Genomic DNA, 54,539 nt, shown 5'->3' with positions numbered 1-54,539 from the left:
AGACCGTCTTTGGTATCCTCGGTATTGCCGGGCACGAACAGCGTGAGAAGTTCGGCTTCCTGCTGGACGCGCTGAAATTCGGTACGCCACCGCATGCAGGTTTAGCTTTCGGTCTGGATCGCCTGGTTATGCTGTTAACCGGCACCGACAATATTCGTGACGTTATCGCGTTCCCGAAAACTACTGCGGCAGCCTGTCTGATGACCGAAGCGCCAAACTTCGCCAACCCGACCTCGCTGGCCGAGCTGGGCATTGAAGTGATGGCGAAGTATCAGCGCGCTGCTGAAGACGGCTCAGAGAGCAACTGATGGCATTTAAGCATCCCGTCTCGGTGCTGGTGGTGATTTTCGCCCGTGATACCGGGCGGGTGCTGATGTTACAGCGGCGCGACGATCCCGCTTTCTGGCAATCCGTTACCGGCAGTCAGGAAGCGGGTGAAACGCTGGCCGAAACCGCACGGCGGGAAGTGTGTGAAGAAGTGGGAATTGACATCAACGCCGAGCAGCTCACATTAGTGGATTGCCAGCGTCAGATACAATTCGAAATCTTTACCCATTTCCGCCATCGCTACGCACCGGACGTGACGCATAACAGCGAACACTGGTTCTGTCTGGCGCTACCCCGCGAGCGGGAGATTTCCCTCAGCGAGCACCTGGCTTATCAGTGGCTGCCGCCACACGCGGGCGCAGCGCTGACCAAGTCCTGGAGTAACCGCCAGGCAATTGAAGAATTTGTACAATAACGTTTTTTGAATAACGATCGTTCAATCAGGACGATATCGGCTTAGTTAAACTTCCAGGCGTCATCGTCGCAGTGAGTTTGTTCGCTGCCAGCGCGCAAGAACCGCAGCGTACTTTTGGTACGTGAGGATTCTGAGCACTGCCAGCGGACAAACTCACCAGTAAGATAGCCTGTGAGGGATCGAGGAGAGAATTAATTAATGGCTGGTCATAGTAAATGGGCAAACACCAAACACCGCAAAGCAGCTCAGGATGCCAAACGCGGTAAGATCTTCACCAAAATCATTCGTGAGCTGGTAACAGCAGCGAAGCTGGGCGGCGGTGACGCGGGTTCAAACCCACGTCTGCGCGCGGCAATGGACAAGGCGCTGTCTAACAACATGACCCGTGACACCATGAACCGTGCTATTGCACGCGGCGTGGGCGGCGAAGATGACAGCAACATGGAAACCATCATCTATGAAGGTTACGGCCCTGGCGGCACGGCGGTTATGGTTGAGTGCCTGAGTGATAACCGTAACCGTACCGTTTCCGAAGTGCGTCACGCCTTCACCAAAACCGGCGGCAACCTGGGGACCGATGGATCCGTCGCCTATCTGTTTACCCGTAAAGGCGTGATCTCCTTTGCACCGGGCCTGGAAGAAGATACGGTAATGGATGCCGCGCTGGAAGCGGGTGCAGATGACGTTGTGACTTACGACGACGGTGCGATTGATGTATTCACTGCCTGGGAATCTCTGGGTGAAGTGAAAGACGCGCTGGCTGCGGCGGGTCTTAATGCTGATGAAGCCGAAGTCACCATGATCCCGTCGACCAAAGCGGATATGGATGCAGAAACAGCACCAAAACTGCTGCGTCTGATCGACATGCTGGAAGACTGTGACGACGTGCAGGAAGTCTACCATAACGGTGAGATCTCTGACGAGGTTGCGGCAACCCTGTAATGGCGTTGTCCCTGCAAAACCCGCTGGCCGGAGGTGCGTGATGGCGATCATTTTAGGTATCGATCCGGGGTCGCGCATCACCGGTTACGGCATTATTCGTCAGGTTGGCCGTCAGCTGACCTATCTTGGCAGCGGCTGTATCCGCACTAACGTTACCGATCTGCCGACGCGACTGAAGCTGATCTACGCCGGCGTAACGGAGATCATTACCCAGTTTCAGCCCGACTATTTCGCTATCGAGCAGGTTTTTATGGCGAAAAATGCCGATTCAGCGCTGAAGCTGGGCCAGGCGCGCGGCTCCGCTATCGTCGCGGCGGTAAACCAGGATCTGCCGGTCTTTGAATATGCTGCGCGTCAGGTTAAGCAAACCGTGGTCGGCATCGGCAGCGCGGAGAAAAGCCAGGTGCAGCACATGGTGCGAACCTTGCTGAAACTCTCTGCCAATCCTCAAGCCGATGCCGCCGATGCGCTGGCTATCGCCATCACCCATTGTCACGTTAGCCAGAACGCTAACCGGATGGGCGAAGGAAAGCTAAACCTGGCCCGGGGTCGGCTACGTTCCTGATAAGCTGGATATCCATCCAGCTTTTTTTATGATATAACCCTCGCATTAAATCTATTCCGAAGGAAGCTAACGTGATTGGTCGTCTGAGAGGCAATATTCTGGAAAAACAGCCGCCGCTGGTGCTGCTGGAAACGGGTGGCGTGGGCTACGAAATCCATATGCCGATGACCTGCTTTTATGAGCTTCCTGAACTGAATCACGAAGCGGTGATCTTTACCCATTTCGTGGTGCGTGAAGACGCACAGCTGCTGTTTGGCTTCAACAGCAAGCAGGAGCGGGCGCTGTTCCGTGAGCTGATCAAAGTAAACGGCGTTGGGCCTAAACTGGCGCTGGCGATCCTTTCCGGCATGTCCGCTCAGCAGTTCGTGACGGCCGTTGAGCGTGAGGAGATTGCCGCGCTGGTTAAACTGCCAGGCGTCGGAAAGAAAACCGCCGAGCGTCTGGTTGTCGAGATGAAAGATCGCTTTAAAGGCATGCATGGCGATCTGTTCGCCGCCGATGCGCCGTTTGCACTGACCAGTGAAGTGCAACCCGCCGATGCGGCGAACGATGCTGAAGCAGAAGCCGTTGCCGCGCTGGTGTCGCTGGGGTATAAACCTCAGGAAGCCAGCCGGATGATTAGCAAAGTGGGCCGCCCGCAGGCCGATTGTGAAACGCTGATCCGCGAAGCTCTGCGCGCAGCTATTTGAGGTAAAGCATGATTGAAGCCGATCGCCTGGTCTCGCCGGGAACCGTCAGCGAAGAAGAGATTATCGACCGCGCTATCCGTCCTAAGCTGCTGGAAGAATATGTCGGCCAGCCGGTTGTTCGCGAGCAGATGGAAATATTTATTGAGGCGGCCAAAATGCGCGGCGACGCGCTCGATCATCTGCTGATTTTCGGCCCGCCAGGGTTGGGAAAAACCACGCTGGCGAACATTGTCGCCAACGAAATGGGCGTGAATTTACGCACCACTTCCGGGCCGGTGCTGGAAAAAGCGGGCGATTTGGCGGCAATGCTAACCAACCTCGAGCCGCACGACGTGCTGTTTATCGATGAAATCCACCGCCTTTCCCCTGTGGTGGAAGAGGTGCTGTATCCGGCGATGGAAGATTACCAGCTGGATATTATGATTGGTGAAGGGCCGGCTGCCCGTTCAATAAAACTGGATCTGCCGCCGTTTACGCTGATTGGCGCGACCACCCGCGCAGGTTCACTGACTTCACCTTTACGCGATCGTTTTGGCATTGTTCAGCGCCTGGAGTTTTACCGCGTTGAAGATCTTCAGCACATCGTCGGCCGCAGCGCCGCCTGTCTGGGGCTGCCGCTGAGTGAAGAGGGCGCACTGGAGATTGCCCGTCGTTCGCGCGGTACGCCACGCATCGCTAACCGCCTTCTTCGCCGCGTCAGAGACTTTTCTGAGGTGCGTGCGGCTGGCAGCCTGAGTGGCGACGTCGCCGCCAGAGCACTGGATATGCTAAGCGTCGATACGGAAGGTTTTGACTACATGGATCGCAAGCTGCTGCTGGCGATTATCGATAAGTTTACCGGTGGTCCGGTGGGTCTGGATAACCTGGCTGCGGCCATTGGTGAAGAGCGTGAAACCATTGAAGACGTACTGGAACCTTATCTGATCCAGCAGGGCTTTATTCAGCGTACGCCACGTGGCCGTATGGCTACGCAGCATGCCTACAAGCATTTTGGGATTACGCGGGAAGAGTGATTGCTACTCAGGCCGCTCAGGCAGGTGATAAACCTGAAGCGAGCCCGGAGCAAAGCATCACGGGCCATGGACGGCCCGCTACCAGGGAGAGCGCTTTATGCCTGTGCATGCTCCCTGAGCCAGCACGCTGTTCGCTATTATACCGCCGGCCTTTTTACCATGCTCAGCATGAACATCAGCGAGGCGCCCAACACCACCGACGGGCCAGCCGGCGTATCATAAAAGGCCGAGAAGGTCAGTCCGGCCGTAACCGCCAGAATCCCGACTATCACGGCAAAGCCGGCCATCTGCTCGGGAGAACGGGCAAAGCGGCGGGCCGTAGCGGCAGGGATGATCAGCAACGAGGTGATAATCAGTGCGCCGACAAACTTCATCGCCACCCCAATCGTCAGCGCCGTCACCAGCATCAGTACCATCTTTGTTCGCTGAATATTGACCCCGTCCACCTGCGCCAGTTCCGGACTGATGGTCATCGATAACAGTGCACGCCAGTTAAAGACCAGCACGCCGAGCACCACGACGACGCCAGCGGCAATGGTATAGAGATCGGTTGGCGTCACCGCAAGCAGATCGCCAAACAGATACGCCATCAAATCCACCCGTACGCCAGACATTAAACTGACCACCACCAGCCCCAGTGACAATGCACTGTGCGCAAGGATACCCAGCAGCGTATCGATCGCCAGATGCGGGCGGCGTTCCAGCCAGACCAGCAGCAACGACAGCAGCAGCGTAATGCCGATAACGGCATAAAAAGGGCTGATATTTAACAGCAGGCCGAAGGCGACCCCCAACAGGGAAGCGTGAGCCAGCGTATCGCCAAAGTAGGACATACGGCGCCAGACGACAAAAGAGCCGAGCGGACCGGCAGCCAGCGCCAGCAGGAAACCCGCCAGCCAGCCGGGTAACAACAATTCAATCACTTAGCTTGTCCTCTGCGTAATACAATTCGTCCCTGTAGATCGTGACGATGATTATGGTGATGACGATAAATCGCCAGCTGTTCCGCGCCGCGCGTTCCAAACATCGAGATGAACTCAGGGTGCTTCGACACCACTTCAGGCGTTCCCGAGCAGCAGATATGCTGATTCAGGCACAGCACTTCGTCGGTTTTCGCCATAACCAGATGCAGATCGTGGGAAACCATCAGCACGCCGCAGTTCAGCTCATGACGTAGCTGATCGATTAAATCATAGAGCGCGACCTGACCGTTAACGTCCACACCTTGTGTAGGCTCATCAAGCACCAGCAGCTGAGGCTGATTGAGCAGGGCACGCGCCAGTAGCACACGCTGCATCTCGCCGCCGGAAAGCTTTTGCAGTGGATAATTGCGCAGCTGTGCGGCATGAACTCTTTTCAACGCTGGCAAAATATCGGCGCGCTTCACGCCGCCGCGCAGCAGCATAAAGCGCTCAACGGTCAGGGGCAGCGTGGCGTCCAGGTGAATTTTTTGCGGGACATAGCCAATGCGCAGGCCAGCGGGACGATGCAGCTTACCGCGATCTGGCTGAATCAAACCCAGCACCACACGAACCAGCGTTGATTTACCGGCACCGTTAGGCCCAAGCAGCGTCAGGATCCTGCCGGGTTGCAAGGTCAAAGAGATCTCGGAGAGCACGGGTCGCTGGCCGAAATTGACGGAAATTTTATCAAGGCAAATCAATGAGGACATAGCGATTACAGGTTGCAGAAGTTTTAGAATGTTATAATATCACAATCCATCGACCTGTCACGATGGAATGAAGCATTATGTTACATAAAAATAAGCCCTTATTGACCCTGCTTTCTACGCTCGGATTTGCCGCTTCGCTTGCCACGCCTGCTCATGCCGCGCTGGTTGCCTCCGTTAAACCGCTGGGATTTATTGCCGCCGCCATTGCCGATGGGGTTACGCCGGTAGAAGTCTTGTTGCCCGATGGCGCTTCTGAACACGATTATTCGCTGCGCCCCTCCGACATCAAACGCCTGCGTGGCGCGGATCTTGTTGTCTGGGTAGGCCCTGAAATGGAAGCGTTTATGCCGAAAGCGGTAGCACAATTGCCGGTGCAAAAGTCGCTCGAACTCGCTGAGCTGCCAACAGTTAAGCCGCTGTTAATTCGTGGTGAAGACGATGATGAACATGAGCACAACGCAGTCGACCCTGCGCAGGAAGAAGAGGCACATCATCACCATCATGGCGAATATAATATGCACTTGTGGATGTCCCCTGAAATCGCAAGGCAATCTGCGGTTGCAATCCACGCAAAATTATTGGAACTTATGCCGCAAAGCAGAGACAAACTTGACGCGAACCTGCAGCATTTTGAGGCAGAATTGGCCACGGCTGATACGCAAATAGGAACTCAGCTTGCGCCGGTTAAGGGCAAAGGGTATTTCGTTTTTCACGATGCTTACACATACTTTGAAAAACATTTCGGTCTGACTCCAACGGGTCATTTTACCGTTAACCCTGAAATCCAGCCTGGCGCTCAGCGATTACATCAAATTCGAACAGAGTTGGTTGAGCATAAGGCGACCTGCGTCTTTGCTGAGCCACAGTTCAGGCCAGCCGTTATTGATGCCGTCGCCCGGGGAACTCAGGTCCGTACTGGAACGCTGGATCCGCTGGGAACGAACATCGCCGTGGACCGGGATAGCTACGTGAAATTCCTCTCACAGCTGTCCAGCCAGTACACGAGCTGCCTGAAAGGAGCCTAGAGGAATATATACGTGCAGCAGATTGCCCGCGCTGTCGCCATGGCGTTTAACACATTGCCAAGAACCCACCGCGTTATGCTGGGTTCGCTTACCGTTGTCACACTGGCCGTCTCCGTCTGGCGGCCGTTTGTTTATCATCCCGCCACCACGGGCGAAAATGCGATTGTTAAAAGCATCGAGCTGGATAAAAACCAGCTGCGGACGCTTTTGCCTGAAGCCAGTGAGCCGATCGATCAGGACATGCCTTCCCCTGATGATGATGTGCCAAAAGATGAATTAGATCAGGATGTTCCCAACGAAACCGGCACGCATGATTACGTGGTGTCATCAGGCGATACGTTAAGCAGCGTGCTTAATCAGTATGGTATTGATATGGGGGATATCAATCAGCTGGTCAAAGTCGATAAAGATCTGCGCAACCTGCAAATTGGCCAGCAGCTCTCCTGGACACTGACCGATGACGGGCAGCTTCAGCGCCTGACCTGGGAAGCTTCACGCCGTGAAACCCGCACTTACGATCGCTCTGGCGATACGTTCAAGTCCTCTGCGGCAATCCAGAAAGGCGAGTGGCAGAACAGCGTACTGACCGGTACGGTTAACGGCAGCTTCGTCAGTAGTGCCAAAGCCGCCGGACTGAGCAGCGGTGAAATTAGCGCAGTCATCAAGTCATTACAGTGGCAGATGGACTTCCGTAAGCTGCGTAACGGCGACAAATTCTCTGTATTAATGTCACGCGAAGTGTTGGACGGCCAGAGCCAGCAGAGCCAGCTGGCGGGTGTGCGTCTGCAAACCAGCGGCAAAGATTACTATGCTATTCGCGCTGCCGATGGAAAATTCTACGATCGCAGCGGTGCAGGCCTCGCGCACGGCTTTATGCGCTTCCCAACGGCAAGACAGTATCGTGTCTCTTCCAATTTCAATCCACATCGTCTGAATCCGGTCACGGGCCGCGTTGCGCCGCATAAAGGCGTGGATTTTGCCATTCCGCTTGGTACACCCGTACTGGCCGTGGGCGACGGTGAAGTGATCGTGGCAAAACGCAGCGGCGGGGCGGGCAACTACGTGGCTATTCGTCACGGTCGTCAGTATATGACCCGCTATATGCACATGAAGAAACTGCTGGTGAAACCCGGCGACAAAGTAAAACGTGGCGAACGTATTGGCCTGACCGGCAATACCGGTCGCTCCACCGGGCCGCATCTTCACTTTGAAATCTGGATCAATAACCAGGCAGTGAATCCGCTTACGGCAAAACTGCCGCGCATGGAAGGATTGACCGGTAAAGATCGCAGCGACTATCTGGCGCAGGTACGCGAGGTTGTGCCTCAGCTGCGCCTGAAATAACCCGCCTGATTTTTGCACGCTGAAGCCGACGGCATCGCCCGTCGGCTTTTCTTTTATCCGCAACAGGAAACGGGCATTGCAAAATAGCCCGTCAGCACTATCATTAGCCGGTTAAAGTTTGAGGCGAGTGCATGGAAAACAAGAAAAGCAGTAATGAGTTTATTCCCACCTTTCAGAAGTCTTTTTTATTACCGCGTCACTGGGGAAGCTGGCTGGCCATTGGACTCTGCGCCGGTATAGCCTGGCTCCCGGCAAAAATGCGCGATCCGCTGCTGGGCGCGCTCGGGCGTTTTGCAGGAAAGTATGCCAAAAGCGCCCGCCGTCGCGCGCAAATCAACCTCTTTTACTGCATGCCTGAAGTCGCTGAAGCCGAACGGGAAAACATCATCGATGAGATGTTTGCTACCGCACCGCAGTCTATTGTGATGATGGCCGAACTGGCGATGCGCCCCGAGCATGCCCGTAAGCGCATTACCTGGCACAACAGAGAGATCATCGAACAGATCCGCGCAGAAAATCAGAACATTATCTTTCTGGTACCGCATGGCTGGGCAGTGGATATTCCCGCAATGGTACTGGCTTCGGAAGGGCAGAAAATGGCGGCAATGTTCCATAACCAGCGCGACCCGCTGATGGACTACGTCTGGAACGCCATTCGCCGCCGCTTTGGTGGCCGCATGCACGCCCGTAACGACGGCATCAAGCCTTTTATCAGTTCGGTGCGTCAGGGCTATTGGGGTTACTATCTTCCCGACCAGGATCACGGCGCTGAGCACAGCGAGTTTGTCGATTTCTTTGCAACCTATAAAGCAACGTTACCGGCAGTAGGCCGTCTGATGAAGGTTTGTCGCGCTCGCGTGGTGCCACTGTTCCCGGTCTACAACAGCAAAACGCATTGCCTGGATATCCACCTTCGTGAACCGATGGACGATCTGCTGGAAGCTGATGACAAGACGCTGGCGCGCAGGATGAACGAGGAAGTTGAAATCCTCGTGCGGCCCAATCCGGAACAGTACACCTGGATCCTCAAATTGTTGAAGACCCGCAAAGAGGGCGATATCGAGCCTTACCGACGCAAGGATCTCTTCCGCAAGAAGTAAGGCATTGCGCCTTTAAGGAGACCAGCCGCTATCGTCAAACGATTGTGGCTGGTCTCCTGTACCGCAAATTACTCCAGCGAAACCCGCGTGGCACGTCGCTTGCGTTCACGCAGAAACGCCCGTACCAGCCAGAACCACAGCAGGCCGCTGCCCAGATTGACCAGGCTGAACCAGAAACTGCCGCCATGAAAGTAAGCGCCTTTTGCCAGTTCAATGCCCAGCGCAAAGACCAGGATACTGACCATGCCCAGTATCGCCGCGACGCTGCCTTTGCCCGCCTCGCTGGAAAAAAGCGTCAGGCGATAGAGTCCCGCATTTACCAGACCGGTGCCAAAACCATACAGGCTCAGTCCGGCCGTCAGCCATAAGTAGCTGTGCGCATTGATCCCGGTGCTGAGCGCGGCCAGCGCCAGGCCGATTAAAATTGGCCATGCCGCCATGCGCAGCGGTTGCTCAATCGGCATGCGTCCCGCCAAACGGCTGAGCACCAGATTGCCCGCGATCATCGCGACAAACACCGGCAGCTGTAGCAGGGCATAATCCAGCCGGGTCAGGCCTTCGTCATGGATCAGGATCACCGGCGACAGCGCGACCCAGGCCAGGCAGGGGATGGTCACCAGCCCGATGGCCGCCGAACCGCCCATTACCTGCCGGTCTTTCAGCAAAGAACCGTAGCCGCGCGCCAGAGATTTTAGCGCCAGCGACGTGGCGCTATCGCCCGCCGTTTCCGGCATGGTTCGCCATAATCCGAGCAGGGCAATGGCGGAAACGGCACCAAACAGCCAGAACATGGTGCGCCAGTCGCTGAATGATAAAAAAGCCGCGCCCGCCAGCGGGCCTGCCAGCGGCGCAATCAGCGCGACATTGGCCATTAGCGCCATCATTTTCACGCTTAGCGACTCATCAAACGCCTCCTGAATCGCGGCATAGCCTACAGCACCGATAAAACAGAGGCTGGTACCCTGCAAAAATCGCAGCAGGATAAACTGCTCAATGCTTTGTACCCAGTGGGTGGCGAAGCAGGTCAGCATAAAGAATGCTACGCCCGCGAGCATTACCGGACGACGGCCAAATTTGTCAGAAAGCGGGCCAAGCAGCCACTGCAACACAATACCGCCAATCAGGTAAGCCGTCAGCGAGGCCGAAACCCATTCCGGCCCGACCTTAAATTCGCTGGTCACCAGCAGCATGCCGGGCTGGATCATGTCATGAGCGATATAGGTGGCAAATTCAAACAGCACCAGACAGAGGGGAAAAATCAGGTGACGGCGGGTTAAGCTCGACACCGGAACAAATGAGGCCATGCAGGCTCCTTCCAGCAAAAAAAAAGATAAAAAAAACGCGGCCGCCGAAGCGACCGCGCCAACATACACCACTTTTATGCCAGCTGGATGAATATTCTCTCGTTTGAGCCTCTCAGCTCTCAGAGGTTACTCTACGCGCAGCACGCGGCTGGTGTTGGTGGTGCCGGTGGTGCTCATCACGTCGCCCTGCGTTACGATGACCAGATCGCCAGACATCAGGAAACCTTTATCGCGCAGCAGATTGGTCGCATCGTGTGCGGCAACGACGCCATCGTTGTTGCTGTCGAAGAAGACGGGCGTTACGCCGCGATAAAGCGCGGTCAAATTCAGCGTACGCTCATGACGCGACATGGCAAAAATCGGCAGGCCAGAAGTGATGCGGGAGGTCATCAGCGCGGTACGGCCCGACTCGGTCATGGTGATAATCGCCGTGACGCCCTGAAGATGGTTAGCCGCATACATGGCGGACATAGCGATAGCTTCTTCAATGTTATCGAACTGCACGTCCAGGCGGTGCTTGGAAACGTTGATGCTGGGGATTTTCTCCGCGCCAAGGCACACTTTGGCCATGGCGGTAACGGTCTCTGCCGGATACTGCCCGGCCGCGGTTTCTGCCGAGAGCATGACCGCATCGGTACCGTCCAGCACGGCGTTCGCCACGTCCATGACTTCCGCGCGGGTTGGCATGGGGTTGGTGATCATCGATTCCATCATCTGCGTGGCGGTGATCACCGAGCGATTCAGCTGACGAGCGCGACGGATCAGCGCTTTCTGGATACCGACCAGTTCAGGATCGCCAATTTCCACGCCCAAATCGCCTCGGGCAACCATCACCACGTCAGAAGCCAGGATGATGTCATCCATCGCTTCCTGCGAGGCTACGGCCTCAGCGCGTTCCACTTTAGAGACGATTTTTGCTTCGCAGCCCGCTTCACGAGCCAGACGACGCGCGTAATTTAAATCCTCGCCGCAGCGTGGAAATGAAACGGCCAGATAATCGCAGTTGATTTTCGCAGCGGTAATGATGTCGGCTTTATCCTTCTCCGTCAGCGCTTCGGCTGAAAGGCCGCCGCCCAGCTTATTAATGCCTTTGTTGTTCGACAAAGGGCCGCCCACCGTGACTTCGGTAAAGACCTTCATGCCCTGAACTTCCAGCACTTTCAACTGCACACGACCGTCGTCCAGCAGCAGGATATCGCCCGGCACCACGTCCGCTGGCAGGCCTTTATAATCAATCCCCACTTTCTCTTTATCGCCTTCGCCTTTGCCCAGGCTGGCGTCCAGCAGGAAGCGATCGCCAATGCTCAGGAAGACTTTGCCTTCTTTGAAGGTGGACACGCGAATTTTGGGGCCCTGAAGATCGCCAAGAATGGCAACGTGACGGCCTAATTTTGCCGCAATAGCACGGACATTGTTGGCGCGCTGCATATGATCTTCTGGCGTGCCGTGAGAGAAGTTAAGACGAACGACGTTGGCACCGGCGGCGATGATTTTTTCGAGGTTATTGTCGCGGTCGGTAGCGGGTCCGAGGGTGGTGACAATTTTGGTTCTTCTTAAACGTCTGGACATGTGTAACTCCGTTGACTTTGAAAGGATATTGCCAGCGCAATTCCCGAAAGGCTGTTACTGTTTTATCTGATAACGGCCGGGCGTCAGGCCGCTATCTCCCTGATAGCAATACTAAAGCCGCACTGCGGCCAGATCTTCTTTATCCAGGCGAGATTCTTTCAGCGCGAGCTTAACGCGTCTGAGATTATCACGGAATTTAGCGCCACGGCGCAGCGTAAAGCCGGTCGCAAGCACATCGATAAGCGTCAGCTGAGCCAGCCTGGATACCATCGGCATATAGATATCGGTATCTTCCGGCACATCCAGCGTCAGCGCCAGCGTGGCTTCGCGAGCCAACGGCGAATTCGGCGAGGTAATGGCCAAAACCGAGACATCATTTTCCCGCGCAAGCTGCGCAAGTTCGACTAAATTTTTAGTGCGGCCGGTATGGGAAATCAGCACCATAACGTCGCCTTCGGTGCTGTTGATGCAGCACATCCGCTGCATAACAATATCATCGGAACAGATGACAGGCACATTGAAGCGAAAAAATTTATTCATCGCATCGTGGGCGACAGCGGCTGAAGCGCCCAGGCCGAAAAAGGCGATTTTCTTTGCCTGGGTCAGCAGGTCGACGGCACGGTTTACGTTGGCTGCGTCCAGCGTGCTTCTGGCACGATCCAGACCCGCGAGCGCGGACTCGAAGATCTTGCCGCTGTAGACCTCTACGCTGTCGTTTTCATCGATATCACGACTGACATAGGGTGTGCCGTTAGCCAGACTTTGCGCCAGCTGGAGCTTGAAGTCCGGAAAGCCTTTAGTCTGCATGCGATGGCAAAAACGATTGACGGTGGGTTCGCTGACGTCAGCCTGCTTCGCCAGCGTAGCGATACTGGCGTGAATGGCCTCGCCAGGTAAGGCGAGGATCGCCTGGGCTACTTTCCGCTCGGATTTGCTAAGGGTTTCCAGGCTAGCCTGAATTTTTTCCAGCATAGTCATAACATCGTCACTCATACATTTTGTCGATTTCATTCAGTGGAGAAACCGATAGCAAGTTGTAGAGAATATACCGCGTGCGAATTGCCCGCAGGCAGCGACATCGCGACGTTTCCCTGCTTTTTTTACCATTATTTGAGCGGTGTCTGATTTTCACCCGGTCGAACACAGTAACAAAAAAGAAGGAAAATTACGCACAAACTGTACGCTCGGGCAGCGGCGGAGCCGATTTAATCGGTCTACTCTGTGCTACGCAGTGCCTGTCAGGTTTACGCGGACCCGACAAAAGCAGTACATTGTATGAAAGAAAATTACAATAAGAGTCTGACTGTGCAAGGAATCGGCAGGTCAGGCTTATCCTGCAACGAGGAGAATAAAATGGCGGTTACACAAACAGCCCAGGCATGCGATCTGGTGATTTTCGGTGCCAAAGGCGATCTTGCACGCCGGAAACTGTTGCCTTCCCTGTATCAATTGGAAAAAGCCGGTCAGATTCACGAAGAATCACGCATTATCGGCGTGGGCCGTGCAGAGTGGGATAAAGCAGCCTACACCAAAGTGGTGCGTGAAGCGCTGGAAACCTTCATGAAGGAAACGATCGACGAAGCGCTGTGGGATAAGCTCAGCAGCCGACTCGATTTTTGTAATCTTGATGTTAATGACGCGTCGCATTTCTCTAAACTGGGCAAAATGCTCGATCAGAAGAAGCGCGTAACCATCAACTATTTTGCCATGCCGCCGGGAACGTTCGGCGCAATCTGTAAAGGTCTGGGCCTGGCCAAGCTTAACGCACAGCCTGCTCGCGTAGTGATGGAAAAGCCGCTGGGCACCTCGCTGGAAACGTCTCAGGAAATCAACGATCAGGTTGGCGAATATTTCGAAGAGAACCAGGTTTTCCGCATTGACCACTATTTGGGTAAAGAGACGGTGCTTAACCTGCTGGCGCTGCGTTTCGCCAACTCGCTGTTTGCTTCCAACTGGGATAATCGCACCATCGATCACGTGCAGATTACCGTTGCAGAAGAAGTGGGCATCGAAGGCCGTTGGGGTTACTTCGACAAAGCGGGCCAGATGCGCGATATGATCCAGAACCACCTGTTACAGGTTCTGACCATGATCGCCATGTCGCCGCCAGCCGATCTCTCAGCCGACCGTATTCGCGATGAAAAAGTGAAAGTACTGCGCTCGCTGCGTCGCATCGACCACACCAACGTGCGCGATAAAACCGTGCGCGGTCAGTACACTTCTGGCTTTGTCCAGGGTAAAAAAGTGCCTGGCTACCTGGAAGAAGAGGACGCTAACAAGTCCAGCAATACCGAAACCTTCGTCTCTATTCGCGTGGATATCGACGACTGGCGCTGGGCTGGCGTACCTTTCTACCTGCGTACCGGTAAGCGTCTGCCAACCAAATGCTCGGAAGTGGTGGTTTACTTCAAAAACCCGGCGCTGAATCTGTTTAAAGATTCCTGGCAGGAGCTGCCGCAGAATAAGCTGACCATTCGTCTGCAACCGGACGAGGGCGTTGATATTCAGATCCTGAATAAAGTGCCAGGACTGGATCATAAACACAATCTGCAAACCACCAAGCTGGACCTGAGCTTCTCTGAAACGTTCAACCAGTCACACCTGGCGGATGCCTACGAGCGCTTGTTGCTGGAAACGATGCGCGGCATCCAGGCGCTGTTTGTACGCCGTGATGAGGTGGAAGAAGCCTGGAAGTGGGTTGACTCCATCATGGAAGCCTGGGCGGCGGATAACGAAGCGCCGAAGCCTTACCAGGCCGGCACCTGGGGACCGGTTGCCTCCGTGGCCATGATTACCCGCGACGGCCGTTCATGGAATGAGTTTGAATAAAGCCCTTAAATAAACCCGCTACGGCGGGTTTTTTTATGCCCTGAATTCAGCACCATTCAAAAATGAACCGCCATTTCAAAAAAGTGGTGAGCGCATGGACGGCGCGGGCAGTAATCATGTATGGTAGTGGCGAATTTACTTTCCGGACGCCGCGCGCGTCGCTTTTTGCCTGCTTCGTCCTCAGGGGGATGTGGCTGGCCAGACAGGAGAAGCAGGACGATGACCCACTGGAAAACAAGCGCTGAAACAATTCTGACAACTGGCCCGGTTGTGCCGGTTATCGTAGTGAACAAGCTGGAACATGCCGTGCCAATGGCAAAGGCGCTGGTCGCAGGCGGCGTAAGAGTGCTGGAAGTCACGCTGCGTACGCCGTGTGCGATGGACGCGCTGAAAGCCATGATTCAGGAAGTGCCGGAAGCGATCGTTGGCGCGGGGACGGTGCTGAACGTCAGGCAGCTGGAAGAGGTCACCGCCGCAGGCGCGCAGTTTGTTATCAGCCCGGGCATTACTGAACCACTGCTCGAAGCGGCGGTAGCGGGCACGGTGCCGCTTATCCCAGGGATCAGCACCGTTTCTGAACTGATGACCGGCCTGGATTATGGCCTGCGTGAATTTAAATTTTTCCCGGCAGAAGCCAACGGTGGCGTTAAAGCGCTACAGGCAATTGGCGGGCCTTTCCCTCAGGTACGTTTTTGCCCAACGGGCGGCATTTCTCCTGCTAATTATCGCGACTATCTGGCGCTGAAAAGCGTGCTGTGCATCGGCGGTTCATGGCTGGTGCCGGCAGATGCGCTTGAAGCGGGCGATTACGATCGCATCACGCAGCTGGCGAAAGAAGCGGTAGCAGGCGCGGCGATTTAATCCGCGACGGCAAAAAAAGGACTGCCAGCCAAAACTGACAGTCCTTTATGAAAGGCGCTGGTGACGACATCTGGCCAATACAGCCCTGGCAAAGCGGGGTTCCCCCCGCTCCAGGTTGCGACTTGCCGGATTCGCAGGCCATCAAAGCCGCTTTCTTCTGTCTGCCTCACAACAAACTCAGCCATTCGCTGCTGGAATGAGGCAAAAAGCCTCAAGCGCCATCGCCGTCCTGGCGTTAACCTTAGCCGCTAACCTTGACGCCAGCCGCACAGTTGATCGCGCGCTGAATGGCCTCATCAATGTCATTTCCGGTTGCCAAAGCTACGCCCAGACGACGCTTGCCCTGAACTTCAGGCTTGCCGAACAACCGCAGCTGTAACCCGGCACCAAGAACGTCGTTGAGGTTTGCAAACTGAACGTTGTCACTGTTCAGCTCAGGCAGAATCACCGCAGAAGCGGCAGGGCCATATTGGCGGATGCCGCCGACGGGCAGACCGAGAAACGCGCGAACGTGCAGGGCAAACTCAGAGAGATCCTGCGAGATCAGCGTAACCATGCCGGTATCGTGTGGGCGAGGGGAGACTTCGCTGAACACCACGTCGTCACCACAAACGAACAGCTCAACGCCAAACAGACCGTGGCCACCCAGTGCCAGAACGACTTTTTCAGCAATCTGCTGAGCGCGTTGCAATGCCAGATCGCTCATTTGCTGTGGCTGCCATGACTCACGATAGTCGCCATCTTCCTGACGATGACCAATGGGCGCGCAGAAATGGATGCCGTCAACAGCGCTAATAGTCAGTAAGGTGATCTCAAAATCAAACTTCACGACGCCTTCTACAATGACGCGGCCTGCACCAGCCCGTCCACCCTGCTGGGCATACTCCCATGCGGCATCAAGCTGATGCGCCTCACGGATAAAGCTCTGCCCTTTACCTGACGAGCTCATTACCGGCTTGACGATACACGGAAAACCAATCTCTTCAGCTGCCTGATGAAAATCGACCGCGTTATCGGCAAAGCGGTAGGTCGAAGTCGGCAACGCCAGCTCTTCAGCGGCCAGACGGCGGATGCCTTCACGATTCATCGTCAGGCGCGCCGCACGGGCGGTTGGCACCACGCGCTGGCCCTGTTTTTCCAGCTCAATCAGCATATCGGTGGCGATGGCTTCGATTTCCGGCACGATATAATCCGGGCGCTCCAGTGCAACCAACGCCTTCAGCGCTTCGCCATCCAACATGTTAATGACGTGGCTGCGATGGGCAACGTGCATGGCGGGCGCATCGGCATAGCGATCGACTGCGATTGTTTCAACACCCAGACGCTGACATTCAAGCGCCACTTCTTTGCCCAGTTCACCAGAACCTAGCAGCATTACACGGGTTGCGGCGGGGCGCAGTGCGGTACCAAGAGTCGTCATAATCTTTACCTGATGAGATGAAAAAAAATGCGCGCGCAGTATAAACGAAAACGATTGCGCGTTCATCTGATTTGCAAACTTGAGTTAAATAAGGTGGGCTGATATACTGTATATAATTACAGGTAAGCGAGGTGTGGACCATGGCTGTTGAAATCAAATATGTTGTTGTCAGAAAAGGTGAGGAAAAGATGACTTTCGCCAGCAAGAAAGAAGCTGATGCATACGACAAAATGCTCGATATGGCCGAAGTGTTCTGCGACTGGCTGAGCGCTGCGCCGCTGGCAATGGAAGAAGATCAGCGCGAAGCGCTGGGCATGTTCCTTGCCGAGCATAAAGATGCCGTGCAGCACATCGTTCGTACCAGCAAGATGCCGGAAGCCGCGACCGAAGGAACAGCATCGTCAGTGACCGTTTCAGAAGAGCCGGAGAGCGAAGCGGTATCCGCTGGCTTAGATGAAGAGAACCCCTCTTCCGCGAAGGCAAAAGGGCCTCGCGCTGTGAAGGCGGCGTAGCAGCTTATGGCCAGCGTTTGCCGGGCGGTAAGTGCAGGCCTGAGTTTACCCGCCTGGGTTGTGACAGTCCCGACCGGAGCGCAAACAAGCCTGCTTTGCGGGCTTGTTTGTTCAGGTCAGGAACCGGCGCTGGCGGGTTAATGAGTATGACTGAAAGAAGCGTGTCCGCAGCATGTCTTTAAAGCCTGCATGGCTTCTTTCGCGGCTGTCACCGGCGGCTGCCGATGGATTTCGTCATTGAAGACTTCCAGCCCTATCGGCCCGCTGTAGCCTTTCCCGGCCAGATAATCCAGTAACGTGTGCAGCGGAAAGTTGCCCTCGCCGGGTAATAAACGCTTGTGGCGGGCGGTGTCGATCAGATTCGCCTTATCAGGCTTTGTAGCCAGGTCGGAAAGCTGGACAAGGAAAATCTTCTCCATCGGAATGCCCTCCAGGTCAGCAACGGTACGGTCGAGCACAAAAATATGAAAGGCATCTACCACCAGACCCAAGTTTGGCTTATCTATACGCTGAACCAGCTGCCAGGCGGCGCTGGTGGTATTGAGATGCGTACTCCACGCCATCGCTTCATAAGCGACGCGCAGCCCCCGCTTTCCCGCTTCATCTGCTAACCAGCACAGATCTTCCTCTTCACGATCGGCAATGCAGGCATGATGCGTTGAAGCCGGCGTCAGGATTGTGGTGGCACCCAGTTTGAGAGCGGTATCCATCATTTCCACTGCTTCATCACGCTTAGCCTGACGCTGGTCATCCGGCGCGCCATCAAAATCCAGCAACACCTGGTAATCGGTTAGCAACAGCTTTTGTTGTTGAAACAATTCCGCCAGCTGCACTGCGCTACCGCTGGCCTGCTCCACATCCTGCCGCCAGAGCTCAACCTGGCTGAAGCCAGCCTGAGCGGCCGCCAGTAATTTCTCTTCCGGGCTGCCGCCCAACAAAACCGTATTGATAAACAGCGGGTTATCGTTAAAACGCATCCTTTTTCCCCTTATCAAAATATGCAAGATTCTCTTATCTGCCAGCCTTTCCAGATGCCGCCGCTGCACGTTGCAAAAGACGGTGAAAAGCTGACGGGCGAGCTAAGTATAGTGATTTGTTGAGATTTGCAGACGAAGTGCAGGAGCCGAAGGTTTTCCAGGCTTTGCCTGGCTTGACGCTTCTTGACGTGGAGCGCTCTATGCTGGTGACTTTCTTTGTGAAAGGAGCAGGTGATGAGTAACTGGCTACAGCAAATACAAACGGTACTGGGTAGCAGCAAGCAGGGCGGCAACGGTGGGGAAGGCCTGAGTAAGATGCTGGCGCCTGGCGCGCTGGGCGGTCTGGCAGGCATGCTGATTGCCAGTAAATCCTCCCGTAATCTGCTTCTGAAATACGGCAAAAATGCGCTGATTGTAGGTGGAAGCGCGGCGGCGGCGGCCGTCTTGTGGAATAAATATAAGCAGCGGGTTAGCGAAACTCACCAAAATGAACCGCAGTTCGGTCAGCAATCATCGTCCGTCGACCGGCGCGCAGAACGACTGGTTCAGGCACTGGTCTTTGCGGCGAAAAGCGACGGCCATATTGATGGTCAGGAACGGCAGGCCATCGATGAACACATTCATCAGGCCGGTTTAGGTGCAGAAGGCGAAAAGCTGATCCAGCGCGCGATTAATATGCCGCTCGATCCAAAAATGCTGGCTGATGATGTAAAAAACGAGGAGGAAGCGCTGGAAGTCTATTTCCTCAGCAATCTGGTCATTGATGTGGACCACTTTATGGAGCGTAGCTATCTACAGGCGCTGGGCGATGAACTGAAAATCCCGCAGGATGTCCGTGACAGCATGGCAAAGGATATTCAGGCCGAGAAAGCCAAACTTCCCGCTTAATGTTTATACTGGTACTGAATTTAACCCGTTCCCCGGGTGGGGCGCAGCCACCCGATACCAATAATATTCCTCTGTTCGCTCGCTTTACCCTTGGCAATCATCCTTACAGCTGCCACCCTTACTCTATGTAACTGATTAAGCGGGGCCGAGAATGATAAAACCACCAGTCGCCAAAAAAATACCTTATGAGATGACGCTTCACGGCGAAACATGCGTCGATAATTACTACTGGCTGCGTGATGATGAACGCTCCAATACCGAAATGCTCGATTATCTCCATGCGGAAAATGATTACGGCAAAGCCATTATGCATACGCAGCAGGCGTTGCAGGATAACGTGCTGAAAGAGATTGTTGACCGCATCCCGCAACAGGACCATTCCGTTCCTTACGTGAAAAACGGTTTTCGTTATCAGCGCCGCTATGAAGAGGGCAACGAATACGCGCTTTACACCCGCCAGCCGGAACAGACCGCTACGCCGGATCAATGGGACATCCTTGTGGATGGTAATCAGCGTGCTGCCCACAGCGAGTTTTATACGCTGGGTGGCTTAGGCATCAGCCCCGATAACCAGACGATGGCGCTGGCGGAAGATTTTTTGTCTCGCCGCGTGTACGGTATTCGCTTCTGTAACCTGGCAACCGGCAGCTGGTATCCGGAAGTGCTGGAAAACGTCTCCTCCAGCTTTGTCTGGGCTAACGACAGCCAGACGTTTTACTACGTGCTGAAAGATAAACAGACGCTGTTGCCATGGCAGGTCTGGCGTCACCGGTTAGGCACTTCGCAGCAGGATGACGAGCTGGTTTATGAAGAGAAAGATGACACTTTCTATGTCAGCGTGCACAAAACCACGTCTGAACACTTTATCCTGATCGCGCTTGCCAGCAGCACAACCAGCGAGATTTTACTGCTGGATGCCGAATTCGCAGATGCTAAACCGCAGGTTTTCAGCCCGCGCCGTAAAGATCACGAATATACAATCGATCACTATCAGCACCACTTTTATGTCAGATCGAATCGCGAAGGAAAAAACTTCGGTCTGTACCGAACCGACCATTTCAATGAACAGGAGTGGGAGACGGTAATTGCTGCTCGCGACCATATCAGGCTGGAGGATTTCGCGCTGTTTGCAGACTGGCTGGTGGTGGAAGAGCGGCAGCGAGGGCTGACCAGCCTGCGGCAAATTAACTGGCAGACCGGGGAAGATTTCGGGATTGCCTTTGACGACCCGGCGTACGTCACCTGGCTGGCGTATAACCCCGATCCGGCGACCTCAAAACTCCGTTACGGTTATTCCTCAATGACCACGCCCGATACGCTGTTTGAAATGGATATGGACAGCGGAGAGCGCAGGATATTGAAGCAGTCTGAGGTAAAAGGATTTGATCCAAACCGTTACCGCAGCGAACATCATTGGATCAAAGCGCGTGATGGCGTGGAAGTGCCGGTTTCACTGGTTTATCACCGAGAGCATTTCAGGCCAGGAAAAAGCCCGATGCTGGTTTACGGATATGGTTCCTACGGCAGCAATATGGATGCCGATTTTAGCGCCAGTCGCCTGAGTTTACTGGATCGTGGCTTTGTTTACGCCCTGGTTCACGTGCGCGGCGGCGGAGAGCTGGGCCAGGAGTGGTATGAAGATGGCAAATTGCTGAATAAACTTAATACCTTCCATGATTTTATTGACGTCACTAATGCGCTGGTGGAGAAAGGATATGGCAATCCTGAAAAGCTCTATGCGATGGGCGGAAGTGCAGGCGGCCTGCTCATGGGTGCCGTTATCAATATGGCGCCGTCACGCTTCCATGGCGTAGTCGCGCAGGTGCCTTTCGTGGATGTTGTCACCACCATGCTGGATGAAACTATCCCGCTGACGACCGGAGAATATGACGAGTGGGGCAACCCTGCTGACGAGCAGTACTATCGCTACATTCGCCAGTACAGCCCTTACGACTGTGTCAGCGCGCAAAGCTATCCGCATATGCTGGTGACGACAGGCCTGCACGATTCCCAGGTACAGTACTGGGAACCCGCGAAATGGGTGGCGAAACTGCGCGACATGAAAACCGATGAGAATCTGCTGCTGCTTTGCACCGATATGGATGCCGGGCATGGCGGAAAATCGGGGCGCTTTAAATCATACGAGGGCGTCGCGCTGGAATACGCATTCCTGATTGGCCTGGCTCAGGAGACGCTGACCACGGCCAACACACATTAATCTGCCGACAACGCCCGCTCCATTGCGCTGCGCAGGTCGGGTTTCAGATCCGGGATATTTTTCAGCATCCATTTGAGATAGCCCGGATCGCGCTTCACGACATCATCAATCCGGCTGCCGCGATACTTCCCGAAGGGAAAAGTGGCGCTGGAACCCCGAACCTGCATCCGGCGAACCATCTCAGCGGCATCCCAACCTGAAAATTCCATGATGCGGATCAGCAGCGCGGCGGTAACGTAGCAGTCATACAAAGCACGGTGAGCATGCAGCCCGGCAGGAGGGGTGACATTCAGCTGTAATGATTCACGCAGCGCCTGATTACCGTATTTTTTACCCGGCCACAGCCCACGCGCCAGCGTCATGGTGCAGATCCATTCACCGTGCATTTCGGGCAGCATGCGGCGATCAAAGCTGGCATTGTGGGCCACATAATAAGGACTGCCGTGATAGCGACTGACAACCTGTTCTATTGGCGGCTTGCCCATCACCATCGCTTCGGTGATGCGGTGAATCGCCATTGCCTGACGACTGATTGGGCGATCCGGGCAGATCAAATCGCTCATCGGATTGACGATTTTGCCGTCAATCACGTCGACTGATGCCACTTCAACAATGCCACCCTGTAAACCACAGGTTTCGGTGTCGATCACGCGTAACATATTTCGTCCTTCTCAATAAACCAACGGCTAGCGTAACGAATGCACCTCTCCTTGCCAATCTTTACCTGTACGGCGGGCGATGACCAGCTGCTCGCCGTTGCCGCCCTGTACTATCCGGTTGCCGTTTTCATCCCATAACGCGCTTTTTCCGGCGCTCTGATAGCCGCCGGTAGGCAAGGCATGGTTGGCCATCATCACCGCCATTTTGTATTCACGGGACCAGCGGGCCAGGTACTCGCAATCCTTTTCGTAGCCGTTCTCAGAGAGCAAAACGCTGGTGGCATAAAGATTAGCGCCACGGCTGGCCGCATCGGCAGCGAACTCTTCTACCGCAATATCAGCACAGATTGCCAGCGCAACATTATGGTGCTGATAGCCGAACAGCGGCACGCTTTGACCCGCCTGGAAAAAAGCCTGCTCCTGAGGAACAAGGTTACGTTTGCAGTAGGCGAGACGCGTCCCTTCCGGCAAAAACGTCAGGGCGCTGAGGCGGATTTCATCCTCATACAGCAGCGGCAAGCCGGTCACGATAGCCATTTTATGCCGCGTCGCCGCCTCGGCTAACACATCCAGCCTGGCATCGTCGACAGGCATTGCCAGATCGCTGGCTATCTCCAGTTCGTAACCTGTGATGGACAGCTCCGGGAAAATAACCAAATCAACGCGCTGTTCAGCCGCCTGATTAATAAAGTCAAGATGATGCGAGATGTTCCAGTCAACATCTCCCGGACGCGAGCCCGATTGTGCAGCAGCGACACTCCAGACAGACATATATTCTCTCGTAGGACGGTTTAAGGCGATATCTCAACCGAAGCGGGAGGGAAAAACAAGCAAATTAAGCGAAATTCAGCGACTATTTTTGCCTCGGTTCGTAAGGTAACCGCGACAGACTCAGCGACGCCTGTCGGTAACTCGCCAGGCGCTGGCGGAACCATTCACGCAACGCCTCGGGCTGCTCGCGCTCCACCATTTCGGCCACAACTGGCATGTTATAACGCTCTTTGAAAGCCACGCCTGCCGCTGCCAAATCCACATTTACCTTGTCTTTCTCTTCCTGGGTCAGTTCGGCCAGATTGTAATTCATAAAAATCTCCTGATAATCGCCGCAAAAATAAAGCAGTCGCGAACGTTTCGCAAGCACGATGAGGCGCTCAGGTTGTTAACGACTCGACACCTTATTTTAAGCGGAGTATTCTTTCGGCCTTACCGCAGCTCAGGGCTGCTTTGGTCAGGATGATACGATTTATGCGTAAGTTCTCTATGGTTATGGCGCTGGCATTTGCCGCTGCCGCTTTCTCTCAGCAAGCTTCTGCTCACGCCCACCTCAAAAGCCAGTATCCCGCGGCGAATGCGAACGTTACTGCTTCTCCGCAGGCGCTAACGCTGACTTTTTCTGAAGATATCGAACCGGCTTTCAGCGGCGTGGAAATCACCGATGGTAACAATCAGGCTATACCGCTGGCGAAAGCCGCCCGTGCGCCAAGAGAACATAATCAAATGATTGTGCCTTTGGAAAAACCGCTGACCAGTGGACATTATCAGGTCAGCTGGCACGTGCTCTCTGTGGATGGGCACAAAACGCAAGGGAACTATACCTTCAGCGTGAAGTGAGATGTCACTTAGCTTCTTTTATATTCTCTGTCGCTGGCTGCATTTTACTGCGCTGATGACGCTTGCTGGCGGCAGCCTTTATACCGCGCTGCTGGCTCCTGCACGCTTCAGAGAAACGCTCACTGGCCGGTTCCACCGTTTGCTCACTCTCAGCGCGTGGGCTGCGCTGGCCACTGCGATTCTGCTGCTGGCTGCGCAGACCGGGCTGATGGGCAACGGCTGGCAGGATATCAGCAATCTCAGCGTCTGGCGGGCGGCAGCGCAAACGCGCTTTGGTCAGGCATGGCAATGGCAACTGCTGATGGCCGCCGTTAGCGTTGCCGCGCTTCTGTTAAAAGGACGCGTACAACAATTGACGTGGTTGTTTAGCGCAGCAGGACAGTTGGCCGGCCTGGCTTTTGTCGGGCACGCGGCCATGCTGGATGGCGTGGCAGGCGGCATTCAGCGAGGGATCCAGATCGTACACTTACTCTCAGCGGCCTTCTGGGCGGGGGGGCTGTTGCCGGTGCTGTTATTGATGCGTGAGGCACGGCAGCTGGCGACGCGTTATGATGCTATCCGTACAATGATGCGCTTTTCCAGCTGGGGGCATCTTGCCGTCGCGCTGGTGATTATTACCGGTATGCTTAACGCGATGATACTGCTTCCCGAATGGCCTCCGGCCCATTTGCAACCTTACACTATGCTGCTGCTCGCCAAGACATTGTTGGTGATGACGATGTGCGGCATCGCGCTCTATAACCGCTATTCACTGGTGCCGCGTTTTCAGCGTAGCGGCGCGCGGGCGCAGCACACTTTTATGCTTACCACGCTGGCAGAAGTTTTTTTGTCTGCGCTGGTATTGCTGCTGGTCAGCGTCTTTGCCACGCTCGAACCCGCCTGATTTTATTGACCGCCTGGTGCACAGGCGTTATTCAGAGAGAGATCGTAATATCATGAAAAAATTGGCCAGTTTACTGATCGCATTAAGTTTTTGTTCCAGCGCGATGGCGGCGGAAATCATCACCGTCAGCCGTTTTGAAATGGGAAAAAACAACTGGGCGTTTGATCGGGAAGAGGTGATGCTCACCTGTGCGAAGGGCGGCGCGCTTTTCGCTATCAATCCCAGTACGCTGGTGCAGTATCCGCTGAACGACATCGCGATGCAGCTGGTAAAAAGCGGACGGGCGAAAGCTCAGCCGATTAGCGTGATTCAGATTGACGATCCTCAGCAGCCGGGCCAGAAAAAGAGCCTCGCACCCTTTATCGAGCGCGCTCAAAAGCTGTGTGACTGACTTGTGCTCTGCCGCCGCGTGACTATTTACGCGGTAGCAGATCCCTCCGGGTATTTCCCAGCCGTAATCATTTCTGCCGTTACGATCACAGAGTCATCATCTTCCTCTGGCCCTGTTTACAACTGGCTGGAAAATCCTCACGTCTGTACTACCTTTTAAAGGGCAAGGCGACATCGCCTGCATAAATGCCAACTTTTAGCGCACGGCTCTCAACGAGCCATTTCCCTGGACCAAAGACAGGAATCGTCTTTGGTCTTTTTTTGGTTGGGGTTTTAAAACAGTCACTTATAGTTAAATCAATCACTTAAAACGCATCCTGTTGTACCGTATTACTCCCTGTAAGAACCTATGTAGACACTTTGTAGTCACTTTTTTGGACCATTCTCGCTAGCGGATTATTGGTCACAGCCTCTTCCAGATGGTCGGGTGCGAAGTGCGCATAACGCATGGTCACGCGGATATCGGAATGCCCTAAGATGCGTTGCAATACCACGATATTACCTCCGGCCATCATAAAGTGACTGGCAAAGCTGTGACGCAGAACGTGGCTCATCTGGCCTTCTGGTAAGGTTATTTCGGCCAGACGTATCACCCGGTAAAACTGCCGATAGCACTCTGAGAAAAATTTCCCTTCCTTATCTTTAAGCTCGTTATACAAACTATCCCCAATAGGAACCGTACGGTTTTTCTTGCCTTTGGTGTTGATGAACGTGATCTTGTTCGGGGATATCTGACTTGCCTTTAGTCCTGCGGCTTCACTCCAACGCGCACCGGTAGAAAGACAAATTCTGACTATCAGGGTTAGCTCCGGGTTGCCGTGCAGTTCGCAAGCTGCAAGCAGACGTAAGATTTGAGCGTCAGTGAGCCAGGACATCTCCTTTTCAGGATCGTCAAACTCGCGGATATTTTTAAGCGGGTTGGGGTAGTCGATTTCCCCCAGGCGTTCCAGTTCGTTAAATACCGCTCTTAAAAAGCAGTGCTCACGATTTACGGTACCGACTTTAACCTTCAAGGATTTCTCACTGGTTTTATAGCCGTTCTCAATTTGCCCGTTTAACCGCCTCTCGCGATAGTGTGCCCAGTCTTTAGCAGTTATGGAGGTAGCAATCGGATCGCCCAGACCTCGACAAATAATATGGAGTTTACCCAACCGGCCTTTTTTGTCGCCCAGCGAGCAGCCATGCAGTTTGTACCACAGGCTGATTAATTCGCTCAGTTTACGGCTGTCTTCTTTCTTGCCGAGCCAGGGCTTATCTTTTGCTTCCTCGACCTGATAGCGTTCATAAGCAATCGCTTCGGCACGGGTTTTAAACGTTTTCCTGATGCGCTTACCTTCGCGCCCGTTCGGGTAGAAGTCGCATAACCACTTGCCGTCTGTCTGTTTTCTGATTGCCACGATGCCGCCTGAAAAGAAAAACGGTAAAAATACTGTATGTAAAACCAGTATTCAATGTTTGATTTGCTTGTTTTAAACATATAAAAGGTTAGCTGCCTATTAAATAAGCAACTTTATCTTTAGCTATAGATAAACTTTCCTTAAAATTCCATAATGTTTCGCTTACCATGGATAGGCTATTTAAATAAAGTTTAATGAGGGGAGCTTGATGGACAGTACGAGTTTGACTATTTATGAGTTTTTTTTGGGGATTAGCATATTTATCTTTGCAATGATACGAACCGGTGGAATATCTTTCCTGTTAAGGTTCCTTTTTAAAATTCTAAGGGTTAAATTTAATGATGGGAGAAATGAAAATATTAATAACGAGATATTCGATATTCAGCTATATAGGCTAATTAATGGAATATATGTAGAAAAGTATGAAGAGATATATTTTATAGAGGAGAAAAGGAAAGAAGGAAAGCTCAAAAATATTTCATTTCTCTTTGCTGGTTTTTTTGGCCCTGTAATGAAAGGCAAATTAAATGCTATAGATTATATAGCCGTAATCGGTGCCGGTGTAGCATTTATGCTTTTGTTCATGATTACAGCTAATGCATCAAGTGAATACAAAAATGGATATGCTACCTACAGATTTGAGAATGATGAGTACATGTTTATAAATACAGAAAGGGTGCTGGATCCTTACAAAGGAAATCAAGAGGTAAATTGTCACGATCCTCGTGTAGTAATAAGTGGGGGGAAGAACTATAAAGAAACATGCGATTATTTACTCAATCAGGGTAAGGATAGAAAAGATATAATAAGTTCAGCGATAAAGAATAATGCTCAGCAGAAAAAAACATTCGTTAGTATGGCTGCGTCTTTTCTTATTTTACTATCTATAACCGTAATTGGATTCATAAATTATAGGGATTCATCCCAAAAAATAATGAAACTGAAAGAGCAAGAAATAGGTACGATTTAAAAATCGGTAAGTTGCTTATGAAGCCCGCTTTCGCGGGCATAATCAATGGAGTAGGGAAGGCTGTTGCGCGTTATGGGTAAAGATCGGCACCTTGTTAGTCTGACCAGGTGAGACAATCATTCCCGCTATGCTTTCATGCGTTTTGAAAGTGCAGCTGCAGTTGATGTTCTGGCACTGGTGATAGCGCTCTTTAGTTTCACGTGAGATATAGCGGCTGCTTTTGGCATGTGCAGCGGTCTGGCAAAGTGGGCAATGCATCATTGTCGAATTAACCTTTAAAAGCGAAGCGGGGTAGGGGGTGTTTGGATTTTGCATAATCAAACTTTAACTTGCAAATTTTAATTTATGTTTATGTTACCCTGTTCCACTGTCTTCCGCTTCGTACTCAACATCAGATAAAAGCACCTCAAACTCCAGCGCCGTTGTGTAGCCGCTGCCGCTCAGGCTGTGCGTTACCTTGCTGATTAGCCACGGCTGCGCATCGATCACCGCCTTAAACCCGCTGACCTTTACCGGCGTTTCGGGGAAGAGATCCGCGCGGCCCATTGCCAGCGTCAGCGAAAACTCGGCAACGCCGCGCTGCAGCTTGTCCCACTTCGCCTTCGCCGCCCGCATCGCGGCGGCTTTGGTGGCGTAAACCGTGGTCAGCGTAAACACGTTATCTTCCGTGCCGGCCAGATAGTCGCCCTCCTTTGCCTCCGGGGTTTTGGTGGCGGTGGCCTTTTTCTTTCTGGCCGCCGGATGCTCCAGCGCGCGCAGGTGCTTTTCCTTCGGCTTGCGCTTCACCCTGACCTTCTTCGGCTTCGGGTCTTTGGTGTGCAGCCAGCTGGCCAACACGCCGGTATACGCGCCCCGGTCGGCAATGCTGAAGCTGTGCCGGTCGCCGTCCTGTCGCGTAATGTTCAGCTGCGGGATCGGTTTGCCGCTGGCCGTCACGCCGCTGCCCGGACGCAGGAACAGCAGCTTTCCTGCTTTCACGGCGGCCACCGCGCCGTACAGCGTGGCAAGCCGCGTCAGGAACGCCGCGTCGGTTTCCTGCGTCTGGTCGATATGGCTCACTGCCTGCGTGGCGAAGCCTGCGGCCAGCACGGGGCTTAGCTTGTTGCGCTCCGCTACCTGCTTCACGACCTCGCCCAGGGTGGTATCGTGATACGACACTTCACGCCGGGAATTCAGCGAGCCGCGAAAATCCGCGCTCCTTGCCCGAATGGTCATGGTATCCGGCGCGCCGTGGTGTTCCACTTCATCTACCGTAAACTCGCCCTTGCCGATCAGCGCCTGGCCTTTCCAGCCGAGAAACAGCTTAATCACCGCGCCGCGCACCGGCATCGCCAGCAGCCCGTCGGCGTCGTCCAGCTCAAGGTCGAGCTGGTCGGCCTCAAAGCCCCGGTTATCCGTCAGCGTCAGCGAGATAAGCCGGTCGCGGATATTGGCCGTGACGTCCCTGGAGTTGACCGACAGCATAAAGTCCGGGGCCATCTGCGCGCCCGCCTGTATTGCCATGCTGCTGATACTCATGACAGCAGCCCGCCCACGGTTGCGGCGGCGGTTTTCGCCTGGCTGATTGCCGACGCGACCTGGCCCGGCAGGCTGCCCGCGCCGCTTATCAGCCCGTCGGCCTGTTTCTGCAGGTCGCCGTACATTGAGGTTAACGACTCGTCGACGCGCTTCAGGCTCAGCGTGAAGGTGATTTTCAGCGCGCAGCCGTTGCTTAAAAACTCGCTGTGCGAGGCGGAAAAGTTCTCCGTCACGTACATCCCGTAAATGGTGCCGTTACCGCCAATCAGCGGCCACGCCCGGCCCTCGTCGGCCAGTAGCTTAAAGCTCAGCAGCGAGACAGCGCCGCCCGTCACTTCCGGGCGCAGCTCGCCGGTCAGGGTAATTTTCTCATCGCCCACGCCGAGGAACTGCGCCGACGCCCGCTGTCCGACGCGGCTGTTAGTAGGCCAGCGGTAGTCGATATTCTGCTGCATGTCCGAATAGGGCAGCGTCTGGCGCATAAACGGCAGCAGCCCGTAAATCATCATCATGTTATTCCCATCCCATTTTGCTGCGCTGCTGCGCCTGGCGTTTGCGTTGCTCGCGGGCCTGATGCTCCGCCATCAGCGCCAGCGCGTCGTCTTTGGTCATGCCCGGATGCATGTGAATATCGTACTGGTAGCTGTTCTGGCTCTGGTCGCTGTAGCCACCCGCCGCCGGTGACGTTACCGGGTTGTAAGGCGGGGCAGTGTCGGCCAGGCTCCACGGCAGGCCGTTCGGCGCGACCGGGTCGTGTTTATCCTTCGGATTGTTCGGATCGCTTCCCGGCTGCTTGTCCTTCAGGTCTTCGGACTTGCTGTCGATAAGGTGCAGCTTTTCCAGCATCCAGCTGATGCCGTTTGTAAGCTGCTCAAGCGCCTTGCCGGGTATCTTCAGCCCCTCGGCCAGCGCGTTGCCGAACTTTTTCCCCATATCGCCCGCGCTTTTCAGCTCCGCCTGCGTGGACTTCACCGGCTCCAGCAGCTTCTTAAACCAGTTCCAGGCGGCCTTTATCTTGTCCGTTATCCAGTCAAAAACAGGCTTCAGCGGCCCGAAAGCCTCGCTGATTGGGCCTATCGCGGCCTTAAAGCCCTCGGCCACGCCGCCCATAAATGCCTTAATCGGCTGCCAGTACTTACGGATAAGCAGCGCTCCTGCCACCACGGCGGCCACCACGGCCACGACCGGCCATGAAATCAGCCCCATTTCCGTTACGATAGCCTCGCCCGCCCTGGTAAAGGCGGTACGGAGCAGGCCCGCGCCGCCGATAAGCGCATTAACGCCGGTAATCACCGGCCAGGCGACAAGGCCAATTGCACCAATCGCGCCCACTAAAACCAGCCCCGCCGTGGCGGCCAGGGCCATCCCCTTTGCCAGCATTGGGTTTTTCTGGATCCAGCCGTCCACGTTCAGCAAAAACTTTGTGGTCTGCTTTGTCAGCGAGCGCAGGGTCTTATCAAGGCCGTCAAACAGGTCGGTGCCGATAGCCTCTTTGGCAGACTGCAGTTCTTTAAGATCGCCGCCGAGGTTGTCCTGCTGCACGTTGACCAGCTTCGCCGTGCTGCCGTCCGATCCCTGAAAGGTTTTCGTCAGTTTGTCCAGCTCACCGCTGGCGGCGGATTTCATCAGCGTGACGGCTGCCGACGCGGCCTCCTCGCCGAAGATGGTCTTCAGGTATTCCGCCTGCTGGGTATCGCCGAGCCTGTTTTTATCAAAGGACTTTTGCATCTCCTTCAGGATGGTGAAAAACGGCCGCAGGTTGCCCTTGCCGTCGGCGGTCTTTACGCCCAGCTCTTTTATTGCCTTGAACGCCTCGCCGGTCGGCCCCTGCACGCGCAGCAGCATGGCACGAATGCCCGTACCGGCCATGCTGCCGGTAGTGCCGTTATTTGCCAGCGCGCCAATCATGGCCGCCGTCTGCTCGGCGCTTACCTTCGCATTTTTCGCCACCGACGCGACGTAGGGCATGGCGTCGCTCAGGTCGTCGAATTTGGTCGCGGTTTTGTTGAGCGTCGCGGATATCACGTCGCCCAGGTGCGCGACCTCGCTGTTAGCCAGCCCGAACGCGTTTTTCGTGCTAATTAAAAGCTCGGCGCTTTCCTCCATCGTGCGATTGTTCGCCAGCGACATATTCAGCGTAACCGGCGTGGCCGCCTTAATGTCGTCAACGTTCGCGCCCGATTTGGCGATAACGATTTGCGCCTGCGCGGCATCGTTGGCCGAGGCCGCCGTGTTGTCGCCGATGCTGCGTGCCTGGGTGCGCAGCGACTGAAAGTCGGCGGAGTTTTTATCAACGCCGAGCGTCGCCTGCAGCGTGGAGTTGGCCAGCGCAAAGTCGTAGCCCGGACGCAGAACGGAAGAAGCCGCGACCACGCCAACCGTGGCGGCACCGACACCGGCCGCGCCGACGTTGCGCATCTTCGCCGACAGTTCCTGGCCCTTGCGGTAGCGCTCGCCGGTCTGGTTCAGCCGCTCCTGCTGCTGACTCAGGCGCTGCAGCTCCATTTTCTGACGGCTCAGGCTGACGGTCGCCTGGGCGGCGGCGGTTTTGAGCCGCTGCTGCTCGCTGCCGAGGCTTTTGGTGGAGATCCCGGCGGCCTTCAGCGCCTCGCGCTGCTGCTGCACCGACAGGCGCAGGCTGTTGCTTTTGGTCTGCAGCGCGCTGGCCGCCTGCCGGGCTTTTTCCAGCGCGCGGGCCTGCGCCGTGGTGGGCTTTTCGGTATTTTTAAAGGCCACGGCCAGCGCGGCCGCTTCTGCCTTCGCATCCTTAAGGCTCTGCTGCGTGACGGCCAGCTGCGCGCTTGATTTGCGAAAGCCGTCAATCTTCGCTGCCTGCGCGTCCAGTTCCTTCAGGCTGCTTTGCGCGTCGCGGATGCCGCCCGCCAGCGCCTTGGTCTGGTTCTGGATAGCCTTAAAAGGCCGCGTCGCCTGATCCACCGCCTTCAGCAGCACCTGCAACTTAAGGTTATTCATCGGTTTTTACTCCGCTGCGAATGATGGCCTTGTGCCGCCAGTCGATAAGCTCGGCCAGCGGCATGGCGTACATTTCAGACGGCGGCCAGTGAAACACCGTCGCAATGTCCGCCATCAGGTCGTTAACGGTCAGCGCTCTGGGCCAGCTTACGCGTCCGACTTCGGCGACAAAAAACCGATCACCTTACCGGCCAGCGCAATCAGGTCGGCCGGGTCGAGGTTCAGGCATTCCGCTTTTGTCAGCGCGGGCAGGGTGATGCGCGGCAGCACGGTAATCAGCGCGTCCACGTCCGAGCCTGCAAGGTCGGCAAGGCGGGTGCCGCGCAGCGCGCCGGAGTTGGGCTTAATCACCTCAACGGTACTGATTGCCTGCTCGCCGCGCATCATCGGGGTTTCCAGGGTAACGACGTTTTCTTTGTTTTCCATGATTGTTCTCTCTGCAAAAGGGGGATAAGGCCAGCGCCGGGCGCTGGCGGTCAGTTAAACGAGGCCGATATTCTTGCGGCGCTGCTCCAGACGGTCGGTGCCGTTGACCTTCTCCACCATGTTGATGGTGTCGATTTCGATCAGCTCCTTGCCGTTAAAGGCCATCTTGTAATAGGTGCATTTGGTGGTGATTTTGGTTTCCGTGTCCTCGCCCTGTTTGGCCTCGCCAAAATCAAACGCCTGGTGCTTGCCGCGCACCTCAATCTCTACCGGGATTTCCTCGCCGGTATCGTCGCGCTGGTACGAGCCGGTAAAGCGCAGCGGTACGGACGTCGCGCCCCACTGCGTCAGCACCAGCTCGTCGATACCGCCGATGCTCCATTCCATATCCAGCGCGTCGTCGTCCAGGCCCATATCGATATGCGCCGCGCCGCTCATGCCGCCGCCCCGGAACGGGTCAAGCTTGCGGCTCAGCTTCGGCAGCGTGACGCTGGTGACGACGCCCTGATAGCTGTTGGCGTCGTTAAAGAGGTTCATCCCCTTGAGTTTTCGTGGCAGTGCCATTTATCCGGCTCCTCAGCTGTTTACGGATGCGGCGAAGTTCGCCAGATATTTGTCGGTGATGCGCTGGCGCAGGGTTAAATCTTCCAGCGGCGGCACCGGCGTGTAGTCGTAGTCAATCGACAGCTTGCCCGCCTTCAGCGTGTCCTTGTCGTTGGCCGCCTCGTCATACCAGCACGATGCGCCCAGCAGATAACCGGCGTTGACCAGCTCGCGGAACTTGGCGTTGATGCCCGCGATAATCTCGCGCACCAGTACCGGCGTCAGCGGCTTATCGTTGGCCCACATATGCGCCTCGGCCATCGTGTCGGCCAGCACCTGCGCGGTGCGGGTGTAGTTCTCAAAGGCAAACAGCGGATCGTCGCTGCAGGTGCGGTTTCCCCAGAAGCGAAAGCCGTCCTTGCGGATAAGCGTGGTCACGCAGGCCTCATTCAGCAGATCGGCGTCGGTGCCGGTCTGCTGCAGGTCCCAGAAGACGCCCGCAGAAATCCCGGTGACGCCGTTCACGCCGACGTTAGAAAGCGTTTTGTGCCAGCCGGTGTCGTTGTCGATTCTGGCGCGCAGGCCCAGCGCCCGCGCCGTGGCGTACGCGGTTTCAGACGCGTTGGCCGTGGTGTTCCAGGCAATGAAATCCGGCCAGATAACCATGATTTCGCGCTGGCTGAAGTTCTCGCGGTATTTGCGCGCGTCAGAGACGGTTTTACAGTTCCAGGCGGAGACGTAGCAGAAGGCGCGCAGCTGCTGCGCAATGCTGGCAAGTGCGGTCGCCACCTCCGGCGAGTCGAGGCCCGGCACGCCGAGAATGCGCGGCTTGACGTCAAGCTGGGTCTGCGCGCTTAACAGCGCCTTCATGCCGGTGTACTGGCCGTTCTCATCGGTGGTGCCGATGATATTGGAAATGGTTTCCGCTTCGGTCGCGCCTTCGGCCACGCGCACCACGACGGTAACGGGCTTTGACTGGTCGGCAATCGCCTGCAGGGACGCGGCCAGCGTGCCTTTTTTACCGGCTTTGGCGATACCGGCCTGCACGTTGGTTAACAGTACCGGCGTGTTCAGAGGGAACGTCGTCGCATTGGCGTCGGCGGCGGTACAGACCAGCCCGACAATCGCCGTGGAGACGGTGGAAATGGTGCGCGTGCCGTCGTTGATTTCGACGACGCGGACACCGTGATGATAATCAGACATCTGATGCACTCCGTTAAATGGGTGCGCTCAGATTGTCAGGTCAGACTTAATGGTGCATGCAATAGAAATTTGCTGATGGATGAACAAAAATAATCATACGGTTTGAAGTATCTAGTGCAATCAACTTCCCACCAGTTTAATATCTATAGCTGCGTCAGCTTATCCGTGTAAAAAATTAGTATATTTCACTCCTGTATTCCGCATAGCTACAATTGAAGATTACCCTAACCCCACCGTATAAAATCCAACCTACACATGGAGTTAAAATGTCAACAGATAGAATTAATTTACTTGGAGATTATGAGTTTTTCGGTGAATTCTTCCCAGACAAGAACACAAAGGAAGGTCGATTTCCAGGCGTCATAAAATACACACCTTATACAGGATTGAAGCTTGAATACTCTTTATCAAATGAAAAATCACCGCAAGAATGTGAACGTCTTTTTGGGATATTAAGTAACGGTAAGCTATGTACGCTGATCGGTCCATTCAATTTATCCTCAGGGACAAACTATGTTGGGGAATTTTTTATAAGAACAGGTACACATAGTTTCCCCTACGCAATATTTGGCGATTTTACAGAAGAATTAGACTTAATTGAATACTGTGATTTTAATTTCAATGGAATGCAAGAATTCATGCACCCTCAAAATTTCTTGCACCAATATGAGTTTAAAGAAGAAATAACCGGGAAAGCTGAAAGTCATGGGTGGGAAGTACAAATTAGAAATAAAGCAACTTTTTTGCGAGCTGATAAAAATTTAAGTAACTTAATTCACTCAAAGGACGATGACGCACTGAATGAGTTTAAATATCACTTTGATAGTATCCGCGAGAAATATCCACAAGCTTCATTTTTGCTTCGAAAAACGCTTGAGTTTTTCTTTAGACTATCTAAAGAAAGCGATGTAACAACCAATGATATCATTCTTGGGGTAATTAAAGTAACATCGCTTTTTAGTATTTTGATTGCTAAGCCAATTTTCCCAGAGGAGATTATCTTAAAATTTCTTGATGAAAAAATAAAATCGTGCTCTGTACTATTTGGGCTAGGGTTAGAGCAACGAACCTTTGAATTAGCTCAGGAAAACGTGAGCCATTTTTACACCCCTTTAAATCTAAGAGAGATTAATTTTGAAACAACGCTAGGGAAATGGTTTGAGATAGCAGACGCTTATAAGGTACTCTCTATTTCATATCGATACGAAACGGGAATGAGAACATTAAATGAAGCCTATGGGGATATCATTCTTTATGCAACTTTAATCGAGGATATAAACAAATCATTAGGTGGAGTGCCAAAAGAAAAATATGAAAAACCTTTTAATGAATATGCTTCAAGTAGAATGCGCTCGTTCTTTTGTGGGATTTTTTCAAAGTATAACAGCGATTCAATTGGTGATAATATCGCCACCTTGAGAAACGAACTTGCCCACATAGGTCGACCTAAAGTCCTTATGAATAAATTAACAACTCAGGAATATATTCGCATAGGTGATATATTAAGGCTTATTGTAACGGCACATCTTTTTCGTCAACTTGAAATCAGCTTGGAGCTTATACATACATACATGGATAAAGAGATACCTAGATAAAAATAAATTTTACAATTATTGCTTTAAAAAACATTCACCAATAATAAAAGCCCGTAGATACGGGCTTTTATTTAATGGGGTTTTGCTGGCCAGGAAAAAGAGCAAGATAAGGAAATATTTAAAGCCTGTACCTCCTGCACGTACTTCATCCAGGCAGTCAGCGAAGCCTTATCCACATCGGTGATAATGTCGAGCCTCAGCTGCGTCTGCCATGCCTGCGTTATGCTGTTGGCTTCTGCGATACGTGCGGCTTTTTCAGCCTCTGCCGCCCGTACGGCTGCGGCCTGCTGCGCGTCCGTATCCGTTACCCATTCTTTCCCGTCCCACTGGTCATAGTCGGTTGCCGGTGCCTGCGTGGTGGTGCCTGCCGGATAGTCGCCCGGCGCGGCGATTTCTGTAGCCGAGCCGTCCGTAGTGGAATACACCGTTTCGCCACGATGATCGGCCATGCTCTGCCAACCGCCGTCGCGGTAAATCGCTACAAATCCGGCACCGGCTGCGGGCGGCGCGGTGCTACAGGCATTAGCCGGAATGCCCACGCCCTGCGGTAAATATTCGTCCGTTGTGCCAGTGAATTCACCGGTCAGGCCGTCAAAATTATGAACCGTCAGTGAGCCGGAAGCCTTCGCCAGCCCGTTTTTATCCAGGGTAATCTTTGCCATTATGCGGCCCTCACAATGTAGTTAAAGGCGATGTTTCGCGGACGGGTTTCAGCAGCAGAACGGATACCAAGACGCGTCGTTGACGTTGCGGTTCCGTCCGAAAAGTTATTTCCAGCAGCAATACCGTCAATGGCGTCAGAGCTTTGGGATGCTCTGCTGGTAAGTACCAGAATATTTTTAACCGTCAGGCCGTTTGACGCGTAACCCACGCCCATAGCATCTAACTGCAAAGTCTGGACAGACCGCCCGGAGTCCACGCCGCGCCCGTCGTCCCAGCCACGGATAAACTCGCCGCGCAGGTCAGGCAGCTTCAGCGACGGATACACCTTCGCCAGCAGCGGGTAAGCGGTGGCGCTGAACGATGCGCCGTTGCACTTCAGCCAGCCGTCCGGCGCGGTTGCGGTCGGGTAAGGCAGCGGCACGCCAACCGGCACGGATGAACCATCGCCCAGCCCCAGCGCGGCAAGCGCTTTCGAACCCAGTCCGGCGTCCTTAATTTCCGCCAGCGCGTTGGCCGCCTGCAGGTACTGCTTATGGGGATTGGCGGCGGCAACGTGCGCGGCCAGCGCCCTGTCGGCGTAAGCCTTCACCTCAATCACCGCGTTATCGACATACTGCCGCGTTGCCAGCACCACGGACGGATCGATTTTCAATGTTACGACGCTTGTGCTGTTGACGATTAAAATCATGCGCACGGTCTGCGTACGGCCGCTGCCCTCGGCGAGCTGCGGCTTGTAGGTTTCCGCGCAGTTGGCCACGGCAATCAGCACGCCGTCGGCGTCAAACAGGCCAATTTCCCGGATCCAAAAGCCGCCCTCACTTTCGGGGATAATCTGCTCGGCGATGATCTGGCTGCTGTTGGCCGCATCCACCGACAGCGCGTTGAGCGAGGCCCGGCGCTTTTCGTTGATAAGCTTTGTCTGCACCGCGTCCGGCGTGGGCAACGTGCCGCCTCCGTCGCCCACGGCCATTTCGGTAATCTGGACTTTCGTTCCCAGCGCGGCGGCATTGGCAAGCTTTGCCGCGCCCTGGCTGGTCAGCAGGGCAAAATATTTCGTCGTCATGTGCTTACTTCCGTCAGGTCAATAAGATGCACCGCCGCGCCGGTATAGCCCGGCCCGCCGACGCTGATAAGTTCAGGGGTATAGGGGTAAACCGTCAGCTCGTCGCCGCTGTAGCAGGCGGCGGCAACCGGCAGCGCGCCGCTGGCGTCTAGGTTAACCGACAGCCCGATAAGGTGGCGGCTGCACGGCTTCGCGTCGGCAATCAGGCGCTCCAGCTCGTTATACATTTCCTCGGTAATGCCGGTATCCAGCACGCCCACGTCCAGCCGGAACGTGCCCGGCTCGCCGCCGGTCTTCCACCACTCAACGATGCGGATCAGATAGCCGAGCGGCTCCACCACGCGACGGATTGAGCCGAGCGTGCCTTTGTGCTTATGCACGTACTGCGAGGCGCTGACGACGGCGCGTTTTGTTGACTCGCTCCAGCCGGTGTCCCAGCGGTCAACCGACCACGCCCAGGCAAGATACGGCAGCAGCTCAACGGGGCAGGTGTCCGGGTTCCATAACCGACGTAGCGGTGCCGGAATGGCTTCAATCTTCGCGCAGGCTTCAGCGGCGGCAACTTCCAGCGCCGACGAGCCGACCGGCAGCAGGCGATCATTCATCCGAACCCCCGACCGTAATCGCCCAGCCGGTGCAGTACGCGGCCTGCGTTTTATCCAGCACCACGTCGGCGGCGGGTTCGGTCAGCTCAACCCGCTGGACGCCCTCAACGTGAAGCGCAGCGTATAAAGCCGACTTGCGGATGTCCCGGCCAAGCCGCGCCTGGGCGCTGACGAACGCGGTAAGCTTTGCCTCAGCGGCGGCGCGTATCGGCTCGGCTTCCGGCCCCGGATAGAGATACAGCACGGCGTCCACGGCATAATCCACGATGGCGGCCGACTGCACCGTGACCCGGTCAGCTACCGGGCGCACGTCCTCATCATTTAGGGCTTTATCCACCACGGCCAGCAGGTCGGCGGTCGCCACGCCGTTTCCCTCCCGCGACAGCACGGTGATGGTCACGCACGCGGGCGACGGGCTGATCGCGGACGCATCCGACACGCGGCCGTCGGCACTTTTCGCGTGGTACTCGTAAGCGCCCGACGGCCCGGCCACGCTCAGCCCCTCAAAGGCGGCGGCGATACGCACGCGAAAATCGTCGTCGCTTTCCATCACGGCGGCGGTCGGCGGGAGCGTGGTTTCATCAGCGGCCGTCAGCGTCAGGCGGGTAACGCCATTGTTTGCGCCGAGCTGGTCCAAATCATCCGCCAGGGCATACGCCACCATCACGGCCTTAGCCGCCTCGTTGATGCGCTGGCGCAGGATAACCTCGCGGTACGCGTTTTCTTCCAGCAGCTTGACCACCGGCTCCGATTCCAGCGCCAGCGTGCGGGCGATGGCCTCCTGCTGCTCCGCCGGATAGAGCGAAATCAGCGTGGCTTTGCGTTCAGCGAGAAGGGTTTCATAGTCCAGCACTTCCACCACGTCGGGCGCGGGTAGCTGGCTCAGGTCGATAGTTGCCATATCAGCTCACGGGAATGGTCAGGGAAAAGTCCTGCGCGTTGTCGGCGCGGGTGCCGGTGAGTTCAACCGCCATGCCGCCGTCAAACGCAGATTCGTAAGAGATGCCGGTCAGCTTCACGCGGGGTTCCCACTGCAAAATCGCCACGTAACAGGCCGACATAATTTGCAGGCGCAGCGATTCATTCTGCGGCTGGTCAGTGAGCGCGGACAGCAGCGAGCCGTAGCTGCGGCGCATTATCCGGGTGCCGACCGGCGTCAGCAGAATGTCGCGTACCGACTGGCGGATATGATCGATATCATTCACCGCCCCGCCGGTGTCGCGGCTCATACCGCTGTATTTCACGGTCATTACTGCGGCCCTCCTGACGTGTCGCCGCCGGACTTCACGCCGCCGTGTTTGTGGGAGTGCACGACCACGCCGTTAGAGGTAAAGCCGCCGCCGCTGTGCTGAATATCGCCTTTCATCGTGCCGCCCTGGGTGACTTCCAGCGTGGCGGTTTTCAGCAGTGCAGAGCATTCGACTTCGGGCGAGTCCAGCATGATTTTGACGGCGGCCTGTATGGTGGCGGTCTGGATGCCGATTGCCTTCAGCGCGCCGCTGGCAGGTTCATACTCAATTACCGCGCCGTCGGGAAACGACCAGTGCAGCGCGTCAGCCGAGGCCGACGGGGCAGGATGTTCGTCAGAGAACACGCCCGGCAAAATAAAGCCGGTATCCAGCTCGCCGCCCAGGCACAGAACAAGCACCTGCTCGCCGACGGAAGGCGCATTCCATGAACAGGTACGACCGGCACGGGCGGTCAGCCAGTGCAGCCAGTTGGTTGTATTGTTACCGGTATCCACGCGGCAAAGCCCGTCGTCAAGGTTGACGGCGGAGACGGTGCCGATACGGATCAGGTTGCGCAGCAGGCGCAGGATTTCTGGGATTTGTGTGTTCATGAAGAGAGAGTGCCAATATTAATCGGCACTTTCATGCTAATTTATTTTGCTCGTGCACAAGCAAGCATGTTAGAAATCAATTTCTATTTATTAATTAATCCGTTATAAATATCGAAAATCTTTCTTCTCCCATTAACCTGGTATTACCAGACCATACTGATACAAACATATGGTGAATCCCTTTGAATTTAGTGTCTTCCCAGTGGCTCGCAAAATACACTCCATTTCCTTGATATTTGGCAGCAACGTAACATTCGTGATTGCCGTTGTTATCATGCCCCCTGGCTTCCTCACCTGTATTTTCAACCCTAAATAAAAACTTAAGATCACGTTCATGTATATCGTAATATTTAACTTTAAATGAAACCCCTGCGCCTTTTTTTATACTCCGTGAACATCTGTAATACTCGTCATCAGATGGATCTTTAGCCGACCTTTTTATCGTGGCTGACAACTCCATATGTTCTGGATAAGAATTGATAGGGGTATAAGTATTATAAGATTTGTGATCAACTAAAAATTGCCTATAATTTTTAGGCTTACCATCAATTGTAATATAGTTTGGTGTGACGAAGGTTTTTTTCTCAGGGATGCCATTTTTATTTTTTTCCATCACTTTTAACAAATCATCGTCGAATCCTAAAAGCTCTGCGAAATTCTCCCCAACTAAGATTGAGTTTTTTGGGGCTTTTTGTTGTAATTTTGCCGCGACATCAACGTGATAAGATGTTGCTGTTACCTCATGAGAACCCAAATATCCATAGGTTCCCCAAATTACATCTTCATCTTTACCATAATCAATACCAATCCTTATCCCAATTTTCTCAGCACCAATGTCCGAAAGTTTAGGTGACACAACTTTCTCCATCATTTCTATTAAAAACGCCGAACAATTTAAAGCATCAATGCCGCTATCCATTATTAATCCGTCAGCTTTTTTCCGTTCGCTCCGGAAAAACGCCATAACGGCATCACCCATTATACGATGAACATGCCCATCGAACGAATCTATAGTTTCGATTGCGCAACGGATAATATCATTTTTAATACCAAAAACTTCTTCTGGAGTATAAATAACGCCAAGCTTTGTCGAACCAATGATATCCATAAAAAGTGTGACTGAATATCCGTAACGCAGCTCATCAGTACCATTGATATCTTCAAAATCCGGATGGCAGCCAAAGCTTTTTTGTAGTTGCCCATGCTTTCCAAATTTATGCCGTACTATGTTCTTTACACCATAACTATCTGGTGCTGAAGCTAAACTTTGAGAACGTATTAAACCAGTATTAAGGGAGCTTTCATTTAATGATTCTTGTGAATCAAAAGCCATACCTCCTTTCATTAACTCGCTATGTCGCCGCTTTGACAATGTAATATCCAAGGATCTTTCTAACCCTTTATAAATATCTTCTATGGACATATTAGGCCTTATATTTCTGAGAGTATTATCACTAACACCATTAATCCTAATGAAATTAGAGATACGGTGATACATTCGATAGATCTTTTGTGGTAGTTGTATTTCTCCAAAAGAGCGCCGGATAGATTATAATTTAATGACACCAGCGACTCTATTCTTTCATGGTTATTCTTCTCTTTCAGCCCCACTGAGTATTCGCTAGCGCTTTTAAAATAATGACGGAGATCAACAAAGGAATATATATTCTTTTGCGAAGATGGTTCCAAATATGGGATCATGCCTTTTAATGAATAGAAAATTGCCAATAAAAGTAAGATGAGAGATATCAAACCAAACAGCGAAAGAATGTATTTATCATTAATTTCATCTAGGCGTTGAAGGAATTTGTCATAATTTAATAATATAGTAGCAAAAAGAGCTGACGATAAACTCAGTAAAATAGTTGATTTTGTATTGGCACTATTGAGGTAACCATCTGTCCTTATCAATATTTTTAACAAAACTTCAATTTGTTGCGATGGGTCGTTCTTGCGTTCTTCTTTGAATCTCTCCAAAATGACCTCAGTCAATAAGATTAATCTTTAAGTTTATTTATGATTATTCTCTGAAAAATGTCAACACTTTCTTTACCAAATCCTAACAAAGGCCTTGCATCATACTGCACATCCTTCCCCCCACGGGCTGGCCGGTCGCGCAGCCCGTAGTGATGCACACGCGCCATGCGCTGCACGCTCCCGGTAAACTCCACCACGGCGTCGTCAGCGGTGCCTTTCGCCTTCATGTATTTTGCCGTGCGCAGCCTGGCGAACATCTCGCGCTTTACCCGGCCTTTCTTCTTGCGGGCGGGTGCCTTGCGCGGCTTAAACGCCGTGCCGTCCGGTGCCTGCTGGCGTTTAATATTCTGCTGCTGACTGGCGCGCAGGCGCTTTGCGATGGTGCGCGCCATTTCCTTACGTGCCGTCGGTGACAGGTTGCCGATCAGTGCGTTTAGCCTGGCGTCGAATGCCTCCAGTCCGTTCATAATTGCAGCCCGCTGACCAGCTCGCCGTCCGCATAAAGCTGCGTTGGTCGCGCCACGTTATCCGGCAGCGGGTTTTCGCCCGCGTGGGTGACGTGCAGCGCTTCGCCTTCCTGCTTCACAATCACGCGCTCCGTCAGTTGCAGGTCAATGCTGATGTCGCACAGGGTGTCACTCAGCACGTCAGCCTTAAAGGTGATGCCGGTGCGCCGCTTTTCTTCGTTCGCCATAATGTCGGGCTGGTTCTCACGCAGCCAGGCAAGCAGCGGCACGATCAGCACGTCGAGATCGTCCCCGTAGTCGGTCACGACCAGATTCAGCTGATACTGGTATTCAAACGACAGCGAACTGGCGAGCGTCGAGGCGATGCGCCCGCCGTCGATAAACATGTTCAGGCTGTCAGGGTTTCGCTGTAGCAGCGGCACGCTGTCGGTCAGCACCTGCCGTAGCTGTTTCGGTTTCTGCATCGTGCTGCTCCTGACATTCTTTGATAATTTCCACCTGCAACCCGCATGACGCAAGCGCAGCCTCTAACTGGCGGTTATCCGCCGCTAAGTCGCCCTGGGTTTGCAGGCTGTTGCCCGGCAGCGGGCAGCTTGTCACGCGCGGACAGCCAGTCCAGATAATCTCGGGCGTTGCTGAAGGCGGGGCGACCGTGCAGCCGGATAACATCAGCAGGCAAAGCAGCGGCAGACCAGTCGCGCAAAATCGGATTCGCATCGGTTTCTCTCTGTATTGTCATTTCACGGTTCAGGGCGGCAGCACTGGCGCGGCCCTGCAACAGGCGCAGCGCGGCCTCGTGTTTCCGGCCCGCCCTGGCCTCATCGTTCAGGCGGGTTAGCGCCTTATCGCGGCTTTCAATTCCGGCGGACAGCGTGCCGATAATGCGCTGCGCGTCGGTAAGGTGGCCGCTTACTGCGTCCAGCCGCCAGCCGGTGAGACCCAGCGCAACGAGCGCCACGGCCAGCAGTACCGCTAACAAACGGATCATGCCGCCCCCTTTAAGCACCAGGCTTTTTCCCGCTGGCGGCGGTTTTCCAGCCCGGCATTTCTGACGCCGTTCACGTACACCCAGCGGTCGAGCTGGCCGCACGCCTGCCGCCACTGCTGGCGCTTCAGATAACCGGCAAGCGTAGACCCACAGGCCGCGCCGGTGCCGACGTTAAACGAGAAGCTCAACAGCGCGTCATACACCGGCGCGGGCATCTCAACCGGCACGCAGACGGCAAGCTCACGCTCAACGCGCATTACGTCATACACCAGATTAACGGCGGCCTGCCGCTCGCTGACCTGGCTTTGCGGCGTGACGCCTTCAGTGTGCCCGATGCCGTTGGTCCAAACGCCGGCGCTGCACCGGTACGGCGAGGTGCGACAGCCTTCGGCATCGGCAATCAGCCGCAGTCCGCCTTCGGAAATCTTCAGCGTGTTGAACTGTGGTAACAGCGCGGCAATCGCCAGCACGGCCAGCACGGCGCAGTGTTTAGCGGCCTTCATTGCCCACCCCCTGTACGTTCTGCCGCTGTAGTTCATACATCTTGCGCCGGTAATGCCAGTTGATAAAAAACGTCGCCACGTTAATCACTAACGTCACCACGGCGACGCCTGAACCCACCATAAAAGCGATGTCCTGCGGCGTGTGGCGGCCAAACCACATCAGCACAAGCCCGATAAGGTAGTTAATCAGTGAGTTGATTTTCTCCATCTTTTTCAGTCCCACAGGTTGACGGTTTCATTAGCGGACGATCCGGGGAGGTCGGGCAGCGTCACCTCGCAGCCGTGCATCAGCACCGGTCCGCTTTCGGCCAGCCCCGGATTGGCGGCATAGACCTGTTCAACCGCCTCCTGCGTGCGCCCGTAGTACCGCCAGCAAATCTGATCCACGGTGTCGCCCTGCTGCGCGTAAATAATCACAGTAGGCTCACGATGCAGCCGGAACGACCGCCGATGCGGCTGATACTGAAACGCGCGTCGCGCCAGTACTCGTCGGCGCTCGCCTCTACCTCAGCGCCTTTTTTGCCGCTGGCGTCATAGCCCCGGTAGCGCTCAACAATCACGGCACCGGTCAGGGCGCTGACGGCGGCAAAATAGTGCGTGACCTTTTCGCTTTCGCCGTCGAAGCTTTCTGCCGGGACGTCAGGCAGCGTTTTATAGCCTGCCGCCATCTGTTCGGCCCGCCAGTCGTACAGCTCGGCGTTGACTTCGGAAATCGCCGTTTTCACCGCAAGGCGCAGGCGCTGCGCGGTCACGGTGCCTTCATAACGCAGCGTGTCGCGCAGCTGCTGCAAATCAACGTCAGGCCAGAAAAAGGTATTCTTCACCGGCGGCTCGGCGGCATCTGCCGGTCGCGGGGCGGGGATAACAAGCATGTTCATAGTCGGCCTTAAAATAGGTGGGCGGTGGAGAGCCGCGCAGACATTAAAAATGCGTTGCAGCTCTGCCGCCCGGCGCGGGGCGCGTTCGGTTAGCGGCGGGTCATGGCCTGCTTTTTCAGCTCAGTAGCCAGCCGCTCAATGTCTTTTATGACGCCGCAGCCCTCGTGCAGCTGTAGCGCCCTCGTTAAATGTTCCATCGCATCCAAAGCCCTGCCCGCATCGCGCAGCACGTACCCGGTGATTTTGTGCAGCTTGGCGCGCACCTGGTCGGGCATGTCTGCGGATTTCGTCATCTCAAGCGTTGCCAGCAGCGGGTCGATATCAACCGCCGCGCCCAGCGTGCGGGCGCGGGCCGCCGCGTCGGCCACCTCTTCGGCCAGCAGGTAGCCGGTGGCGTCGCGCTTAAAGCCGGACGGCGGCACTAACCCGTGCTGAAGCGCGTACCGGGCAATCGCCAGCGCGCCCGGCACGTCGCCCGCATCCAGCCGCCAGATCATGACGGTCATCAGCACGGCGTCCTGTGCACCGTTTCCCTTTGCTAACACGCCCGCCACCCACGGAAGATACTCAGGCAACATCTGCCGCTTGAGTTCGGCCTTGCGCTCCTGCGAGCGCACTTTCTTCAGGCGGCGTTTGTCGTCGTTAAGCTTCAGCAGCATCAGCTCGTAGCCGTTCGCGTGGCGCAGCGGGTTGCTGGCCTGCTGCGAGGCGGCTTCCGCCTCAAGGCGCATAAGGTGACGTCGGGCAGGACTTAACATGCGTTATGCCTCCGGGGTTTCCGCAGCGCCTTCGGTCGTGGCAGCGTCTGCTTTTTTCTCATCCGGCAAATCAGACAGGACGATCCCCTCAAGCAGGCAGCCAGCGGCATAATCTTCCACCACGTAGTCCTCGTTGATGGACTCGTAGTTTTCGATGCGGTCGCGCTTCGCCACCTCGTCGATCAGGCGGCGGTGCGTGCCTTCCTGGAAATAAATCGACAGGTTGTCCAGGCGGGTTATAAGCAGCGCGTCCGCCGGGAAGTACGGCACGCGCACGGCGGGCAGGTTGCCGATGCGTTTCTGGCTGACAATGACGTCACCCGCCAGCGTTTCGCTGTTGGCCTGCGTCTGGTTAACCAGCGGAAAATACTTGTCGGCCAGCAGCTGGCGACCGCAGATAACGACCAGCTCCGGGTCTTCCTGATACCACGGTTCGATCAGGTTGTTGGTCGCATCCATCACCACGGCGTCAAGGTTCACCCAGGTGCGATTTTTACCAACCAGCACACCGTCGGATACGCTGCCGTCCTTGTTCGTGGTTTTGTTCATCACCCTCGTCGGCGCGTTGTTGCGGTACTTCTGCAACCAGCCCACGGCCACGTCCTGCAACATCGGGTATTTGGCGCGGTTGGAGGTCTTTGCACGCGATACGCCGTTAAAGCCGATCATGATGCGGTCCAGGCTCTGGCGCTTAATGATGGCGTCGCGCAGGCGGGCCTGGAAATCTTCATAGCGCGCCCACAGGTCAAGCGTGTTGTAGCGAATGTGGAAGTCGTAGTTAACCTGCACGCACTCATAGCCTTCACTGTCCAGCGCGGCAAAGTCAGCGGTTTCGCGCTCGTCACCGCCCGTCGTGTCGGTGGTGCTGGCAATCGAGCCGGACACGCCGACGCCGATTTTTTCGCCCTTCATTTCGGACACCGGCACGATGTTAATGCGGGTCAGAAAGTCCGATGACTCCTGCACGCGGTTCATCAGCGTTTGCGTCACCGACGGCTCAACGGTGAATTTCTTGTTCATGTCGCCGGTTTCGACGTTGTTCAGTTCGGCCAGGCGGGTCATGAAGGCGTTAAATTTAAAGCGGGTGTTCTGGCGCATTTGCGCTCCTGTATTCGGTTAAGGGTTAGCAGTCGGTCTGTACGCTGGCTTTGTTATCGCTGCCGGTGGCGGCCGGGCGACGCGAAAAGCCGCCGTCGGTTTTACTCAGCTGCGCCTGTAGCGCGGTAAAAGCGGCGCGGTCTTCAACGGTCTGCTGCTCCAGTGCGTCGAGTCGTCCGGTTAAGGCCAGCGCCAGTGCCGAGAGTTTTTGCGTCTGCGCCTCACCGTTCTGCTGCACCTGTTCAGCCACGGCGGTAACGGCCGCGCTGACGTCGGCAAATTGCAGGTCGGCGGTTTTCGTTTTAGCGGAGAACATCGCCGACACGCGGGCCAGCAGTGACGGGGCCGGATCGGCTTCTTCAGTGAACTCAATCAGCGTTTCTTCAGCGGCGGTAAACAGGTTGTCTTTGTGCTGCTTGCGGGAGGCCAGCGGATTGGCCGACGCCGTGGCGCTGAAGCTCAGGATTTCCGTGCCGAGGCTCGCCGGGTCGTCGGTGACGGCCAGGCCAATCAGGTACGCCTCGCCGGTGTCGGCAAACTTCGGGTTGACCTCAATGGAGGTGTAGATTTTCTGGCGGGCTCTGGTCAGTTCGGCCAGCTCCGGCGTCGGGCTGATGTCGCCATACAGCGCCAGCTTGCCCTTCAGCTTGCCGTCTTCGATTTCTTCCGCGCTCAGGGCGGTAACGTCGCCATAGCGGCGGAACGGGCTGTCAGGGGTGTAACCCTTGATGTGCTCCATGTTGATGCGCGCGCCGTACATCGCCGGGTCATAGTTCGCGGCCATCTGGGAAATCCAGTCGCGGGAAATCACGCGGCCGTCGGTGGTTGCGCCTTCAACTGCAATTCGAAAACGCTTTGCTTTTAGTGTTGCCATTACAGGCTCCGGTCAGTGGATTAGGTCGGGGCCAGTTTCACCGCCACGGCCCATCCGCTCAACGAAAGCCAGCCCGCTCAGCCATCAGCAAACAGGGACAGCGGGCGCGCCTTTTTGCGCCCCGGTAGCCTTGTCGGCATGAACATACAAACCACCATCAGCGATCCGCGCCGTCAGGCCGCACTGCTTTACTGGCAGGGTTACTCCGTGCGGCAGATTGCGGAGACGCTCGGCCAGAAAACACCGACCGTGCAGAGCTGGAAGCTGCGCGACGCGTGGGAAGACATTGCGCCCATCAGTCGCGTTGAGGCCAGCATGGAGGCGCGGTTAATCCAGCTCATCATGAAAGAGGTCAAGGGCAACGGGGATTACAAGGAGATAGACGCGCTGGGCCGCCAGATTGAGCGCCTGGCCCGCGTGGAGCGCTACCGCAGTTCGGGGAATGAGGCCGACCTTAATCCCAACGTGCGCAACCGCAACAAGGGCGAGCGCCAGCCGGTGATTAAGAACGTCTTCAGCGACGAGCAGACCAGCAAGCTGACCAGCCTGTTTATGGATAACTGCTTTGAGTATCAGCTCAACTGGCACCGGGCCGGGCTGGCGCACCGCATCCGCAATATTCTGAAGTCCCGCCAGATTGGCGCGACGTTCTACTTTGCCCGCGAGGCGCTGATTGACGCGCTGACCACCGGGCGCAACCAGATATTTTTATCCGCAAGCAAGGCGCAGGCGCACGTTTTCAAAAACTACATCATCGACTTTGCCCGGCAGGTTGACGTTGACCTGAAGGGCGATCCGATTGTGCTGCCGAACGGCGCACGCCTGATTTTCCTGGGCACCAACGTGCGCACCGCGCAGAGCTACACCGGCAACCTCTATCTGGATGAATATTTCTGGATACCGAAGTTTCAGGAGCTGCGCAAGGTCGCCAGCGGCATGTCACTGCATAAAAAATGGCGCACCACCTATTTCTCCACGCCGTCGAGCCTGTCGCACAGCGCGTATCCGTTCTGGTCGGGCGAACTGTTTAACAAGGGACGCCGCAGCAAAGACGATCGCATTGAGCTGGATTTATCACATTCGCATCTGGCAAAAGGCGCGCTGTGCGGTGACGGCCAGTGGCGGCAGATTGTCACCGTTGAGGACGCGCTGACCGGCGGCTGCAACCTGTTTGACCTTGACCAGCTGTCGCTGGAATACAGCCCGTCAGAGTACCAGAACCTTTTAATGTGTGAGTTTGTCGACGATGAGGCGAGCGTGTTCCCGTTCGCGGAGTTGCAGACCTGCATGATCGACAGTCTGGAAGAATGGACCGACTTTAACCCTTACCTGCCGCGCCCGTTCGACTACCGTCCGGTATGGATTGGCTATGACCCGTCGCACACCGGCGACAGCGCGGGCTGTGCGGTGATTGCGCCGCCGCTGGTTGCTGGCGGCAAATTTCGCGTGCTTGAGCATCACCAGTGGCGCGGTATGGACTTTGCCGCACAGGCGAAATCCATAGAGGACTTAACCAAAAAATACACCGTGGAGTATATCGGCGTGGACGCCACCGGCATTGGCCAGGGCGTTTTTCAGCTGGTCCGCCAGTTTTACCCGGCGGCACGCGAAATCCGCTATTCGCCGGAAGTGAAAACGGGAATGGTCCTGAAGGCGAAAGACACCATCGGCAGCGGGCGGCTGGAGTACGACGCCGGAAGCACCGACATCACGCAGTCCTTTATGGCTATCCGCAAAACCATGACCGCCAGCGGTAACCGATCCACCTACGAGGCGAGCCGCAGCGAGGATGCCAGCCACGCGGACGTTGCCTGGGCAATCATGCACGCGCTGCTAAACGAACCGCTTACCGCTGCCAGCGGCAGCGCTAACCCTTCAATTCTGGAATTTTACTGATGAAGAATATGTCCGACCACAACACCAACCCTGTTTGCTGGAAGCTCATTTCAGACCGGGGTTTAATTACAGAAACTATGCGAGAAAAAAGCATGACCAGAGCTGAAGCATTCCGCTGGCTTTACCAGTGTGCACCGGTATTTGGTGATAACGACGTTAAAGGCGGTAATCATGGCTAAGCGCAACGGCCGTAAGGCATATTCGGTTAAACCACAATCCGCACCGGCCGCGCCACAGCAGGTTGAGGCATTTACCTTCGGCGAGCCAACGCCGGTGATGGACAAGCGCGATATTCTGGATTATGCCGAGTGCATCGGCAACGGGCGCTGGTACGAGCCACCGGTCAGCTTTCACGGGCTGGCAAAAAGCCTGCGCTCGGCGGTGCATCACAGCTCGCCGATTTACGTGAAACGAAACATTCTGGCCTCAACCTTTATCCCGCATCCGATGATGAGCCAGCAGGAGTTCAGCAAGTTTGCGCTGGATTATCTGGTATTCGGGAATGCGTTTGCCGAACTGCGCCGTAACAGCCTGGGCAGGCCGTTCAGGCTGGAAACCACCCCGGCCAAGTTCACCCGCAAGGGCGTTAAAGAGGGTGACTACTGGTTTGTGAACGACTGGAAGGAGCCGCACCAGTTTGCCAACAACAGCGTGTTTCACCTGATTGAGCCGGACATTAACCAGGAGCTGTACGGTCTGCCGGAATACCTCAGCGCGCTCAACTCCGCCTGGCTGAATGAAGCGGCCACGCTGTTTCGCCGCAAGTACTACCAGAACGGCGCGCACGCCGGTTACATCCTGTACATGACCGACGCAGCGCAAAGCTCCAGCGACGTAGACCGGATGCGTCAGGCAATGCGCGACACGAAAGGCCTGGGTAACTTCCGTAACCTGTTTATGTACGCGCCGAACGGCAAGCCGGACGGCATCAAGATTCTGCCGCTTAGTGAGGTGGCGACAAAGGATGATTTCTTTAACATCAAAAAGGCCAGCCGCGACGACCTGCTAAGCGCGCACCGCGTACCGCCGCAAATGATGGGCATTATCCCGGACAACTCCGGCGGCTTCGGGGATGCGGTAAAGGCGTCGCAGGTATTTGTGCGTAATGAACTGACGCCGTTGCAGGAGCGGATGAAGGAGATTAATGAGTGGATGGGGGAAGAGGTGATTAGTTTTACAAGCTACAACTTACCCTAATAGGTTATGGTAGGGCCTAAGCAGGCCCTAACCTCATCCATTTTTCTTTTTATTTTTTCCTTCATAAGATTTTATTCCTACACCTGAACTAGATTTAAATCCATATCCTAATCCAACACCTGAATTATTTTTTACTGTTAATCCTAACCCAAAACCTGAATTATTTTTTACTGCCGCTCCTAAATCAACCCCTTTACTATTTCCCACAATGGAACCAAGCCCTAACCCTATCCCTTCACCCAAAACAACAGACTTATTATTAATCGATTCCTCATAAGCTTTCTTGAACATTGAAAGATGTTTAGAAGAAAAACCCTCAGCAATGCCATCACTGCCAATGACAAATAAATTTGGGAAAGCATCACCCAGATATTCAGAAAACCCCTTTGCCCTTGCTAATATTAACTTCTGCGATTTTATGATGGACTCTGCATTAATTTTATCTTTTTTTAATTTATTAATAACTTCATTAAGATTGATATTCTCTCCTTGAGATTTTTCATATTTTACAAAGATTTCCTCATACCTGCCTTTTGTAAGTGAAAGTTCCTTTTCAATATTTTTATTTTCAGATTGCAATGAATCAAAACGCATATTAAGAGCTGAAAAGCTTTTGTGTTTTTTATCTAAAGTATCTAAATCTTTGCTTGCCTGTATGACATCGGAACTAAGTTGTTCAAGCTTCAACTGTGATGATGATTGCTGAGCTTCCATGTCATTGATGATAGTAGATAACGCTTGATGCTCTTTTTTTAAAGATTCAATATTAATTCTGTGTGCAGCAGCCCTATCTCTTTGCGCCTCAATGTCAGCCTCATCAGTCGCTAATTGTTTGCTTCTGGCTGTTTCATTTAAAGCCGTTTCAATGACTAACTCTCGCTGTAATGTAATACGATTTTCTCTCTCTGTACATTCACACTTTCAATACTTGAAAATATCTTTTTATGTATTAATATAGAAGCATAAGTAAAAAAAGGGAATGTTAAAGAAAGTAAACTAGCCCAGAATATTGGAAAAAAAATTGAATGTGTGTGAGGTATACTTTCACCAAAAAAAATAGAATTATCAGGTATTTTTTCTCTAATATAATGTATTCTCTTTATCACTTCCATATCTGAGAGGAAGAAAAAGGCAACTTTATTCCAGTTATAACAAAGCCAAGAAATTATTAGCGTGCCAAAGAAAGGGTTTCTTGCTCTGTAGACGAAGGCTTCTTGTACTGGTGTTACCAAAGCCTCCTTTACAACCCCTGCAAATTCTTTTATTGCATCGTTCATCTTTCACCTTTGAAGTATTAAAAATTGTGTCTCATACAAGGCCGGACAGTTTCATAATTTAATTTAAAAAAATACTATTATTCCCTTTTTAAAAAACCACTTTATACGACCTGACACAACCTAACGCTTACTCTTATAACCATTCACAAGGCAGTAACATAGGAACTTAAGTGTACATGCTTATTCCCTCCGCGCGCAATGCTATCCCCGCCACGCCTGCCCGCTTTGTGTATCGCTTTTAGTGCAGTTGCAACAGATAAAAAAACGAGGCCAGTACTAGGTACGTCGTATGTTTTTCGGCATGATAGCTGCATGCAGATCCATGCGCCTAATGCATGCTGTGTCCATAGCACCTTAAAATCGCCGACGGAGTCCGGTTTAAAAGCGCTTAGCTCCTTAAGAAAAAATAAGGCTATTTTTTAACCTCAATATATGAAGATGAAAACCAAATTGATTTTTTCCCATTTATTAATTTTGTAATTGGGACGCCTTTTTCATCCATGGCTTGAGCACTAAACGTAACATAATACATTCCAGCTTTCTTAGTTGAAACCAAATAGCTTAAACTTCTTTCGGCTGAAACAGGAACCGAAATATCATACAATGGGATGTTCTCAGCTTTTTTCCCATTTTTATCTTTTGAATCTAAGAGAGCCAACTCTTCGTAATAGTTGGGATGATATATTTTCATAGCTACCTGTTTAGCCCCATCAGAAGCAACACGGCTGACAGTAAGGGATTCTTTTTTTAATTTTACATAAATTCTTTTGTTACTGTTATTTTTGATTTTAACTACTGGGTTTATATAAAAAACATCGTCAATCCTAACCACTTTAACGTCAACATTGAAGAACGTCGCCTCAGTGTCTCTTATTCTATTTGTGAGCTCGACAAGATCAGCCTCTGCTTTATCTCTCTGATGTAAGACATCAAAAACATATCCTCCCCATAAAATGGTAAATATTGCACAAAGCGATATAACTACATTATTAAACTGAGCGTGAGTTCGGTAAATATCTCTAAATTTATATACAAAAGAAACAAGTGCTACTAAAAGCACTCCTGAAATAAACCAATGTTCTTTAAGAAATACTACTAAAATACACCAATTTTCTTTAATGAATTCATAAAACATAGCTATTCACCTGAATGCCTAGCATCACCATCTTCAGGGAAGTCTATACCTGAATTGCGTTCTCGGCTTGTCGGATTCGCCCTGGCAAAGTTTCTATTCTGCCTTTTTACATGTAACTCAAGGGATTGCGCTACTCTTTCAAAGTTTAATCCACTTTTGGCAATTTCTGCTTTGCCTTCAATGTGAGGTAATATTTCACGTCCGATCTGGTTATCATCTACTGATGCAAATGATACATTTTGATTAAAAATCGCAGCCATGATCAAAATAAAAGCGATGCCCGCTTTTCTATTGGTAGTCCTAAATTGAAGCCAAACATCCCCAGGAGACATTAACATCTGTTGAGCTGTTAACGTTAATAGACCATCCTCATAAAATCTATCCATTTCACTCTGGACTAAGTCATTTGAAAATTCACCATCAAAATCTTCACCAATTAATAATGATATTACTTGAACGCGGTCAACGAGTTCAGATAATTGTTTTAATGTATGGTGCTTAATAGCTTCATGCTGCTCAATTCTTAAACTTGTGCAAAATGTATTATCTGTTATAAAGAATGACATTAGCCAGTGTAGAACTTCGTCTGACCTATCGCCAAGTGAGAATACAGCTTGGTAAGCATTGAATGATTTTTGAATTGCTAACGGTACATCTCTTCTACGAATAGGATCGCCCCACGTAACATGGCGCCTTACATGAAATCCATTGTTATCTTGGTCATCTGATAAACGTACTCTATCAAAGTAAGGCAATGAAGTTATTACTCCCGGAACAACTAAATCTCCTGACAACGTGAAAACCACATCACCAATACACATTTCAGAGATAAAATTTTCAATTTGAGTATGAATGTTTCTTGAGCCAATACGCTCAAGACCATCGATTCTGTCGAAAATTTCTTCTCGCGAAATTTCAGTGGTAAAGTCGATATTTCCTGGTGTGAGGCCATCTAAATGAGCAGTTGCGATCACACCGTTTTCAAGAAAATATGAAAAAAACCTGTACCTAACACCAGGTCTAACCACCCAACATTTCGCTGTTAGATCAATCTGTTGCACAGAAATCGCAGCTCTAACTTGTGGTGATCCATTATCAGTCATCTAGGAGTCTTCTCATTGCAATTTTTAGAACATTTTACATTTTTTTACTTATAACTCCATGCTTCTTTTTCCACAATAATCGGAAATTTTAAGCATGGCTCTCATAGCGTTTTGCTTTGTATGCTTTACTGAGTTATGAAACATATGTGCTAACAAAAATTTTATAGTTGTGTCTTACTGCATATATATTGGTTCGTATGCTACTGAGGTTCAATGATCTAAGCTGGTTCTTGGAGCTCAGCGCTATCCCCGCCACGTTTGCCCACTTTGTGTATCGCTTTTAATGCAACTGCATGATCCCCGAAAACAGCACCCTGCTTAATGTTACTATGCTGTTTTTACTGTTAATTTTCATATGGATCCATGCAGCTAATGCGTT

63 protein-coding genes and 1 pseudogene (1 of these 64 cut by a window edge) are annotated in these 54,539 nt (G+C 53.7%); 22 read left to right on the top strand and 42 right to left on the bottom strand.

Annotation, left to right across the window (positions count from 1 at the left end; genetic code table 11):
* The 6 genes from aspS to ruvB all read left to right on the top strand — a co-directional run.
* Positions 1–308: the 3' end of an aspartate--tRNA ligase gene (gene aspS, locus EHV07_RS12880; protein ID WP_147198442.1), read on the top strand. Its footprint begins 1,489 nt before the window's first position; the window shows 308 of its 1,797 coding nt (coding positions 1,490–1,797); its start codon lies off the left edge, out of view; it ends in the stop codon at positions 306–308.
* Entirely contained in the window at positions 308–742 is a 435-nt protein-coding gene (gene nudB, locus EHV07_RS12875) for a dihydroneopterin triphosphate diphosphatase (protein ID WP_147198441.1), read from the top strand. The genes aspS and nudB overlap by 1 nt, the downstream gene beginning before the upstream one ends.
* 198 nt (positions 743–940) lie before the next feature.
* Complete coding sequence (locus EHV07_RS12870) at positions 941–1,684, top strand: YebC/PmpR family DNA-binding transcriptional regulator (protein ID WP_147198440.1); 744 nt, start codon at positions 941–943, stop codon at positions 1,682–1,684.
* A 40-nt stretch (positions 1,685–1,724) separates the two neighbouring features.
* Positions 1,725–2,249, top strand: coding sequence for a crossover junction endodeoxyribonuclease RuvC (gene ruvC, locus EHV07_RS12865; protein WP_147198439.1), 525 nt, complete (start codon positions 1,725–1,727; stop codon positions 2,247–2,249).
* A 71-nt stretch (positions 2,250–2,320) separates the two neighbouring features.
* A complete protein-coding gene (gene ruvA / locus EHV07_RS12860) occupies positions 2,321–2,938 on the top strand; it encodes a Holliday junction branch migration protein RuvA (RefSeq protein ID WP_147198438.1) in 618 nt (205 codons plus the stop codon).
* Between the two features lie 8 nt (positions 2,939–2,946).
* On the top strand, positions 2,947–3,951 hold the full coding sequence (gene ruvB / locus EHV07_RS12855; RefSeq protein ID WP_147198437.1) for a Holliday junction branch migration DNA helicase RuvB: 1,005 nt from the start codon (positions 2,947–2,949) through the stop codon (positions 3,949–3,951).
* Between the two features lie 137 nt (positions 3,952–4,088).
* Here the strand turns inward: ruvB and znuB are convergent, their stop codons facing one another.
* Both znuB and znuC read right to left on the bottom strand, forming a co-directional pair.
* Complete coding sequence (gene znuB / locus EHV07_RS12850; protein ID WP_147198436.1) at positions 4,089–4,874, bottom strand: zinc ABC transporter permease subunit ZnuB; 786 nt, start codon at positions 4,872–4,874, stop codon at positions 4,089–4,091.
* On the bottom strand, positions 4,871–5,623 hold the full coding sequence (znuC, locus tag EHV07_RS12845) for a zinc ABC transporter ATP-binding protein ZnuC (protein WP_147198435.1): 753 nt from the start codon (positions 5,621–5,623) through the stop codon (positions 4,871–4,873). Before znuC ends, znuB begins: the two co-directional genes overlap by 4 nt.
* A gap of 77 nt (positions 5,624–5,700) precedes the next feature.
* Between znuC and znuA the strand changes: the two genes are divergently transcribed.
* The 3 genes from znuA to lpxM all read left to right on the top strand — a co-directional run bounded on the left by znuA (position 5,701) and on the right by lpxM (position 9,092).
* On the top strand, positions 5,701–6,648 hold the full coding sequence (znuA, locus tag EHV07_RS12840) for a zinc ABC transporter substrate-binding protein ZnuA (protein ID WP_147198434.1): 948 nt from the start codon (positions 5,701–5,703) through the stop codon (positions 6,646–6,648).
* Between the two features lie 39 nt (positions 6,649–6,687).
* Positions 6,688–7,992 (top strand): murein DD-endopeptidase MepM, encoded by a 1,305-nt coding sequence (gene mepM / locus EHV07_RS12835; protein ID WP_371419690.1) that lies wholly within the window; start codon positions 6,688–6,690, stop codon positions 7,990–7,992.
* A 131-nt stretch (positions 7,993–8,123) separates the two neighbouring features.
* The gene (lpxM, locus tag EHV07_RS12830) at positions 8,124–9,092 is read left to right on the top strand and encodes a lauroyl-Kdo(2)-lipid IV(A) myristoyltransferase (protein ID WP_147198432.1); all 969 of its coding nucleotides are present in this window, start codon (positions 8,124–8,126) and stop codon (positions 9,090–9,092) included.
* A 68-nt stretch (positions 9,093–9,160) separates the two neighbouring features.
* Here the strand turns inward: lpxM and EHV07_RS12825 are convergent, their stop codons facing one another.
* The 3 genes from EHV07_RS12825 to EHV07_RS12815 all read right to left on the bottom strand — a co-directional run bounded on the left by EHV07_RS12825 (position 9,161) and on the right by EHV07_RS12815 (position 12,943).
* A complete protein-coding gene (locus EHV07_RS12825; RefSeq protein ID WP_147198431.1) occupies positions 9,161–10,396 on the bottom strand; it encodes an MFS transporter in 1,236 nt (411 codons plus the stop codon).
* Positions 10,397–10,522: 126 nt separating this feature from the next.
* Positions 10,523–11,965 carry a pyruvate kinase gene (pyk, locus tag EHV07_RS12820; RefSeq protein WP_147198430.1) on the bottom strand — a complete coding sequence of 481 codons (1,443 nt, stop codon included), beginning with the start codon at positions 11,963–11,965 and terminating at the stop codon, positions 10,523–10,525.
* A gap of 111 nt (positions 11,966–12,076) precedes the next feature.
* Positions 12,077–12,943 (bottom strand): MurR/RpiR family transcriptional regulator, encoded by an 867-nt coding sequence (locus EHV07_RS12815; protein WP_147200616.1) that lies wholly within the window; start codon positions 12,941–12,943, stop codon positions 12,077–12,079.
* Positions 12,944–13,318: 375 nt separating this feature from the next.
* On the opposite strand from EHV07_RS12815, the gene zwf reads away from it, so the two are divergent.
* A complete protein-coding gene (gene zwf, locus EHV07_RS12810) occupies positions 13,319–14,794 on the top strand; it encodes a glucose-6-phosphate dehydrogenase (protein WP_147198429.1) in 1,476 nt (491 codons plus the stop codon).
* Between the two features lie 219 nt (positions 14,795–15,013).
* Positions 15,014–15,655, top strand: a complete 642-nt coding sequence (locus EHV07_RS12805) for a bifunctional 4-hydroxy-2-oxoglutarate aldolase/2-dehydro-3-deoxy-phosphogluconate aldolase (protein ID WP_147198428.1) — start codon at positions 15,014–15,016, stop codon at positions 15,653–15,655.
* Positions 15,656–15,896: 241 nt separating this feature from the next.
* Here EHV07_RS12805 and purT read toward each other — a convergent pair whose 3' ends face one another.
* Positions 15,897–17,075 carry a formate-dependent phosphoribosylglycinamide formyltransferase gene (gene purT, locus EHV07_RS12800; protein ID WP_147198427.1) on the bottom strand — a complete coding sequence of 393 codons (1,179 nt, stop codon included), beginning with the start codon at positions 17,073–17,075 and terminating at the stop codon, positions 15,897–15,899.
* A gap of 140 nt (positions 17,076–17,215) precedes the next feature.
* Here purT and EHV07_RS12795 point away from each other — a divergent pair, with 140 nt between their 5' ends.
* Complete coding sequence (locus tag EHV07_RS12795) at positions 17,216–17,587, top strand: YebG family protein (protein WP_147198426.1); 372 nt, start codon at positions 17,216–17,218, stop codon at positions 17,585–17,587.
* A gap of 137 nt (positions 17,588–17,724) precedes the next feature.
* On the opposite strand, the gene EHV07_RS12790 is transcribed toward EHV07_RS12795, so the two are convergent.
* Positions 17,725–18,564 (bottom strand): sugar phosphate isomerase/epimerase, encoded by an 840-nt coding sequence (locus EHV07_RS12790; protein ID WP_147198425.1) that lies wholly within the window; start codon positions 18,562–18,564, stop codon positions 17,725–17,727.
* A gap of 234 nt (positions 18,565–18,798) precedes the next feature.
* On the opposite strand from EHV07_RS12790, the gene EHV07_RS12785 reads away from it, so the two are divergent.
* Both EHV07_RS12785 and EHV07_RS12780 read left to right on the top strand, forming a co-directional pair.
* Positions 18,799–19,452, top strand: coding sequence for a tellurite resistance TerB family protein (locus tag EHV07_RS12785; RefSeq protein WP_147198424.1), 654 nt, complete (start codon positions 18,799–18,801; stop codon positions 19,450–19,452).
* 154 nt (positions 19,453–19,606) lie between these two features.
* Complete coding sequence (locus EHV07_RS12780) at positions 19,607–21,670, top strand: prolyl oligopeptidase family serine peptidase (protein WP_147200615.1); 2,064 nt, start codon at positions 19,607–19,609, stop codon at positions 21,668–21,670.
* Here EHV07_RS12780 and exoX read toward each other — a convergent pair.
* The 3 genes from exoX to EHV07_RS12765 all read right to left on the bottom strand — a co-directional run bounded on the left by exoX (position 21,667) and on the right by EHV07_RS12765 (position 23,413).
* The gene (exoX, locus tag EHV07_RS12775) at positions 21,667–22,329 is read right to left on the bottom strand and encodes an exodeoxyribonuclease X (protein ID WP_147198423.1); all 663 of its coding nucleotides are present in this window, start codon (positions 22,327–22,329) and stop codon (positions 21,667–21,669) included. The two genes, EHV07_RS12780 and exoX, sit on opposite strands and share 4 nt — an antisense overlap.
* A 27-nt stretch (positions 22,330–22,356) precedes the next feature.
* The gene (locus tag EHV07_RS12770) at positions 22,357–23,100 is read right to left on the bottom strand and encodes a carbon-nitrogen hydrolase family protein (RefSeq protein ID WP_147198422.1); all 744 of its coding nucleotides are present in this window, start codon (positions 23,098–23,100) and stop codon (positions 22,357–22,359) included.
* 82 nt (positions 23,101–23,182) lie between these two features.
* On the bottom strand, positions 23,183–23,413 hold the full coding sequence (locus EHV07_RS12765; RefSeq protein WP_147198421.1) for a DNA polymerase III subunit theta: 231 nt from the start codon (positions 23,411–23,413) through the stop codon (positions 23,183–23,185).
* Positions 23,414–23,574: 161 nt separating this feature from the next.
* Between EHV07_RS12765 and yobA the strand changes: the two genes are divergently transcribed.
* From yobA to EHV07_RS12750, 3 genes are read left to right on the top strand one after another with little or no spacing between them, the layout of a single operon-like run.
* Entirely contained in the window at positions 23,575–23,940 is a 366-nt protein-coding gene (gene yobA / locus EHV07_RS12760) for a CopC domain-containing protein YobA (RefSeq protein WP_147198420.1), read from the top strand.
* Between the two features lies 1 nt (position 23,941).
* On the top strand, positions 23,942–24,823 hold the full coding sequence (copD, locus tag EHV07_RS12755) for a copper homeostasis membrane protein CopD (RefSeq protein ID WP_147198419.1): 882 nt from the start codon (positions 23,942–23,944) through the stop codon (positions 24,821–24,823).
* 52 nt (positions 24,824–24,875) lie between these two features.
* Positions 24,876–25,214: a YebY family protein gene (locus EHV07_RS12750; protein WP_147198418.1), complete on the top strand. Its 339-nt coding sequence runs from the start codon at positions 24,876–24,878 to the stop codon at positions 25,212–25,214.
* Positions 25,215–25,560: 346 nt separating this feature from the next.
* Here EHV07_RS12750 and EHV07_RS12745 read toward each other — a convergent pair whose 3' ends face one another.
* The gene (locus EHV07_RS12745) at positions 25,561–26,610 is read right to left on the bottom strand and encodes a tyrosine-type recombinase/integrase (protein WP_147198417.1); all 1,050 of its coding nucleotides are present in this window, start codon (positions 26,608–26,610) and stop codon (positions 25,561–25,563) included.
* A 208-nt stretch (positions 26,611–26,818) separates the two neighbouring features.
* Here EHV07_RS12745 and EHV07_RS12740 point away from each other — a divergent pair, with 208 nt between their 5' ends.
* On the top strand, positions 26,819–27,580 hold the full coding sequence (locus EHV07_RS12740) for a hypothetical protein (protein ID WP_147198416.1): 762 nt from the start codon (positions 26,819–26,821) through the stop codon (positions 27,578–27,580).
* A 42-nt stretch (positions 27,581–27,622) separates the two neighbouring features.
* On the opposite strand, the gene EHV07_RS12735 is transcribed toward EHV07_RS12740, so the two are convergent.
* The 8 genes from EHV07_RS12735 to EHV07_RS12700 form a co-directional block, all read right to left on the bottom strand.
* Positions 27,623–27,841, bottom strand: a complete 219-nt coding sequence (locus tag EHV07_RS12735; protein WP_147198415.1) for an ogr/Delta-like zinc finger family protein — start codon at positions 27,839–27,841, stop codon at positions 27,623–27,625.
* 93 nt (positions 27,842–27,934) lie between these two features.
* The gene (locus EHV07_RS12730; protein ID WP_147198414.1) at positions 27,935–29,098 is read right to left on the bottom strand and encodes a phage late control D family protein; all 1,164 of its coding nucleotides are present in this window, start codon (positions 29,096–29,098) and stop codon (positions 27,935–27,937) included.
* Positions 29,095–29,610, bottom strand: a complete 516-nt coding sequence (locus EHV07_RS12725) for a phage tail protein (RefSeq protein ID WP_147198413.1) — start codon at positions 29,608–29,610, stop codon at positions 29,095–29,097. The genes EHV07_RS12730 and EHV07_RS12725 overlap by 4 nt, the downstream gene beginning before the upstream one ends.
* 1 nt (position 29,611) lies before the next feature.
* Positions 29,612–32,071: a phage tail tape measure protein gene (locus tag EHV07_RS12720; protein WP_147198412.1), complete on the bottom strand. Its 2,460-nt coding sequence runs from the start codon at positions 32,069–32,071 to the stop codon at positions 29,612–29,614.
* Positions 32,064–32,186 carry a GpE family phage tail protein gene (locus EHV07_RS12715; protein WP_125287881.1) on the bottom strand — a complete coding sequence of 41 codons (123 nt, stop codon included), beginning with the start codon at positions 32,184–32,186 and terminating at the stop codon, positions 32,064–32,066. Before EHV07_RS12715 ends, EHV07_RS12720 begins: the two co-directional genes overlap by 8 nt.
* A gap of 32 nt (positions 32,187–32,218) precedes the next feature.
* Entirely contained in the window at positions 32,219–32,497 is a 279-nt protein-coding gene (locus EHV07_RS12710) for a phage tail assembly protein (protein WP_147198411.1), read from the bottom strand.
* Between the two features lie 54 nt (positions 32,498–32,551).
* Positions 32,552–33,061, bottom strand: a complete 510-nt coding sequence (locus EHV07_RS12705) for a phage major tail tube protein (RefSeq protein ID WP_147198410.1) — start codon at positions 33,059–33,061, stop codon at positions 32,552–32,554.
* Between the two features lie 12 nt (positions 33,062–33,073).
* On the bottom strand, positions 33,074–34,243 hold the full coding sequence (locus EHV07_RS12700; RefSeq protein WP_147198409.1) for a phage tail sheath protein: 1,170 nt from the start codon (positions 34,241–34,243) through the stop codon (positions 33,074–33,076).
* 266 nt (positions 34,244–34,509) lie between these two features.
* Here EHV07_RS12700 and EHV07_RS12695 point away from each other — a divergent pair, with 266 nt between their 5' ends.
* Positions 34,510–35,838 (top strand): HEPN domain-containing protein, encoded by a 1,329-nt coding sequence (locus tag EHV07_RS12695; protein WP_147198408.1) that lies wholly within the window; start codon positions 34,510–34,512, stop codon positions 35,836–35,838.
* A gap of 71 nt (positions 35,839–35,909) precedes the next feature.
* Here EHV07_RS12695 and EHV07_RS12690 read toward each other — a convergent pair whose 3' ends face one another.
* The 19 genes and pseudogenes from EHV07_RS12690 to EHV07_RS12605 all read right to left on the bottom strand — a co-directional run bounded on the left by EHV07_RS12690 (position 35,910) and on the right by EHV07_RS12605 (position 47,552).
* Positions 35,910–36,500, bottom strand: a complete 591-nt coding sequence (locus EHV07_RS12690; protein WP_147198407.1) for a tail fiber assembly protein — start codon at positions 36,498–36,500, stop codon at positions 35,910–35,912.
* A complete protein-coding gene (locus EHV07_RS12685) occupies positions 36,500–37,564 on the bottom strand; it encodes a phage tail protein (protein ID WP_147198406.1) in 1,065 nt (354 codons plus the stop codon). Before EHV07_RS12685 ends, EHV07_RS12690 begins: the two co-directional genes overlap by 1 nt.
* Positions 37,561–38,169 (bottom strand): phage tail protein I, encoded by a 609-nt coding sequence (locus tag EHV07_RS12680; RefSeq protein ID WP_147198405.1) that lies wholly within the window; start codon positions 38,167–38,169, stop codon positions 37,561–37,563. The genes EHV07_RS12685 and EHV07_RS12680 overlap by 4 nt, the downstream gene beginning before the upstream one ends.
* A complete protein-coding gene (locus EHV07_RS12675; RefSeq protein WP_147198404.1) occupies positions 38,162–39,070 on the bottom strand; it encodes a baseplate assembly protein in 909 nt (302 codons plus the stop codon). The genes EHV07_RS12680 and EHV07_RS12675 overlap by 8 nt, the downstream gene beginning before the upstream one ends.
* 1 nt (position 39,071) lies before the next feature.
* The gene (locus EHV07_RS12670; protein WP_147198403.1) at positions 39,072–39,419 is read right to left on the bottom strand and encodes a GPW/gp25 family protein; all 348 of its coding nucleotides are present in this window, start codon (positions 39,417–39,419) and stop codon (positions 39,072–39,074) included.
* Positions 39,419–40,009 carry a phage baseplate assembly protein V gene (locus EHV07_RS12665; protein WP_147198402.1) on the bottom strand — a complete coding sequence of 197 codons (591 nt, stop codon included), beginning with the start codon at positions 40,007–40,009 and terminating at the stop codon, positions 39,419–39,421. Before EHV07_RS12665 ends, EHV07_RS12670 begins: the two co-directional genes overlap by 1 nt.
* A 94-nt stretch (positions 40,010–40,103) precedes the next feature.
* Positions 40,104–41,432, bottom strand: a complete 1,329-nt coding sequence (locus tag EHV07_RS12660) for an adenylate/guanylate cyclase domain-containing protein (protein ID WP_147198401.1) — start codon at positions 41,430–41,432, stop codon at positions 40,104–40,106.
* A gap of 8 nt (positions 41,433–41,440) precedes the next feature.
* Entirely contained in the window at positions 41,441–42,001 is a 561-nt protein-coding gene (locus tag EHV07_RS12655) for a hypothetical protein (RefSeq protein ID WP_147198400.1), read from the bottom strand.
* A 5-nt stretch (positions 42,002–42,006) separates the two neighbouring features.
* Positions 42,007–42,453, bottom strand: coding sequence for a phage virion morphogenesis protein (locus EHV07_RS12650; protein WP_147198399.1), 447 nt, complete (start codon positions 42,451–42,453; stop codon positions 42,007–42,009).
* Complete coding sequence (locus EHV07_RS12645; RefSeq protein WP_147198398.1) at positions 42,450–42,917, bottom strand: phage tail protein; 468 nt, start codon at positions 42,915–42,917, stop codon at positions 42,450–42,452. The genes EHV07_RS12650 and EHV07_RS12645 overlap by 4 nt, the downstream gene beginning before the upstream one ends.
* Entirely contained in the window at positions 42,850–43,170 is a 321-nt protein-coding gene (gene lysC / locus EHV07_RS24770; protein WP_217363406.1) for an Rz1-like lysis system protein LysC, read from the bottom strand. Before lysC ends, EHV07_RS12645 begins: the two co-directional genes overlap by 68 nt.
* Positions 43,091–43,441 (bottom strand): annotated as a pseudogene (locus EHV07_RS24910) (LysB family phage lysis regulatory protein); the annotation flags it as partial. The pseudogene EHV07_RS24910 and the gene lysC, both read right to left, overlap by 80 nt.
* Positions 43,438–43,944, bottom strand: coding sequence for a lysozyme (locus EHV07_RS12635; protein ID WP_147198396.1), 507 nt, complete (start codon positions 43,942–43,944; stop codon positions 43,438–43,440). The gene EHV07_RS12635 and the pseudogene EHV07_RS24910, both read right to left, overlap by 4 nt.
* A complete protein-coding gene (locus EHV07_RS12630) occupies positions 43,931–44,152 on the bottom strand; it encodes an HP1 family phage holin (protein WP_147198395.1) in 222 nt (73 codons plus the stop codon). Before EHV07_RS12630 ends, EHV07_RS12635 begins: the two co-directional genes overlap by 14 nt.
* A 5-nt stretch (positions 44,153–44,157) precedes the next feature.
* Entirely contained in the window at positions 44,158–44,361 is a 204-nt protein-coding gene (locus EHV07_RS12625; RefSeq protein ID WP_147198394.1) for a tail protein X, read from the bottom strand.
* Positions 44,358–44,822 (bottom strand): head completion/stabilization protein, encoded by a 465-nt coding sequence (locus tag EHV07_RS12620; protein WP_147198393.1) that lies wholly within the window; start codon positions 44,820–44,822, stop codon positions 44,358–44,360. The genes EHV07_RS12625 and EHV07_RS12620 overlap by 4 nt, the downstream gene beginning before the upstream one ends.
* Positions 44,823–44,911: 89 nt before the next feature.
* Positions 44,912–45,580, bottom strand: coding sequence for a terminase endonuclease subunit (locus tag EHV07_RS12615; protein ID WP_147198392.1), 669 nt, complete (start codon positions 45,578–45,580; stop codon positions 44,912–44,914).
* A gap of 3 nt (positions 45,581–45,583) precedes the next feature.
* Entirely contained in the window at positions 45,584–46,678 is a 1,095-nt protein-coding gene (locus EHV07_RS12610; RefSeq protein WP_147198391.1) for a phage major capsid protein, P2 family, read from the bottom strand.
* Between the two features lie 25 nt (positions 46,679–46,703).
* Positions 46,704–47,552, bottom strand: a complete 849-nt coding sequence (locus EHV07_RS12605; RefSeq protein WP_147198390.1) for a GPO family capsid scaffolding protein — start codon at positions 47,550–47,552, stop codon at positions 46,704–46,706.
* 138 nt (positions 47,553–47,690) lie between these two features.
* On the opposite strand from EHV07_RS12605, the gene EHV07_RS12600 reads away from it, so the two are divergent.
* The 3 genes from EHV07_RS12600 to EHV07_RS12590 are packed head-to-tail and all read left to right on the top strand — an operon-like array spanning position 47,691 to position 50,645.
* Positions 47,691–49,448: a terminase ATPase subunit family protein gene (locus EHV07_RS12600; RefSeq protein ID WP_147198389.1), complete on the top strand. Its 1,758-nt coding sequence runs from the start codon at positions 47,691–47,693 to the stop codon at positions 49,446–49,448.
* A complete protein-coding gene (locus EHV07_RS12595) occupies positions 49,448–49,627 on the top strand; it encodes a hypothetical protein (protein WP_147198388.1) in 180 nt (59 codons plus the stop codon). Before EHV07_RS12600 ends, EHV07_RS12595 begins: the two co-directional genes overlap by 1 nt.
* Positions 49,620–50,645, top strand: a complete 1,026-nt coding sequence (locus tag EHV07_RS12590; RefSeq protein ID WP_147198387.1) for a phage portal protein — start codon at positions 49,620–49,622, stop codon at positions 50,643–50,645. The genes EHV07_RS12595 and EHV07_RS12590 overlap by 8 nt, the downstream gene beginning before the upstream one ends.
* Positions 50,646–50,678: 33 nt before the next feature.
* On the opposite strand, the gene EHV07_RS12585 is transcribed toward EHV07_RS12590, so the two are convergent.
* The 4 genes from EHV07_RS12585 to EHV07_RS12570 form a co-directional block, all read right to left on the bottom strand.
* Complete coding sequence (locus tag EHV07_RS12585) at positions 50,679–51,359, bottom strand: hypothetical protein (RefSeq protein ID WP_147198386.1); 681 nt, start codon at positions 51,357–51,359, stop codon at positions 50,679–50,681.
* 155 nt (positions 51,360–51,514) lie between these two features.
* On the bottom strand, positions 51,515–51,922 hold the full coding sequence (locus EHV07_RS12580) for a hypothetical protein (protein ID WP_147198385.1): 408 nt from the start codon (positions 51,920–51,922) through the stop codon (positions 51,515–51,517).
* A gap of 412 nt (positions 51,923–52,334) precedes the next feature.
* Positions 52,335–53,057, bottom strand: coding sequence for a hypothetical protein (locus EHV07_RS12575; RefSeq protein WP_147198384.1), 723 nt, complete (start codon positions 53,055–53,057; stop codon positions 52,335–52,337).
* A 2-nt stretch (positions 53,058–53,059) separates the two neighbouring features.
* A complete protein-coding gene (locus tag EHV07_RS12570) occupies positions 53,060–54,160 on the bottom strand; it encodes a hypothetical protein (protein ID WP_147198383.1) in 1,101 nt (366 codons plus the stop codon).
* Between the last annotated feature and the right edge of the window lie 379 nt (positions 54,161–54,539).

Source organism: Pantoea sp. CCBC3-3-1 (genome assembly GCF_007981265.1).
Classification (GTDB): domain Bacteria; phylum Pseudomonadota; class Gammaproteobacteria; order Enterobacterales; family Enterobacteriaceae; genus Erwinia.
This window is presented reverse-complemented; position numbering and strand designations above follow the sequence as displayed.

Excerpts from the sequence above, each read along its gene's own strand:
- EHV07_RS12685 (WP_147198406.1), bottom strand. The coding sequence starts at position 37,564 with ATGACGACGAAATATTTTGCCCTGCTGACCAGCCAGGGCGCGGCAAAG.
- EHV07_RS12805 (WP_147198428.1), top strand. The coding sequence starts at position 15,014 with ATGACCCACTGGAAAACAAGCGCTGAAACAATTCTGACAACTGGCCCG.
- EHV07_RS12725 (WP_147198413.1), bottom strand. The coding sequence starts at position 29,610 with ATGATGATGATTTACGGGCTGCTGCCGTTTATGCGCCAGACGCTGCCC.
- EHV07_RS12750 (WP_147198418.1), top strand. The coding sequence starts at position 24,876 with ATGAAAAAATTGGCCAGTTTACTGATCGCATTAAGTTTTTGTTCCAGC.
- EHV07_RS12635 (WP_147198396.1), bottom strand. The coding sequence starts at position 43,944 with ATGAAGGCCGCTAAACACTGCGCCGTGCTGGCCGTGCTGGCGATTGCC.
- mepM (WP_371419690.1), top strand. The coding sequence starts at position 6,688 with ATGGCGTTTAACACATTGCCAAGAACCCACCGCGTTATGCTGGGTTCG.
- EHV07_RS12615 (WP_147198392.1), bottom strand. The coding sequence starts at position 45,580 with ATGTTAAGTCCTGCCCGACGTCACCTTATGCGCCTTGAGGCGGAAGCC.
- EHV07_RS12600 (WP_147198389.1), top strand. The coding sequence starts at position 47,691 with ATGAACATACAAACCACCATCAGCGATCCGCGCCGTCAGGCCGCACTG.
- EHV07_RS12650 (WP_147198399.1), bottom strand. The coding sequence starts at position 42,453 with ATGAACGGACTGGAGGCATTCGACGCCAGGCTAAACGCACTGATCGGC.
- EHV07_RS12715 (WP_125287881.1), bottom strand. The coding sequence starts at position 32,186 with ATGGCGGACATTGCGACGGTGTTTCACTGGCCGCCGTCTGAAATGTAC.
- znuA (WP_147198434.1), top strand. The coding sequence starts at position 5,701 with ATGTTACATAAAAATAAGCCCTTATTGACCCTGCTTTCTACGCTCGGA.
- EHV07_RS12570 (WP_147198383.1), bottom strand. The coding sequence starts at position 54,160 with ATGACTGATAATGGATCACCACAAGTTAGAGCTGCGATTTCTGTGCAA.
- EHV07_RS12645 (WP_147198398.1), bottom strand. The coding sequence starts at position 42,917 with ATGCAGAAACCGAAACAGCTACGGCAGGTGCTGACCGACAGCGTGCCG.
- EHV07_RS12785 (WP_147198424.1), top strand. The coding sequence starts at position 18,799 with ATGAGTAACTGGCTACAGCAAATACAAACGGTACTGGGTAGCAGCAAG.
- EHV07_RS12770 (WP_147198422.1), bottom strand. The coding sequence starts at position 23,100 with ATGTCTGTCTGGAGTGTCGCTGCTGCACAATCGGGCTCGCGTCCGGGA.
- EHV07_RS12795 (WP_147198426.1), top strand. The coding sequence starts at position 17,216 with ATGGCTGTTGAAATCAAATATGTTGTTGTCAGAAAAGGTGAGGAAAAG.
- EHV07_RS12740 (WP_147198416.1), top strand. The coding sequence starts at position 26,819 with ATGGACAGTACGAGTTTGACTATTTATGAGTTTTTTTTGGGGATTAGC.
- EHV07_RS12710 (WP_147198411.1), bottom strand. The coding sequence starts at position 32,497 with ATGGAAAACAAAGAAAACGTCGTTACCCTGGAAACCCCGATGATGCGC.
- nudB (WP_147198441.1), top strand. The coding sequence starts at position 308 with ATGGCATTTAAGCATCCCGTCTCGGTGCTGGTGGTGATTTTCGCCCGT.
- znuC (WP_147198435.1), bottom strand. The coding sequence starts at position 5,623 with ATGTCCTCATTGATTTGCCTTGATAAAATTTCCGTCAATTTCGGCCAG.
- ruvC (WP_147198439.1), top strand. The coding sequence starts at position 1,725 with ATGGCGATCATTTTAGGTATCGATCCGGGGTCGCGCATCACCGGTTAC.
- EHV07_RS12690 (WP_147198407.1), bottom strand. The coding sequence starts at position 36,500 with ATGGCAAAGATTACCCTGGATAAAAACGGGCTGGCGAAGGCTTCCGGC.
- EHV07_RS12670 (WP_147198403.1), bottom strand. The coding sequence starts at position 39,419 with ATGACCGTGAAATACAGCGGTATGAGCCGCGACACCGGCGGGGCGGTG.
- EHV07_RS12720 (WP_147198412.1), bottom strand. The coding sequence starts at position 32,071 with ATGAATAACCTTAAGTTGCAGGTGCTGCTGAAGGCGGTGGATCAGGCG.
- yobA (WP_147198420.1), top strand. The coding sequence starts at position 23,575 with ATGCGTAAGTTCTCTATGGTTATGGCGCTGGCATTTGCCGCTGCCGCT.
- lpxM (WP_147198432.1), top strand. The coding sequence starts at position 8,124 with ATGGAAAACAAGAAAAGCAGTAATGAGTTTATTCCCACCTTTCAGAAG.
- EHV07_RS12815 (WP_147200616.1), bottom strand. The coding sequence starts at position 12,943 with ATGACTATGCTGGAAAAAATTCAGGCTAGCCTGGAAACCCTTAGCAAA.
- EHV07_RS12620 (WP_147198393.1), bottom strand. The coding sequence starts at position 44,822 with ATGAACATGCTTGTTATCCCCGCCCCGCGACCGGCAGATGCCGCCGAG.
- lysC (WP_217363406.1), bottom strand. The coding sequence starts at position 43,170 with ATGCGAATCCGATTTTGCGCGACTGGTCTGCCGCTGCTTTGCCTGCTG.
- EHV07_RS12590 (WP_147198387.1), top strand. The coding sequence starts at position 49,620 with ATGGCTAAGCGCAACGGCCGTAAGGCATATTCGGTTAAACCACAATCC.
- EHV07_RS12660 (WP_147198401.1), bottom strand. The coding sequence starts at position 41,432 with ATGTCCATAGAAGATATTTATAAAGGGTTAGAAAGATCCTTGGATATT.
- EHV07_RS12700 (WP_147198409.1), bottom strand. The coding sequence starts at position 34,243 with ATGTCTGATTATCATCACGGTGTCCGCGTCGTCGAAATCAACGACGGC.
- EHV07_RS12730 (WP_147198414.1), bottom strand. The coding sequence starts at position 29,098 with ATGAGTATCAGCAGCATGGCAATACAGGCGGGCGCGCAGATGGCCCCG.
- purT (WP_147198427.1), bottom strand. The coding sequence starts at position 17,075 with ATGACGACTCTTGGTACCGCACTGCGCCCCGCCGCAACCCGTGTAATG.
- EHV07_RS12575 (WP_147198384.1), bottom strand. The coding sequence starts at position 53,057 with ATGTTTTATGAATTCATTAAAGAAAATTGGTGTATTTTAGTAGTATTT.
- EHV07_RS12765 (WP_147198421.1), bottom strand. The coding sequence starts at position 23,413 with ATGAATTACAATCTGGCCGAACTGACCCAGGAAGAGAAAGACAAGGTA.
- EHV07_RS12680 (WP_147198405.1), bottom strand. The coding sequence starts at position 38,169 with ATGAATGATCGCCTGCTGCCGGTCGGCTCGTCGGCGCTGGAAGTTGCC.
- EHV07_RS12790 (WP_147198425.1), bottom strand. The coding sequence starts at position 18,564 with ATGCGTTTTAACGATAACCCGCTGTTTATCAATACGGTTTTGTTGGGC.
- zwf (WP_147198429.1), top strand. The coding sequence starts at position 13,319 with ATGGCGGTTACACAAACAGCCCAGGCATGCGATCTGGTGATTTTCGGT.
- EHV07_RS12825 (WP_147198431.1), bottom strand. The coding sequence starts at position 10,396 with ATGGCCTCATTTGTTCCGGTGTCGAGCTTAACCCGCCGTCACCTGATT.
- EHV07_RS12870 (WP_147198440.1), top strand. The coding sequence starts at position 941 with ATGGCTGGTCATAGTAAATGGGCAAACACCAAACACCGCAAAGCAGCT.
- exoX (WP_147198423.1), bottom strand. The coding sequence starts at position 22,329 with ATGTTACGCGTGATCGACACCGAAACCTGTGGTTTACAGGGTGGCATT.
- EHV07_RS12585 (WP_147198386.1), bottom strand. The coding sequence starts at position 51,359 with ATGGAAGCTCAGCAATCATCATCACAGTTGAAGCTTGAACAACTTAGT.
- EHV07_RS12630 (WP_147198395.1), bottom strand. The coding sequence starts at position 44,152 with ATGGAGAAAATCAACTCACTGATTAACTACCTTATCGGGCTTGTGCTG.
- EHV07_RS12610 (WP_147198391.1), bottom strand. The coding sequence starts at position 46,678 with ATGCGCCAGAACACCCGCTTTAAATTTAACGCCTTCATGACCCGCCTG.
- pyk (WP_147198430.1), bottom strand. The coding sequence starts at position 11,965 with ATGTCCAGACGTTTAAGAAGAACCAAAATTGTCACCACCCTCGGACCC.
- EHV07_RS12735 (WP_147198415.1), bottom strand. The coding sequence starts at position 27,841 with ATGATGCATTGCCCACTTTGCCAGACCGCTGCACATGCCAAAAGCAGC.
- EHV07_RS12595 (WP_147198388.1), top strand. The coding sequence starts at position 49,448 with ATGAAGAATATGTCCGACCACAACACCAACCCTGTTTGCTGGAAGCTC.
- EHV07_RS12580 (WP_147198385.1), bottom strand. The coding sequence starts at position 51,922 with ATGAACGATGCAATAAAAGAATTTGCAGGGGTTGTAAAGGAGGCTTTG.
- EHV07_RS12675 (WP_147198404.1), bottom strand. The coding sequence starts at position 39,070 with ATGGCAACTATCGACCTGAGCCAGCTACCCGCGCCCGACGTGGTGGAA.
- EHV07_RS12705 (WP_147198410.1), bottom strand. The coding sequence starts at position 33,061 with ATGGCACTGCCACGAAAACTCAAGGGGATGAACCTCTTTAACGACGCC.
- copD (WP_147198419.1), top strand. The coding sequence starts at position 23,942 with ATGTCACTTAGCTTCTTTTATATTCTCTGTCGCTGGCTGCATTTTACT.
- EHV07_RS12605 (WP_147198390.1), bottom strand. The coding sequence starts at position 47,552 with ATGGCAACACTAAAAGCAAAGCGTTTTCGAATTGCAGTTGAAGGCGCA.
- EHV07_RS12665 (WP_147198402.1), bottom strand. The coding sequence starts at position 40,009 with ATGAACACACAAATCCCAGAAATCCTGCGCCTGCTGCGCAACCTGATC.
- EHV07_RS12695 (WP_147198408.1), top strand. The coding sequence starts at position 34,510 with ATGTCAACAGATAGAATTAATTTACTTGGAGATTATGAGTTTTTCGGT.
- ruvB (WP_147198437.1), top strand. The coding sequence starts at position 2,947 with ATGATTGAAGCCGATCGCCTGGTCTCGCCGGGAACCGTCAGCGAAGAA.